We start from the raw sequence: 57,148 nt of genomic DNA, 5'->3' as shown, positions 1-57,148 counted from the left end.
GCCAGCGCTTGGCGGCGGGAAAGGACGTGTTGGATATTGCCAGTGGCGAGGGCTATGGCAGTGCGATGCTCGCTGAGGGCGCTCGTTCAGTGGTTGGCGTCGATATCTCCTATGAGGCCGCTGCGCATGCGGCTTCGAAGTACAAGGGGGTAGATAACCTGCGATATGTGCAGGGGTCGGCGGCGGCTATACCCCTTGCCGATGACAGCGTCGATATCGTTGTGTCCTTCGAGACCATCGAACACCTGCTTGAGCAGGAGGAGATGATGGCGGAAATTCGGCGGGTGCTGCGCCCGGACGGGATCATGGTGATGTCGTCGCCGAACAAGGAGATTTATTCCGATCAGGCTGGTTATCACAACGATTTCCATGTCAAGGAACTCTATCTCGATGAGTTCTCCGAACTGGTGTCGCGTTACTTTCCAGCGTCGCGTATGAGTAGTCACCGCATGGCGGTCTGTTCAACCATCACTCCGTGCGAGTTGGATCCTTCCCAGAACTCCTATCAGGCATTGACTGATACAGGTAGCAAGGTGGAAGGACGGGTGGCCGATATCACCGATGCTGTCTATTTCGTCGTCGTGGCTGCAGCCGATGAAGCACTGCTGCCGTTCTTGCCGGCGTCGATGCTCTATGCAGAGTCGGAAGACTTGTTTGCGCACCATCGCGAGGTTGCGAAGTGGGCGCAGGCCCAGGATGCAGAGATTGGCTCTCTGCGTGAGCACGTGCGCCGCGAGCAGACAGAAGTGGTGCGCTTGCACGAGGTGGTCGGTAGTGAGCGCGGTGGCGTTGCCGCACTGCAAAATGCGCTGGCCCAGGTGCGAGATGATTACGCCGTGCTGTTCGGGGCAGGTGCTCTCAAGGATGAGGAGATCAAGTTGATGCGGGGGCGGCTCGAAGCAGCGGAGCAGAAAGAGAGCTTTTCCGCAGCGTTGATGGAAACTTCCGCCGTCGAGCTGGCTTCGTTGCAGGATCTGCTGCGTGAGGCGTTGGCTGAGAAGCATGCCGCGGCTGAGCGTATGGCAACGTTCGAGGCTCGTATCGAGGCCGCTGAAGCTCGCGAAGATACGCTCAAGCGCAGTCTTGAAGACAAGCAGGCCGAGCTGGCTGCGCTGGAGTTACGTTTGAATGCCGAGTTGGTATTACAGGGGGAGCGGAAGCAGGCGGAAATTGCTGCGCTCGAGGATCGTCGCAGAGTAGAGCTGGCTGAGCTCGACGCTCAAATGCAAAAGGAGCTTGTCAAACTTATGGATCGCAGCAAGGGTGAGCTGGCTGAACTCGGAGCGCAGAAGCAAATGGAGCTTGTCAAACTTATGGATCGCAGCAAGGTTGAGCTGGCTGAACTCGGAGCGCAGAAGCAAATGGAACTTGTCAAACTTGAGGGCCGTCACAAGGTTGAATTGGCTGAGCTTGAAGCCCAGAAGCAGATGGAGCTCGTCATGCTTGAAGATCGCCGCAAAATAGAGCTGGCAGAACTTGAAGCACAGAAGCACATGGAGCTTGCCACGCTTGGGAATCGCCACAAGGTCGACTTGGCAGAGCTCGACAGGCTGAAGAAAGTTGAGCTGGGAGCGTTGGATGCGCTCCTCCGAGGTGAGTTGATTGCTGCTGAAGAACGTTTGCAGAGTGAAAAAAAGACGTTTGATGAGCAACTTCAGGCTGCGCTGGTAGATGGACGCAACGCAAAGGAACAGTTCGCTCTGTTCGAAGAGCGCGCTCGTATCTCGCTCGAGCAGGAGCAAGGTCTGAAGCTCGCAATCGACGCGCTGAATGCCGATCTGACCCGCGAGCGCGACAATGCTCGGGTATTGGCCACGGCGATGACCGAGCTGTGGGAGGTTCGCAGGAAGATGCAGGAAGAGCAGGCACTGATCGCGGGCTTGACCGATGCAGGTCGTGCAGAGCTGCAGGAACATCAGAAAGAGATCGAGCGCCTGCGTGACAAGGCCGGCGCCGTGGTGCCGCATACCCAGCCCGATGAGGATGCCGCGAATCGCCATGACGTGGCACTCCTGCTTCATCATTACCGCGCCGAACTCGAGTCGCTGCAAGGCCTCAGTAATCGACTGCTGCAGTCGCGCTCATGGCGTATTACTCGGCCATTGCGTCTCTTGGGCCGAGTCTGGCGCGGGGAGTGGGGCAATGTGCTCCATTCGGTGCGTGCCTCCGGTGTGGCTCAGCATCCTTTGGCGAAGCCGTTCGTGCCCATGGCAAAACGTGTTCTCCTGCGTCGTCAGGAGGGCAGGGTTGAGCCACAAGAAGGCCTCGCCTTTGAGGAGGTGCAGGAAAATCCGGACGAAACATTGCGCCAAGTCCGGTTCCCCGTTGAAGACGCACCCGTGGTGACGATCGTCATTCCGACTTACGGGAACTACGAGCAGAGCTTGGCATGTGTCGCCTCGATTGCTCGGATCGGTGCTGATGTCACTTTCGAGGTGTTGGTGCTGGAAGATGCTTCCGGCGACAGCAATATTGGAAAGCTGGAGTCGATCCCAGGGCTGCGTTATCACCGTAATTCGATCAATCTTGGGTTCCTGCGTTCGTGTAATCAGGCGCTGACCCTGGCCAAGGGGCAGTTCATTTGCCTGTTGAACAACGATACAGAGGTAACTCGCGGTTGGTTGGATGCGCTGGTGCGGGTATTCAGTCTGCGCCCCGACGCTGGTCTGGTTGGCTCCAAGCTGATCTATCCGGATGGTCGTCTGCAGGAAGCTGGCGGTATTGTCTGGGCTGACGGAAGTGCTTGGAATTTCGGTCGCTTGGATGATCCTTCGAAACCGGCTTACAACTATCTGAAGGAGGCCGATTATGTGTCCGGAGCATCAATCATGATGCGTGCGGATGTGTTCCGTGAGATGGGGGGCTTTGATGATCACTATGCTCCTGCCTACTACGAAGATACGGACATGGCGTTCCGTGTGCGCGAGCGGGGGATGAAGGTTTACCTGCAGCCGGCTTCGGTGGTTGTCCACTACGAAGGTGTTTCAAGCGGTACGGACGAGTCTTCTGGCGTGAAGGCTTGGCAAGCGGTGAATCGCGTCAAGTTCCTTGCTCGCTGGGGCGATACGCTGCGCGCAACCCAGTTTGATAACGGCGACAAAGTATTCATGGCGCGTGATCGCTCGCGGCACCGCCGTCGAGTGCTCGTGGTTGATCATTATGTGCCGCAACCCGATCGTGATGCGGGTTCGCGAGCGACATGGCAGGTCTTGGAAATGCTGGTTCGACAGGGCTTTCAGGTTACGTTCTGGCCGGCCAACGCGTTTCACGATCTGGTCTATACCCCGCCGTTGCAGGAGCTGGGCGTTGAGGTGCTTTATGGATCAGAGTACGTCGGCCGTTTCGATTCGTGGATGGCCGAGCATGGTGCGAATCTCGACACCGTGGTGTTGAATCGTCCGCATATCTCGGTCGACCTGGTTTCGAGTGTACGGAATCATTCGAAAGCGACGTTGGTGTACTACGGTCATGACATTCATCACCTGCGCATGCAACAGCAGCTTTTGCTGCAGCCAGACCGTGAGCTGGAATTGGAGACCCGTCGCTTCCGCGTGTTCGAACACGCGCTGTGGGAACAGTCGGATGTCGTGCTTTATCCGTCGACGGACGAAACCACCCATGTACAGACTTGGCTCAAGTCCAATGCGCCGGATTCACGGACCTGCGCCCAGACAATTCCTTTGTACGCATACGACCGGATTCCGGACGAGGGCGTGCCGCCCGCTGCTGCCAGAAATGACATTCTGTTCGTTGCTGGCTTTGCCCATGCACCCAATGTCGACGCCGCCACATGGTTTGTCCAGGAGATACTGCCGCTAGTCAAGCAGCAGATACCTAGTGTGAAAGTGACTCTCGTGGGATCTAATCCGCGGCCTGAAGTGCTGGCTATGGCTTCATCGGATGTGACGGTTACAGGCTACGTAAGTGATGAGACGCTGGCCGGCTACTATCGTCGTTCACGCGTGTCGGTCGCTCCACTGCGATTTGGTGGCGGGGTGAAGGGGAAGGTGCTGGAAAGTCTGCGCTATGGCGTTCCGTGCGTAACCACCTCAATTGGCATGCAGGGTCTGGGAGATGCTGCAAAATTCATGCAGGCAGCCGACGAACCAGAAGCGCTAGCCGCGCACATCGTCAAACTGCTGCAGGATGACACTCATTGGCAAGCCGTATCTTTGGCCGAGCGTGAGTTCATTGATCGTTGTTATTCGCGCGATGCGCTCTGGAACGTGCTCGGCGCCGCTATCGGTGAGCGCTGATAAGGGGGCGTCGGCTTGGTGTGGTATATGAGGGACTATTTTGTGTGGAGCGGAATAGTCCCTGACGGAAGCCTCTCTTTCATTGGGGTGCGTACCAATTTGGCAGTATTTAAATCGCTTGGGATAATTTGTGGCAGTCGCCAGCGTTCCCCCTGACCATGGTCGTGACCTTCTATAATTTACTTGGAGCAACAAAGTGATCGACCCCGTCACACCCTCCCTCAGTACCGCAAGCACTTCCGTGCAACGGAATAAATCAGGCGGAATGATGGAACGGCTCGCCTGGATGAATGAGCCCATTACCATCGAAGAGGGGCTCCAGCGTCGCGCCGACAACTTTCTGTTGATACGGATCATAGCCGCATCCATGGTCATCTATGGCCACGCTGCTGCGATTGCACCGGCCGTAAATAATGAAGATTTCTTCATCTGGCTTGGTGTCGGTCACTACAGTGGTCACATAGCTGTGAACATCTTCTTTATGGTGAGTGGTTTCCTGGTGACGGGGAGCTTGATGAGGCAGCGCAATGTGTTGAACTTCTTCAAACTGCGTGCGTTGCGACTGGTGCCTGGATATCTGGTCAATCTGGTCCTGCTGGCTTTGGTGCTTGGCACGGCGATGACCACCTTGCCGATTGGCGAGTACCTACGCAGTCCACAGGTTTGGAGCTACATCACTCAAAATCTCCATTTCTCGTCGAACATGGTTTGGAATTTGCCGGGTGTTTTCGACGATGGGATGAAGTCTAGTGTGGTAAACGGCAGTCAGTGGACGTTGCCAGCTGAAGTTCGAATGTATGTGCTGCTGGGTATTGCCGGGTTGATCGGGCTGTTCCGTTCGGTGCGCGTTGCCACTTGGGCAACATTGATCGTCATTGCACTGGGCGCGTTCTTTCCGCAGTACCTGCCGCTTCATCAGGACTGGTTTCGTTTGGGCCTCTACTTCTCGATCGGCGTTTTGACATATCTGCATCGGGGAGATATCAAAATCAGCTATGTTTTCGTTCTCGGATTGGTTGGACTGGCTGTTCTTTGCCGGCAACTGCCAGCGTACGAGCTGACACTTGCCCTCGCGATCAGCGCTGTTGTTTTCGCGCTTGCCTATTTGACGCCACAGGTCCGATGGTTGGAACGCTATGGTGATCCGTCGTACGGTATCTATCTTTGGGGCTGGCCGTGTCAGCAGTTGGTGGCGCACTTTCTGCCGGGTGCCGGGTTGACTGTACACGTCCTCGTCTCTTTGCTCATGTCCGTTATCCTCGGCTACGCCTCTTGGCATTTGGTAGAAAAGCATGCTCTCAAATTCAAGTAATACACTTCCTGATACCATCGGCGGCAACGGTATCTTCAGTTTGAAGTCGCTGCCGCGATTCGTTGTTTCGGCTGTACTTGCCCTGGTCGTGTACGTGCTGGTTACTCGTGTCATCAACCCCGGGTTTTTTGACCCGTTGGTGCCGAACCACTCTGATACCTGGCGCTACTTCGCTTACTCAAAAAGCGACTTTTCGCTCGCCGATTTACAGGCGCCACGCCCACTGATGTTGATTGCACTGAAGTTGATGGGCATGCTCGACAGCTTCTCGTGGTTCGTCGCGTTTGTGCTGGCGCCGGCGGTGTTGTTACCTGTAGCGCTGCTGCGGAGCGCTGAGATTGTTCTTGAGCGGCGCGTCAGCTGGCTCCTGCAGGCTGCGTACTTTGCGCTGTGTTTCAGCTTGGCGTCTTTCTACGAGCTGCAGACGCTGGATTTCGGCGGTTGCATCGCGGGGCTGGTAGCATGTGCTGCATTGTTGGCGTTCCGTCGGCTTGCCCTGAGCCTGAAAGCGGACAAGGCAACGATTGGTAACTATGTTGTTCCGTTTTTGCTGGTATGGGTCAGCATGGAGTGCAAGCCTACATATGGCTTGGTGCTTGCGGCTGTACCGCTGTTTTTCTCGGCAATGGTCGGCTGGCGTCGTTCGTTGCTGCAGGCTGCAGGCGTTGTTGCCGTAGTGATGATGGTCTTGCTGAAGGACCGTTTGCTTGGAAGCCCGTTTGTTGGTGCTGATCCAAGCGCAAGTGCGGCAAGCTACCGTCTTGGTGGTGGCTTGGGTTTGATGCTCAATGCCCTTTGGTTCTACGTCAAGGCGATGTTGCCGATGTGGGCATGGCCACTTGTTTTGCTCGGTTTGTATGGTGCTGCCCGTGAGAAGGGTCTGTGGACGGCAGCAACGTTGCTTGTACTTGCGGTGCTCGCAGTAGCACCAATGATCGCTATTCCAAACAACCAGATGCCGATGTACTCGTGGTTTGGTGCTTCGTTGTTGCTGTTGCCTGTTGCCTTATTCACAGCAACGAGGCTGCAGCACCAATCGCGCCTGCTTAGTCTCGGGAAGAGTACGCTGTTCTGGATGTTGATGTTGGCGGCGATTGTCGCGATCGCGCGTTCGAAGCAGGACCTGCGCTTCTGGTACGGTTTCAACCAGAAAGCAAACGCTCAAACGCTGCAGGGCATTGACGCGTTGGCGAACCGCATGTTGCCTGGTCAGCGTATTTTGATTGCAGGTCCTCTTAATGCCCATTCTCCTTTCCGTAATGACGATTTCATCAACCTAAGGCTAGGCTATTCGGTCGATTGGACCATTGTGGTTCCGGAGCAGCACACCTCGCTGATGCCTTTCAGCGATTCGCGCAGGCATGTTGCATCACGCGATCTTGGCGAGATATCCACCTATGATGTGGTGGCGCTGTTCAATGAGTCTGGACGCCTTGTCCATGTTGGTTCTGGCGCAGAATTTGCCGATCTGACCAAGCCGGAATTGATCAATCAGCTGCTTTGCAGGCAGGGCGGGAAAGTGGATACGCTCAAAGAGGTCGCCTGCCTGACACCACTGAATGAAGACGCCGCGGCGCGGGCTGCGCAAGCGCCGCAAGCGGCTGCGGCAGTGACGTCAGAAGAGGGGGTGGTCGCGCCGCCGGGCGCGCAATAAGATAAGTGTAAGCAAACCCGGTGTTTAAAGCGCTGGGTTTGCTTGTTGGTGACTGCCGTGCAGATTCCGCTTGGTCGCTAGTGGTTCCGGTTAGTTCCTTGCGGCGAAGGTTGTTGGAACGAAGGGGGCTTGAAGTGTTGGCCACCTCGAAAGACTTTCGGCTCAGACGCAGCACTTGGTCGGACGATGGTCGCAGCAGTAGTGCTGTAGTAAAAGCAGCTGAATGATAATGCTCGCAGCGATGCGCAGTGAGCCCGCTGCACGCAGGTTCACCAGGAAACTGTGTTGCTAGCGTAGGCGAGATTTGTAAATCTCGTGACGGTCCCACAGATCTTGAGCCGCCCTACGGTAGAGAAATCGGCGTGTTTGGGGCTGTCAGAAATGCCTCGGCGAGCTGCGTTGGCGCGGCACGTCCCAAGGACGAACGCAGACCAAAATGATTGCAGTCGGTTCCTCAGTCGTCGATCTTCTGGCGGGCGTCGTCGAGGGATAGGAAACAGTGTGCGTTCGGACATTCATTACGAAATGAACTAGCGAGAGATTCGACGAGCGTGTTGTCGGTGGGTTTACCGGGGTAAGGAAAATTGATCGTAACGGCGTGATCGTAAGCCCCTTTATATGCAAGATACTGATGATCCAGGTCCGCTCTCTGCCTGAAACCGGTGCGAGGAACCACTCTCGTGCTGCAGGCATTCCGGCGTTTCGACAAGATATTCGCCGCACAGGCTCTGCCCCATGATAATGGCCAGGCGTTCGCGGTTGAAGTTGTCGGCCACGGTCAGCGAGCGGAAATGGCGTCCATCGAGGAGCGCATCGCTGACGAAATCCATGCTCCAGCTCTGGTTGGGTGCAGCGAGTACGGGTCGATCCAATCGATCCGCCGCGGCCCGGCGCTGCGGTGGTCGCTCGGAGGGAAGATTCTGCCCTGGCAGCTTGCACAGCTGATGTACGCGCTTGCGATTGATCGGCCAGTATTCGTGACGCAGCAGGATATGGATGCGTTGATAGCCATAGCGCACCCGCGTTTGGCCAGTTTTGTCGATGCGCCGGGTAAATGGCGCAGCCACAATTTTGCGCACCGGTTTGTACACCAGCCCAGAGCAGGTCTGGCGCATCACGATCACGCCGCAGGCTGATCCCGTAAGCATGCTGCAGAAAGCTGATGAGCGTATGTCGCCGCACCGGCCTCAGAACGCTTTTTGAATGACGTCCTGCAGCATCACCTTGTCCAGACTCGGATCCACAACCCGCTGCTTGAGCTTGCAGGCCTCCTTCTCGAGCTACTGTAGCCGGCGCAGCTAGGATGCACCCAAATCGCCGTACTTCTTCTTTCAGTTGTAGAACGTAGCCTCGGAAACTCCGATCTTCCGGCGCGTCGCGCCGATCGATATGCCGCTGTCGACCTGGCGCGGCGCAAACGCAATCTGCTATTCGGTGAACTTCGACTCCGTCATGGCAAAACCACCTCTCTGCCTTGGGGTCGGTCTCGGCGAATTTCTCTGCTTACGGATAGCTCAAAAAGCTGGAAGGTGATCAACCCAAACCCGCTACCACGGACGGGTTGAAATCAGTGGCAAGCGCAGCGCGGGAAATGTCTGTGGTGCACTTGGCGAGCTTTTTCGGGAAGCGAAGCCTTTACTGCCAAGCAATATTTTTTTAGACTTTTGCTTTGTTTGAGGCTGCGCTTTTTTGCGCAGACTCACTTGCGTTGCGTCCGGTCAGTACCAACTTTGTTAGCAGGTAAGTGAGCGGCAAAGTTGCACAAATGGAAATGAAGGGTGCAGCTCTGGGGTCTACGTTGAAGCGGGCGATCGAAATCTGAAGCACAAATGCGCCGACGCAGTAAGTGAAGAGGTAGACCAACGGGAACAATACGAGCTTTCGTAGGTTATGCGTTGTCTTGAATACGAACCGGGTGTTGACGAAATAGCTGAATATGATTCCGGCGGCGAAGCTTATTGCATATGCAGGCCGGTAGCTCATGATAAGAAGCAAGGCCCAATACAGGACGAAAGTCAGTCCTGTATTGAGTCCGCCTGCGATCAGGAATCGTATGATCGCCATTAAGTTCGGGCGTACGCTATTTGTCACTGTCTTTCGCAAGTTCAATGAATTCGTTGTAGTGACGGATATACTCGTCGGCATCGTACTCTTCTGATGCGAACACCAACAACACTGCATCGTTTGAATAGCGATACTGCGTGCCCCAGATCATGGGAGAAAGATGCAGGCCGACGCTTGGCGAATCCAAAGTGAACTCTTGGCGGCGAGTTCCGTCGTCTGCCAATACTCGCACGCTTCCTTTTATGCAGATGAGGAATTGGTGGCAGATCTTGTGCGCATGCTCTCCCCGAGTCTCCTGACTTGGTACATCGAAAACCAGGAAGTAGCGCTTGGGTTGAAAAGGGAGATCTTTGGAAAACTCGCCGACCGACAGTGCGCCACGCATATCATGGTAGCGTGGTAGGTTGTGCAGGTTGACGCCCCGTACGCTGGTTCCCCGGGGGGGGGGACTGTTCGGCTGCGTTGCTGGTGGTTGGGTTGCTGTCGGCATTGTCGGTGACGTAGCCAACGATGCGTGCGGGGTTGCCAACTACGATCGCATTCGGGGGAACGGAACGGGTAATGACAGCGCCTGCGCCAACCATCGCGCCGCTGCCAATGCGAACGCCCGGCAAGAGAGTTGCATTTGCACCGATTGACGCACCCGCTTCGACTACGGTTTCCGGAAATGCAGCAGGATACTTCTGGCTACGCGGAAAACGGTCGTTAGTGAACGTCGCATTTGGGCCGACGAAAACATCGTCCGCCAGACGTATGCCATCCCAAAGTTGGACGCCACATTTCACTGTCACCCTGTTGCCGACCACGACATCGTTCTCGATGAAAACACCGTCGCAGATATTGCAGTTCTCTCCGATAACAGCGCCCGGTAGCACATGAGCGAACGCCCAGATTCTGGTCCCTGCTCCGATCTGGGGGGACTCGCAAAGTGCGTTTGGATGACAGAAGAAGCTCATACGCTGCTTTCCTTGAAATGCTCTTGTGATTGAACTATCGATAAGGGTCGAGCTTTGGTGTTCTCAAAGGTACGCCATGCATAAGCTCCGACAACGCCAAGCCCAAGTGAATTGAGGGCGCCAAAGAAGAGTATCGTGACCATCGTCCCGGCATAACCTGGTACCGGCACAAGGCCTGACATCTTGGCAGCCAGAATAAGCACGGACAGGGTCACTGCTGCTATCAACGCAATAGAGCCGATGCCCATCAGGATCCTGACAGGAAGGTCGGTAAAGGCAAATACGCTATCAGATAGATAGCGTAGTTTTTTCTTCAAGGTCCATGCGCTCTTACCATGCTCACGCCGTTGGCGCTGGTAGGGAACGAACGAGCGTCTGCCGCCGATCCAGAACAGTTGAGCCAGCAAGCTGGTATTGCTTTCCTTGAGCATCAGCAGGCGATCACGGGTGCCGCTCGTGACGGCGAAGATGTCCACGCCGCCCTTGGGAATGTCCGGCATGACGAAGCGTCGATACAAAGCCCAGAAGGCTGCTGAAGCAACCTTGGAGGCGCCGGGATCGGCTCGGGCTTCGCGGACCCCCATTGCAATATCGTATTTTCCGCCGGAAAGGGCTTCCAGGAACTTCAGCGCCAGTTCCGGTGGTTCTTGTAGATCTGCAGCCATGACTGCGATGACATCGCCCTTCGCATGTTCCAGTCCAACTCGGATGGCGGGGAACGCGCCAAAGTTGCGTGACAGAACGATCAGTTGCGAGATGAAACCAGCATCTGGGAGCATTTCCCGCAACCGTGCATAACTTTGATCGGGACTTCCGTCCACCACAAATACAGCTTCGAAGTCTCCAGCGACCTGCAGCTTGATCGAATGCAGTGCGGCCAACAGTTGGCTGATCGATCCCTCGTTGCCATAAACCGGGACAACGATGGAGAGCTTCGGCGTTAGAAGCTGTTGCATGCTGCTATGACCCGTTCGACTTCAATGTCGGATAGTTCAGGGAAGCAGGGGAGGGTGAGCACGGACATGGCGTCACTTTCCGTCACCGACAGGGACACCTGGTCAAACCTCCCGCCGTGGCATGGCTGTCGGTAGTCCGGGATTGGATAGTGGACGTCGGTCTGCACACCGGCCGCAGTCAAGTGCTGCTTGAGCAGTTCGCGCTCATCGGTGCGAATCACGTAGAGGTGGGCGACATAACTGGCACCGCTGCATTTGTGAGTGCGGATACGGGGGTTGGTAATTTCGTTGCAGTAGCGTGCAGCGATTTCTCGGCGTCGGCTATTCCAGGCATCCAGATGCGGCAGCATCAACGACAGCATGCTGGCTTGGATTTCGTCCAGGCGGCTGTTGCGACCACCCGGGAGGCCATTGGTATATTTTTGGGTCCAACCATACTGGCGGAGTTTACGAACGCGCTCTGCGAGATCGTCACGGTTGGTTGCGACAGCACCGCCGTCGCCCAAGGCGCCAAGGTTCTTGGTTGGATAGAAGCTGAAACTTGCGATATCGCCAAAGGAACCTGCAATACCGTCGTCATTGCGGGCACCATGCGACTGAGCGCAATCTTCAATCAATGCTGCGCCGTGTGCCTTGCAAAGTGCATGGATTTCTTTGATTCGGGCGAGTTGACCGTACAGGTGGGTCACGATGACCGCTTTCACCGGACGGGCGCTCAGCGTTGCGCTCAGGCTGTCTGGATCCATGGTGCCGTCTTCCGCGAGTACGTCCACGAAGACAGGGTCCGCTCTGCATGCCAGTACAGTGGAGGTGCCATACATGGCCGCATTCGCTACCACGGCAACGTTGTCGCCCGGCCCGATATCCAGTGCGCGCAGGGATAGTTCCAAAGCATCTGTGCCATTGGCAACGCCAATGCAGTGCGCCACGCCGCAGTAGGCCGCAAACACTTCCTCGAATGCACGAACCGATGGTCCGAGCACGAAATATCCGCTGCGGATAACTTCCGATGCGGCGACTGCGAGTGCATCCTGGAAAGGTTCGATATGTCGCAACAGCGAGTTTACAGGGATGGGCTCTAGCGTCATGGATTGGATTCTGCATGTTTCGAAGCGTGTGCAATGTCTGCACGACCGCTTCGTGGTAAAGGCGCGCTGACCGTTTCCAGATCAGCGCGATATTGGTGTGGGCAGCATTCTACTTGTCTATAGTGCCCCTCCCTCAAGTCAGCAGCGCGGACCGCCCACAACGGCTTCGGCGACCACTGCCTTGGTATCTTCCGACTTCAGCAAGAAGCGGGTGCCAGGACGAGCCCAGGGACCAGTCTTTGCGCTGTCGACGTTGCTCGAGGCAGCGAACAGTTTTTCGGTGCCATCAGTGTTTACATAAAGTTCCAGCTTCGTCGTTGCCGGCAGGTCCGGGAAGTTCCAGGTTACTGCGACCTCGCTAGCTGGCTCGCATTGTGCGAGCGACGACGGCTCAATGGAGAACTGCGCGGATGAAACCGAGGGAATCATGTCCACGGCAGCCGGCGGTGGTGTGGTCGCAGCGGCGGCGGCCTGCGGCGCGGTGGCGTCCGCTGCCGGCTGCGGTGCGGTTTCCGAACTGCAGGCGGCCAATGCCAGGCAGCATGCAATCGCGAGATAACGGGTACTGATCATATATCTTCCTAGAGTTATTGGGAGGTGGTGGTACTGAGGTGGATATAGCATCCGCGGCCAGAGGAGGGTGTTGAACTATCGTTCCCTGCCAAGATCAACGGTAAAAAGGCACCGCTTATTGCGGTGCCGATTATGGGGTTGCACGTATCCCGGTGGGGATGGTTTGTCATTGACGCGGTGACGCTGCAAAAATCAACAGGACGGACCGCTGACTGCGGCTTCGGCGACAACTGTGCCGTCCTGCGCGGACTTCAGGCGGAACTTTGTACCAGGACGACTCCACATGCCAGTGGTTGCCGTGCCGGTCGCGCCGCCTGCGGCGAACAGTTTTTCCTGTCCGTCATCGACTACCCACAATTGTAGGTCTTGGTTGCCGGCGAGATCCGTACCATCCCAGTCCACCGTGACGGCGCTGCCCTGTTCGCATGAGCTGAGCGCCGCTGGCTCAAGATGCAGGCGTTTACTGTTGCTGGTCTGAGCTGGTTCGGCCGGGGCTGTGGTAACTGGCGTAGGAGGTGGAACACCCTCGTGTTGACAGGCAGCAAGAGCAAATACGACCAAAATCGCTAGGATTGCTTGCTTCATTTCAATTCTCTGGTAACGCGAAATCTGCACCAATTACCCCTAGGTCGTTGCCCCAAGGGCGGGCGACCGTGTAATCCGTTAAGTTTAGAGCGCCGCTTCCAGTTGCGGCAGTACCTCAAACAAGTCACCGACAAGACCAATATCGGCGATCTCGAAGATTGGCGAGTCGGAGTCCTTGTTGATCGCGACAATCGTACCAGCATCCTTTATGCCGGTCAGGTGCTGGATGGCGCCTGAGATACCCACGGCGATATACAGCTCCGGGGCGATGATCTTGCCGGTCTGGCCGACCTGCATGTCGCTGGGCACATAGCCTGCGTCCACTGCGGCGCGCGAGGCACCCACGCCGGCACCGAGTTTGTCGGCCAACGCGTAGATCACCTTGAAGTTCTCTTCTGAACCGACACCACGGCCACCGGAGACAACGCGCTTGGCGCTCTGCAGGTCCGGACGGTCGCTCTTGCCGGCGGCCAGGCCGATGAAGCGGGTGTGGCCCGGCAGGGGGGCATCAACACTGATTGCTTCGACCGGGGCGCTGTTGCCCTTGGCCGCTTCCTGCCAGGAGGCGGCGCGGACGGTTGCCACGACCACCTGGTCAGCCGGAACGTCGACGGTGATGATGGCGTTGCCAGCGTAGATAGGGCGCTTGAAGGTATGGGGGCCTTCGACAGACATCAGGTCCGAGACCTGGTTGACGCCCAGCAGGGCGGCCACGGCCGGCATTAGGTCCTTGCCGGTGGTGGTCGAGGGGCCGAATACATGGCTGTAGCCGGCAGCGGCCTTGGCGATCTGCGGTGCCTGTACCTGTGCCAGCGCATGTTCATTGGCCGGGTTGGCGATGGTCAGCACCTTGCTCACGCCGGCGATCTGCGCGGCTTCGGCAGCGATGGCGGCCGGGTCGGCGGCCAGCACCAGCACGTGGATGTCGCCGCCCACGACGGTTGCTGCCGATACGGTCTTGGCCACTGCGCTGTTGAGCTTGCCGTCCAGGTGTTCGGCGATGACGAGAATCTTGGCCATTACAGCAACCCCTTCTGCTTGAGTGCGGCTACCAGTTCGGCAGCATCCTTCACCATCACACCCTTGCTGCGCTTGGCAGGTGCGGCGTAGTGGGTGGTCTTGAACGTATCGGCGGCCTCAACGCCCAGGTCGGCCAGCTGCAGGGTCTCCAGCGGCTTGGCCTTGGCCTTCATGATGTCCGGCAGCTTGATGAAGCGCGGCTCGTTCAGGCGCAGGTCGGTGGTGATCACCGCCGGCAGGTCGACTTCCAGCGTTTCCAGACCGGCATCGACCTCGCGGGTGACCGTGGCCTTGCCGTCGGCGATCTCCACCTTGGAGGCGAAGGTGGCCTGCGGACGTGCCCACAGCGTGGCCAGCATCTGGCCGGTCTGGTTGGCGTCGTCGTCGATGGCCTGCTTGCCCAAGACGACCAAGTCAGGCTGTTCCTTCTCGACCAGCTTGAGCAGGGTGCGGGCGGCGGTCAGTGGCTGGATGGCCTGGTCGGTGACCACGTGAATGGCGCGGTTGGCGCCCATGGCTAGGCCGTTGCGCAGGTGCGCCTGGGCATCGGCCGGGGCGATGGTGGCGACGACCACTTCCGTGGCGATGCCCTTGTCGCGCAGGCGCAGGGCTTCTTCCAGGGCGATTTCATCGAACGGGTTGGGCGAGAGCTTGACGCCATCGGTTACCACGCCGGAGCCATCCGGCTTGACTTGAATGCGGACGTTGTAGTCCACCACGCGCTTGTACGCGACGAGGATTTTCATGTGCTGCGGGGTCCTTCGGTTGCTGATGGGGGCAGTGCGGGCCGGGGCAAATTTTATCGATTCTAGCTTGGGTTGAAGGGCGCGTGCGAACGCATCCGAGTTGTTCTTGACTTCTTCCTTGAAATGTCCGGACAAAGTCTCAGGAAAAAGCTTCCATTGTCAATATTGCTGCCAATACCCGCTGGCGTTATATGCTTAGAGGAATTATTCGCTGCTTTGGCAGTTGTAGATCAGGAGAATCAACGCGTGACCACATGGCTTGTGACCGGCGGTGCCGGCTTTATCGGCGGCAATTTTGTATTGGAAGCTGTTGCAAAGGGCATCCGCATCATCAATCTGGATGCGTTGACCTATGCAGGCAACCTGAAGACGCTGGGTAGCCTGCAGGGAGACGCCAACCATCTGTTCGTACACGGCGATATCGGCGATCGTGAGCTGGTTGCAGGCCTGCTGGCTGAGCACCGCCCTGATGCGGTTCTGAACTTTGCTGCCGAAAGCCATGTTGACCGTTCGATCGACGGCCCGGGTGCCTTCATCCAGACCAACGTGGTAGGAACCCTCGGTCTGCTGGAAGCGGTGCGTGATTACTGGAAGGCGTTGCCGTCTGACAAGGCCGATGCGTTCCGCTTCCTGCATGTGTCCACCGACGAGGTCTACGGCACGCTCGGCGAGACGGGCAAGTTCACCGAGACCACGCCCTATGCCCCGAACTCACCGTACTCGGCTTCAAAGGCGGCTTCCGACCATCTGGTTCGTGCGTTCCATCACACTTATGGCCTGCCGGTACTGACCACGAATTGCTCGAACAACTACGGCCCGTACCACTTCCCGGAGAAGCTCATCCCGCTGGTGATCGCCAAGGCGTTGGCCGGTGAGGCGCTGCCTGTATATGGCGACGGCAAGCAGGTGCGCGATTGGCTGTTTGTCGCCGATCATTGCGAGGCAATTCGTACCGTGTTGGCCAAGGGCCGGGTAGGCGAAACCTATAACGTTGGCGGCAACTCCGAGAAGCAGAACATCGAGGTGGTGCAGGCGATCTGTGCACTGCTGGACGCGCGCCGCCCGCGCGCGGATGGCAAGCCGCGCACCGAACAGATCACCTATGTTGCCGATCGCCCCGGCCATGACCGCCGTTATGCAATCGATGCGTCCAAGCTCAAGGACGAACTGGGCTGGGAACCGAAGCACAGCTTCGAGCAGGGCATTGGTTTCACCGTGGACTGGTACCTGGATAACCAGCAATGGGTGAACGAAGTGTTGGACGGTAGCTATCGTCTGCAGCGCATTGGCACGGACGCCTGATATCGATCATCCAGTGCCTGCGCGGATGTGCGGGCCAATAAGGAAGCAACTATGACGCAACGTAAAGGCATCATTCTGGCCGGCGGCTCTGGTACGCGCCTGTATCCGATTACCAAGGGCGTCAGCAAGCAATTGCTGCCGGTCTATGACAAGCCAATGATCTATTACCCACTCAGCGTACTGATGCTGGCTGGCATCCGCGAAGTGCTGATCATCAATACGCCGCATGAACAAGCCTTGTTCCAGCAGCTGTTGGGCGATGGTTCGCAGTGGGGAATGGACATCCAGTACGCGGTGCAGCCAAGCCCGGATGGCTTGGCGCAGGCGTATTTGATTGGCCGCGATTTCGTTGGTGGGAAGCCGAGCTGTCTGGTATTGGGTGACAATATCTTCCACGGGACCGGTTTGCGCGAGGTGCTGAAGCGAGCGGATGCACGCGACAACGGGGCAACGGTGTTCGGCTACTGGGTAAATGACCCGGAGCGCTATGGCGTTGCCGAGTTCGACAAGGATGGCAAGGTCGTCGGGTTGGTTGAAAAGCCAGCTGAGCCGCGTTCCAACTATGCAGTAACAGGTTTGTACTTCTATGACGGGAACGCCAGTGACTATGCTGCTGCGTTGAAGCCTTCACCGCGCGGCGAATTGGAGATCACTGATCTCAATCAGGTGTACCTGGACGAAGGGAAGTTGCAGCTGGAGCCGCTGGGTCGTGGCTATGCTTGGCTGGATACTGGCACCCATCAGTCACTACTGGAGGCTTCCAACTTTATCGAGACCATCCAGACCCGTCAGGGCCTGCAGGTCTGCTGTCCCGAGGAAATTGCTTACGGGCAGGGGTGGATTACGGCTGAGCAGCTCTTGGCATTGGCTGGGCCGCTATCCAAGAATGGCTATGGACAGTACCTGCAGAAGCTTGTCCAGCGAGGAATTGTTCCGTGAAGGTGATTGAAACCGGCTTGCCTGGTTGTGTGGTCATCGAGCCAGCCGTTTTTGGTGACGAGCGCGGCTTTTTCTTCGAAACCTGGAACTCCGAACGTTTCAAGTCGCAGGGACTACCTAGCGAATTTGTGCAGAGCAATGTCTCTGCATCAAGCAAAGGCGTTCTGCGTGGCCTGCATTACCAGTGGCCCCGTCCGCAGGGAAAACTGGTCAGTGTTTTGGAAGGCGAAGTGTACGATGTGGCGGTAGACATCCGCCGCGGATCGCCGACCTTCGGCAAGTGGGAGGCGGTCATTCTGAGTGCGCAGAACCACCGTCAATTCTGGATCCCCGAAGGATTTGCGCATGGCTTTGCGGTGCTCTCCGAACGGGCGTTGTTTAGTTACTTGTGCACGGATATCTACGTAAAGGAAGCGGATGCAGGGATCCGATGGAACGATGCCGAAATCAGCGTGGACTGGCCAATCCGCGAGCCGATTTTGTCTGCTAAGGATGAGGGTGCGGCACTCCTGAAGGACATCGCTGAAGACCGCCTGCCGGTTTACATCCGATGACAGTGTTGGTTTTTGGCGGAAATGGACAGGTCGGGCAGGAACTGCTGCGTGCGCTGGCTCCTTTCAGCCGTGTTGTTGCCACTACACGTAGTGGCAGACTCGCTGATGGCAGCGCTTGCGAAGTTGCGAATTTCGACGCGCCTGATAGCCTGCCCGCGTTGCTGGATCGGCTACAGCCTTCGGCGGTGATCAACGCCGCTGCTTACACTGCAGTGGATAAAGCCGAACAGGAGCCAGAGGCCGCGTTTCGGGCCAATGCCGAAGCGCCTGCGGTGATCGCTGAATGGTGTGCGGCGAACGGCGTGCCGATGGTGCACTACTCCACAGACTACGTATTCAACGGCGAGGGTACGGCACCTTACGTCGAAGACGAAGTAACTGCACCACTGGGTGTCTATGGCACCAGCAAGCGCGATGGTGAAGATGCGGTTCGGGCTGCCGGTGGCCGTCATCTGATCTTTCGTACTGCTTGGGTGTATGCCGCGCATGGCGGCAACTTCCTGCGCACCATGCTGCGGGTAGGAGCTGATCGTGATGAACTGCGCGTGGTTGCAGATCAGGTGGGCACGCCAACGCCGGCAGCCCTGATTGCAGATGTCACTGCGCAGGCTTTGCATCATCCCGGGGGGGTGTCGGGTACCTGGCACCTGACTGCTTCCGGGCAAACCAGCTGGCATGGTTTCGCCGAGGCGATTTTTGCCGAAGCACTGGCTATGGGGGTGCTCGCCAGGGTGCCTAAAGTGCAGGCGATCTCCAGTGCGGAGTACCCAACACCGGCCAGACGTCCGGGTTGGTCGGTGCTGGACAACCGCAAGCTGCAGCATGACTTTGGTATTGTCCTGCCCGCTTGGCAAGAGGGTTTGCGCCACGTGATGGGTGAGATCGCAAAGACATGATTGGCCGTTGCGCGCCGTTTTGATGTAGCCCAACGCCGCCACGGAAAAAGAAAACCCCGGGGAGCCTGGGGTTTTCTTTGGGGTTGGAGATGGCCTCAGGTGCGTCCGTAGGTGTCCTCGAAGCGCACGATATCGTCTTCGCCCAGATAGCTGCCCGACTGCACTTCGATCAGTTCCAGCGGCAGCTTGCCGGGGTTGCGCAGGCGGTGGGTGACGCCCAGCGGGATATAGGTGCTCTGATTCTCAGTCAGCAGCAACACTTCATCGCCCCGGGTTACTTCTGCAGTACCACTGACCACGATCCAATGTTCGGCGCGGTGATGGTGCATCTGCAGGCTCAAGGTGCCGCCGGGTTTGACGGTGATGCGCTTGACCTGGAAGCGCGCGCCGTTGTCTATGGAGTCATAGGCGCCCCACGGGCGATAGACCTTGCGGTGCCAAGTGGCCTCGCTGCGACCATCGGCCTTCAGGCGTGCGACGACGTCCTTCACTTCTTGCATGCGATCAGATTTGCCGACCAGCAACGCGTCGTCGGTCTCGACAACGATCACATCGTCAAGCCCGACCATCGCGATCAGGCGCTCACCGTAGGCGAACGTGTCATGGCAATCGATGGCAATGACATCACCGCGATGGGCGTTTCCGTTTGCATCCTGCTCGGAGACATCGCGCAGTGCCGTCCAGGAGCCGACATCACTCCAGCCAGCGTCCAGTGGCACCACGGCCGCATCTGCTGTCTTCTCCATCACTGCATAGTCGATGGAATCCGATGGGCTGGTCTTGAAAGCTTCCGAATCCAAGCGAATGAAGTCGCTGTCGCGGCGCGCTTTTTCCCACGACGTGCGGCAGGCAGCGAGAATCTGTGGCTGCAAGCGCTCCAGCTCCTGCAGGTAGCGCGAGGCGCGAAACATGAACATGCCGCTGTTCCAGTAGTACTCGCCGGAGGCGACATAGTCCTGAGCTGTTGCCAGGTCGGGCTTTTCGACGAAGCGTTCGATTGCCCGCGTGCCTTGACCAGCGACGGCTTTGATATAGCCGTAGCCGGTTTCCGGTGCGGTTGGCTGGATGCCGAAAGTAACCAGTTTGCCCTGCTCAGCGACACTGGCGGCATCCATGATTGCGCGATGGAAATGTCCTATTTCTCGGATCAAATGGTCAGAAGGCAGGACCAACAGCAACGGATCGGTGCCGTCCCGGCAAGCCTCCAATGCAGCTGAAGCGATCGCTGGTGCAGTGTTGCGGCCAACCGGCTCCAGCAGGATGGCCGATGGTGTGGTTCCGGCTTGCTGCAGTTGCTCAGCGGCGATAAAACGATGTGCTTCGTTTGCCACAACGATTGGTGCCTGTGTAGCTACATCGGCTACGCGCAACCATGTGGATTGCAGCATGCTGTTTGCGTCTGCGAGTTGCAGAAATTGCTTGGGGTATGCCTCGCGCGACAAGGGCCACAGACGGGTGCCGGAGCCGCCGGAAAGGATGACGGGGAGAATATGAGTCATGTGGTTTCTCAGGCAGTGAGTAGGTCGGAGATTTCGGTGGTGCGCTCAGCCAGCAAAGTTGCGTCGCCCCTGGTCTCAACATTCAATCGCAGCAATGGCTCGGTGTTAGAGCTGCGCAGATTGAGCCGCCAGTTGCCAAAATCGGCACTGATGCCATCCGTGTGATCCAATATGGGCGATTGTGAGGCGAAGTGTGCCATTACCCGGGCGACGGCAGCTTTGGCGTCGGCAACTTTGAAGTTGATTTCGCCGCTGCATGGGAAGCGCGCCATGCGATCTTCCACCAACTCTGCAAGCGACAAGCCGCTGCAGGACACCTGTGCGGCAATCAACAGCCACGGGATCATTCCCGAATCGGCATAGGCGAATTCGCGGAAATAATGGTGCGCACTCATTTCGCCGCCGTAGACGGCGTTTTCAGCGCGCATCTTTTCCTTGATGAAGGCATGGCCGCTCTTGCACAGCACTGGCACGCCGCCAGCAGCTTCCACCATTTCGACAGTATTCCAGGTCAAACGCGGATCGTGAATGATCTTGCCGCCCGGATTGCGGGCGAGAATTGCCTGGGCCAACAGGCCTACCAGGTAATAGCCCTCGATGAAGCGGCCGTTGTGGTCGAAGAAGAAGCAGCGATCGAAGTCGCCATCCCAGGCAATGCCGAAGTCGGCACAGTGTTCGCGCACTGCGTTGGCTGTGATGTCGCGGTTCTCCGGCAACAGCGGGTTGGGGATGCCATTGGGGAAGCTGCCATCGGGTTCGTGGCAGATACGCACAAACTCCAGCGGCAGATGCGGTGCCAGCAGGTCTACGATGGCGCCGGCGCCGCCGTTGCCGGCGTTGACCACCAGCTTCAGGGGTTTGAGCTGGCTGGCATCGATGTAGCTGAGCAGGTGCTGGATGTAAGCCGTCTTGTCATGCTGAGCGGTCTGGCCGGCACGTGCAGGCTGCGGCTGTGACGCATCGGCGGCCACAGCATCGGAAATGCTGAACAAGCCGGTATCCGAGCTGATCGGGCGCGCTTGTTCGCGTACCAGCTTCATGCCGTTGTAGTCCATCGGGTTGTGGCTGGCGGTGACCATCACGCCGCCGGCTGCCTGCAGATGGCCGGTCTGGAAATAGACCTCCTCGGTGCCGCACAAGCCGATGTCGATCACGTCCCGGCCTTCCCCACGCAAGCCGGCGGCCAATGCGTTCTGCAACGCGGGGCTGGTCAGGCGCACGTCATGGCCCAACACCACCGGGCCAGCGCCGAGTTCGGCAGCCAAGGCCTTGCCGATCTTGCGCGCCATGTCTTCATTGAGCTCTTCAGGCACGCGGCCGCGGATGTCGTAGGCCTTGAACGCGGGAAGGGGCATGTATGCATCCTGCTGGGTGAAAGATTGCATAGTTTAGTCGGGTCCGCGCTTCTAGGCTGCCCGTGCGTTCGGCGGAAGTTCCGAAATGGGCAAGAAAAGCGCTGGCCGAAGGTCCAAGGGGGTTGCCCCTGCGGTATGGCTAGAATATAGACATCTTCAGCACTGTGAGTGTGATGCGATGAGCGATCTCTCCCCGACCCGGCAGCGTGGCAAGGTTTTTGCCAGCGCCGCCGAGGCCCTGGCCGGCATCGTGGCCGATGGGCAAACCCTTGCCGTAGGTGGCTTTGGCCTGTGTGGCATCCCTGAGGCACTGATTGCTGCGCTTCGCGACAGCGGGGTCAAGGGCTTGACCGCGATCTCCAACAACGCCGGTGTCGATGGCTTCGGCCTGGGCCAGCTGCTGGAAACCCGTCAGATCAAGAAAATGATTTCGTCTTATGTAGGCGAGAACAAGGAGTTCGAGCGCCAATACCTCGCAGGTGAACTGGAACTGGAGTTCAACCCACAGGGCACCCTGGCCGAGCGCTTGCGCGCTGGCGGTGCTGGCATCCCGGCGTTCTTCACCGCCACTGGCTACGGCACCATCGTCGCCGAAGGCAAGGAAACCCGCGAGATCGACGGCAAGCACTACGTGCTGGAGACCGCGCTCAAGGCTGACGTCTCGCTGGTCAAGGCGTGGAAGGCCGATGAAGCCGGCAACCTGCTGTTCCGCAAGACCGCGCGCAACTTCAATCCGGCCTGCGCCATGGCCGGCAAGGTCTGCGTGGTCGAAGTGGAAGAGATCGTGGCGGTGGGCGCCATCGACCCGGATCAGGTGCACCTGCCGGGCATCTATGTCGATCGCATCGTATTGAACGCAACGCCGGAAAAGCGCATCGAACAGCGCACCGTGCGTCAGGAGGGGAACTGAGATGGCCTGGACCCGTGACGAAATGGCACAGCGCGCCGCGCGCGAGCTGACCGATGGTGCCTATGTGAACCTCGGCATCGGCCTGCCGACCCTGGTGGCGAACCACATCCCCGACGGCGTGGATGTGTGGCTGCAGTCCGAAAACGGCCTGCTAGGCATTGGCCCGTTCCCGACCGAAGCTGAGGTAGATGCTGACCTGATCAATGCAGGCAAGCAGACCGTCACCGCGCGTGCCGGTGCCAGCTACTTCGGTAGCCATGATTCTTTCGCGATGATTCGCGGCGGCCACATCAATCTGGCCATCCTCGGCGCGATGCAGGTGACCGACAAGGGCGATCTGGCCAACTGGATGGTGCCGGGCAAGATGGTCAAGGGCATGGGCGGTGCGATGGATCTGGTTGCCGGCGTGCAGCGTGTGGTGGTGCTGATGGAACACACCGCCAAGAACGGCGAGCACAAGATACTGCCTGATTGCACCCTACCGCTGACCGGCGTGGGCGTGGTCGACCGCATCATCACCGATCTGGCGATCTTCGATGTCACCGCCGATGGCCTGGTGCTGATGGAAGCTGCACCGGGTGTCAGCGATGACGAGCTGAAGGAAAAGACCGGCGTGCCGTTCCGGCGTGCCTGAGTGAAAGGGCGGGGCAGTGTCATCGCCCTGCATCCTCATGATGCTTTTTTCTCACTCTTCGGTGCTGGCCGAAGTCCAGCACCTGCCGGCCTGGCTGCTGCCAGCGCTGGCTGATGCCTTGATGGATGCCATGCATGCGCAGGTGCCCTGGGAAATCCACCGCATCCGCATGTTCGGGCGCTGGCTGGATTTGCCGCGGCTGAGTTGCTGGATGGGCGATGCTGATGCGCATTACCGCTATTCGGGCGCGGATTTCCTTCCGCACCCTTGGGCGCCGGCTGTGCAGGAAGTGCGCGATCTGCTGCAGCAGACCTGTGATGCACGCTTCAACAGCGTGCTGCTCAACCGCTACCGCAATGGCCGCGATAGCATGGGCTGGCATAGCGATGATGAGCCTGAATTGGGGGCGACGCCGTTGATCGCCTCGCTGAGCCTTGGCGCGCCGCGGCGCTTTTTACTGCGGCGTCGGGATGATCCTGCGCAGAAGCTCGAATACCTGCTCGGTCACGGCGACTTGCTGCTGATGCGTGGGAACTGCCAGCGCGACTATCAGCATGCGCTGCCCAAGACCGCGCGGGTGTCGGGCGAACGCATCAATCTCACTTTCCGCCAGATCGCAGCTGTGCCGCGTCGCGTTGGCCGCTGAGCAGGGTCCAGCCGATCAGATCGGTGGTGGTCTTGTTCAACGCGGTTTCGAAGGCGGCAGCGACGCTGCTGATCTCGGCGCTGGCAGCCGGCTCGGCGACGACGAAGGTGCGTGCCGCAACCACGCGCTGGTCCAGACTGTGGATGAGTTTTGCGTTGAGTTCGATGGTGGCTGCCGGCAGTTCGCCGCCACGGTAGTCCGATTCGAAGCGGCGCAGGTCGGTGGTCAGCTTATAGTCGGAGCGGATGCCGGTGGCGATGCGCGCAACCGCATCGATCTTTCCCGAATCCTCGAAACCACGCAGCAAGGTGTCTTCCAGGATATCGGTGGCCGGTTGCGACCAGGTGGCGCCGCGGTAGACCTCCAGCTCGCCCGGCGTCGGCCGCACGCTGATGCGCGGGCTGTCGACCATGCGCGCGGCGCTGGGTTTGGCGATGGCCAGCTGCCAGCTGACCTGGGGCCATGCGGGATCGGCCTGCACCCGCACCTGCGGCGCATAGATGGTGGTGGACTGGCGGTCGCCGCCGGCCAGCGCCGAGCAGCCGGCCAAGGCCAGCAGGCAAGCCGGGGCGAGCAGCTTGATCAGGAAAGTGTGCTTCATTTGGGTTCGAACTCCTTCGGGGCGTCGCGGCCGAGCAGGTAGCGCGCCGGGTTGTTCTCCAGCCGGTCACTGACCCGGCGCAGGTCGCGGATCAGGCCGCGCAGTTCGGTCAGGGTCGGGCCGAGCTGGGCCAGGCCGTCATTGGCGAAACTGTTGATGGCCGCGCGATTCTCGCCAAGGATGGCGTCCGCATTGCCGGCCGCCGAATCGAGCTTGGCCAGGCTGGTATCCAGCTTGTCCATCGTCGCCGGCAGTTCCCGCAGCACGTTCTCGTCCAGGTTCTTGATGGCGCCGTTGGCCGAACCGAGGGTGACGTTGAGGTTGCGCGCTGCGTCGCGGGCTTCCACCAGCAAGGCCTGGGTGCCTTGGTCGCGGTCGGCCAGGCCGCCGCTGATGGTTTCCAGATGGGCCAGGGTGGCGGTGATCTTGCTGACGTTGTCGTCGCTGAGCAGTTCGTCCATGCGCTCGACCACGCGGTTGGCCACGTCGGTGATGTTCTGCAAGGCCGACGGCATGGTGGCGATGGTCGGCACCGGTTCCTTGCTCACCGCGGTAAGCGCGGCAGCCTGCGGGGTACCACCGCTGAGTTGGATGATCGATGGCCCGGTCAGGCTGGTGATGGCCAGCTTGGCGCGGGTATCGGTCTTGACCGGGGTGGTGGAGTTGAGCCGCAGCTTGGCCACTACCTTGCGCGGGTCATCCGGGGCCAGGGTCAGCTGGGTGATCGAGCCCACTGCGATGCCGTTGTATTGCACGGGACTGCCTACCGACAAGCCGGTCACCGCTTCGGTGAACACCACCTGGTATTCCTGCCAGGTGCGGTCGGAGGAGTATTTGGCCGCCCATAACCCGAAGGCGAGCAGGGCAACGCCGATGAGCAGGGTGAAGGCACCGATCAGGACGTAGTTGGCTTTGGTTTCCATATCAAGCGGGCTCGTGCTGGAGGCCGCGCGCGGCGCGGGCGCGGGGGCCGTGGAAGTACTCGCGTATCCACGGATGGTCGAGTTGTTCGATTTCTGGCAGTGGTGCGTTGGCGATGACCTTGTTGTCGGCCAGCACCGCGACGCGGTCACAGATGGCGTAGAGCGTGTCGAGATCGTGGGTGATCAGGAATACGGTCAGGCCCAGGGCTTCCTGCAGGGTCTTGATCAGGCGGTCGAACGCGGCCGCACCAATCGGGTCGAGGCCGGCGGTGGGTTCGTCCAGGAACAGCAAGGGCGGATCCAGAGCCAGCGCACGGGCAAGCCCGGCGCGTTTGCGCATGCCGCCGGAGAGCTGCGAGGGCAGTTTGTTGATGGCGTCGGCGGGCAGGCCGGCCAGCTTCACTTTCAACAAAGCCAGCTCGTAGTGCCAGCGCTCGCTGAGTTCTTGGTGGTGCTCCTTCAGTGGCACCTGCACGTTCTCGCCGACCGTCAGCGAGGAGAACAGGGCGCCGTCCTGGAACAGCACGCCGGTATTGCGTTCGATCCGCAGACGGTCGGCGGGGTTGCTTGAACGTGCGTCCACGCCCAGCACTTCGATCTGCCCGGCATCGGGCGTGCGCAGGCCGAGGATGGAGCGCATCAATACCGATTTGCCGGTGCCCGAACCGCCTACCACGCCGAGGATCTCGCCACGGCGTACGTCCAGATCCAGGCCGTCATGCACGGTCTGGCTGCCGAAGCGATTGACCAATCCGCGTACGCGGATTGCCAGGTTGGTGTCGTCGGTGTTGGCGTCTTCCATCGTGCCCATCGCCTCACCAGCCCATATGCATGAACCACAACGCAGCCAGCGCGTCGAGGATGATGACCAGCGAAATCGTCTGCACCACGCTGGATGTGGTGCGTTCACCAACGGATTGCGCCGTGCCTTCCACCTTCAGGCCTTCCAGGCAGCCGATCAGGGCGATGATCAGTGCGAATACCGGTGCCTTCGACAGCCCAACCAGCATGTGTCGCACCTCGATGGTGTCGTGCATGCGCGCCAGATACATCTGTGGCGGGATGCCCAGGTCGAAGGCGCCCACGGTAACGCCACCGGCCAGGCCGGCGATCATCGCCACGAAGGTCAGCAGCGGCAACATGATCAGCAGCGCGACCACGCGTGGCAGCACCAGCAGGTCGATAGGATCCAGGCCCAGGGTCTGGATGGCATCGATTTCTTCGCGCGCCTTCATCGCACCGATCTGTGCGGTGAAGGCGCTGGCGGTGCGGCCAGCCAATACGATGGCGGTGAGCAGCACCGCGAACTCGCGCAGGAAGGCAATCGAGACCAGCTCCACCACATAAATCTCGGCGCCGAAGTCGCGCAGGATGGTGGAGCCGAGGAAGGCGATCACCGCGCCCACCAGATACGACAGCAGCGCTACCAGCGGCACCGCGTTCAGGCCGACTTCTTCCATCTGGTTGACCGCTGCGGTGAGCCGGAAACGCCGTGGCTGGCGCACCAGTCGCGCCATCTTGGCCAGGTTTTCACCGAGGAAGTTGACCAATACCACCACGTTATCGGCGATGGCGTGCACCGAGCGCCCCAGCCGATCCAGGGCGGCCGCCACACCGAAGTCGCGTTGCGGCTTGGGCCGTTCATCGGCGACTTCCTCGATGGTGCAGACCAGCGCCTGATGGTCGGCGCGGAACTGCAGCGCATCATCCGGCAGCCCCAGCTTGTGCGCGTAGCGCAGCAACAGCAGTACCCCGGCCGAATCCAACCGGTCGATATTGCGCGCATCGATGCCGGTTACCGCTCCGGTCTGGGCATGCAGTACCTCGCTCGAGTGCAGCGCGGTGGCCAATGTCCAGTTGCCGGAAAGCCTGAGCAGGCCATCCGCATCGGGGGGAAGTACGCAGTGGGGTGGGGGAATGTCTTTCATGGTGACCATTGGCTACGGAGAATAACCTGCCAGCCCTTCAAGCCGGATGAGTATTTCCTCCGCTTCAGGTGATACTAGCGGCCATGTCTGCCGAAACCCTTGCCGCCGCCCCGGCCACTGCTTCCAATCGCGCTACCTATGCGCAACGTGTGGCCTTCGTTTCGGAGATGGCTGGGCGTCTTCACAGCTATGGCACAACCGCCCAGCGATTGGAGGCGGCGGTCGTGGCCTTGGCGCAGCAGCTGGATCTGGATTGCGAACCGTGGTCGAACCCAACCGGTCTGATCCTGAGTTTCAGCGACCCGACCCGCGCCATCGGCTCCAGTGACATCACCCGCGTGATCCGTCTGGGGCCGGGTGATACCAACCTGCACAAGCTGGCGATGGCCGACCAGATCGCCGATGCCGTGTCTGCCGGGCAGATGTCGATCGCGCAGGGGCATACCGCGCTGCGCCAGCTCGACAAGGACGGTGGCCTGCGCAGCAAGGTCCAATTGCTGGCCTCGTTCACCCTGGGCTCGGCCGGTGTGGCCGGTTTGTGGCGGCTGCCGTGGTTGGATATCGCCACCGCCGGTATTACCGGTCTGCTGATCGGCCTGATGCTGTTCTATACCGACCGCCGCGTCGCGACCCGCGAAGCCGGCGAAGCCTTGGCAGCGTTGCTGGCGGGTTTTGTGGCAGTGCTGGTGGCGAGCTTCATCGGGCCGCTGAACATGAACTCCACCATCATTGCCTCGCTGGTGGTACTGCTGCCCGGCATGGCGCTGACCAACTCGGTCAATGAACTGGCCAGCGGGCATTGGGTATCGGGCACGGCGCGTTTTGCCGGCGCGCTGACCACCATCATGAAGCTCACGGTGGGTGCGATGATCGCGGTGACCATCGCCAATTCCATCGGCCTGGAACCGATCATCCGCGCCTCGCGGCCGCAATCCAACTGGGTGGAATGGGGATCGGTGCTGGTGGCCTCGTTTGCCTTTGCCATGCTGTTCCGGGCCAGCAAACGTGACTACCTCTGGGTTATGGCTGCCTCGGTGGCCGGTTATGCGATTTCCCGCTATGGCGGGCAGCTGTGGGGCGCACCGGCCGGCATCTTTCTCGCTGCGATGGCGGTGACTGCCGCGGGCAATCTGTTTGGACGCATCGTGCAGCGCCCGGGCGCGATCATCCGCTTGCCCGGCATCATCATGCTGGTGCCCGGTAGCACCAGCCTGCGCGGGGTATTGAGCCTGATCCAGCAGCAGAATGTCAGCGCAGGTGAATCGGCGCTGCTGACTGTGGTCAATGTGGTGATGGCGCTGGTGGCAGGTCTTTTGTTCGGTAATCTGCTGGTGCCGGCGCGCAAGAATCTGTAACTGCTGTGTTTTCCAAAAAGCAATAAGAAAACGCCGGCAATCTGCCGGCGTTTTGTAATCCATATTCCAGAGTTATTACTTCTGGATCAGGAAATCTTCAACCTTGCGGCCTGCCTTGGTGTATTCGGCCAGCCAGCGCGGCTGCTTGCCACGGCCGGTCCAGGTTTCAGCGGCATTTGCCGGGTTACGGTACTTCGGCTCAACCTTCGGCAGCTTGCGGCCGGTCTTGGCGGCGCCCTTGCTGGCCTTGGCGCCACGCGGGGCCTTCACTGCAACGGCGGCGCCGGTGCCGAACAGCTCTTCGACGGTATAACCAGCCTTCTTTGCCGCAGCGGCAACCACGGCGCGGGCCTTGGCAATCGGCTGGCGCTTGGCTACAACGGTCTTGCGTTTCTGTGCGTCACGGATCAGAACGGCCAGTTCTTTGGCCGACAGCTGGGACAGATCGATACTCATCGAATAACTACTCCGGATAATGGGTTGGGGGTGTATGCCATTCCGTGGCAGCGCAACAAAGCATACCGGGCTGGCCGCGGTAATGACAGATTAATAGCGTTTTCGATGTTATCCGGAAATGAAAACGCCGGGACGATGTCCCGGCGTTATAAGCAATCAACGTCAGCCGATGATCTTGCTGATCACCGTGGCCTGGTCCAGATTCTCCGCTTCGCTGGCGCTGCGTGCACGGTATTCAACCGTGCCCGCAGCCAGGCCACGTTCGGATACCACAATGCGGTGCGGAATGCCGATCAGTTCCATGTCGGCAAACATCTGGCCCGGGCGTAGGCCGCGGTCATCCAGCGCGGCATCCACGCCGGCGGCCTGCAGTTCGGCCAGCAGTGCTTCGGCGGCTGCGGTCACCGTCGGGTCCTGCTTCGGGTTGATCATGCATACCACGGCTTGCCACGGTGCCATGCTGACCGGCCAGATAATGCCGGCGTCGTCGTGGTTCTGTTCGATGGCAGCAGCGACGATGCGCGACACGCCAATGCCGTAGCAGCCCATCGCCATCACCGCGGCCTTGCCGTTCTGATCCAGCACGGTGGCTTTCAGCGCCTGCGCATATTGGCGGCCCAGCTGGAATACGTGGCCAACTTCAATACCGCGGGTAATCTTCAGCTCGCCGCCGTCCTGCGCACGGTCACCGGCGACGACGTTGCGAATATCTGCGACTTCCGGCTCGGCCAGGTCGCGGCCCCAGTTGACGCCGGCAATATGCAGACCTTTCTCATTGGCACCGACCACAAAGTCAGCCATTGCCGCCACTTCGCGGTCAGCGACCACGCGGATCGCCTTGCGTGGATTCAAGGGGCCGAGGAAACCCGGCTCACTGCCCAGATAATCGGCAATCTCGGCCTCGCTGGCCATGCGGTAATCATTGAGGCCAGCTACCTTGGCCAGTTTGATCTCGTTGACTTCGTGGTCGCCGCGGACCAGGGCCAGCACGAACTCATTTTCTGTGGTCATAACCGCGATCGATTTGACCGTGCGCAGCAGGGCGATGCCCATCAGCGCGGCGACTTCTTCGCAGGTCTTCTGGGTGGGGGTATCGATCTTGCGCAGTTCTTCGCTGGCGGCGGCGCGCGCTGCCGGATCCGCGGCAATCGCCGCTTCCACATTGGCGGCGTAATCCGAGCCGGTGGAGAACACCAGCGCGTCTTCACCGGAATCAGCGATGACGTGGAATTCCTGCGAGGCGTCACCGCCGATCGCGCCGGAATCGGCCTGCACCGCGCGGAACTCCAAGCCCAGGCGGGTGAAGATGCGGGTGTAGGCAGCCTTCATGTTTTCGTATTCGGCGACCAGGCTGGCGTCGTCCAGATGGAAGGAATAGGCATCCTTCATCAGAAACTCGCGCGCGCGCATCACCCCGAAGCGCGGGCGGATTTCGTCACGGAACTTGGTCTGCACCTGGTAGAAATTGACCGGCAGCTGCTTGTAGCTGGACAGCTCCTGGCGCGCGAAGTCGGTAATGGCTTCCTCGGCGGTGGGGCTGTAGCAGTACTCCTGCTCCTTGCGGTCCTTGATTTTCAGCAGCTGGCCGCCGAATTTCTGCCAGCGACCAGTTTCTTCCCACAGCTCCTTGGGCTGGATGGTCGGCAACTGCAGTTCGACCGCACCGGCGCGGTTCATTTCCTCGCGGACGATGGTTTCCACCTTGCGCAACACCCGCAGGCCCAGTGGCGACCAGGTGTACAGGCCCGACGCCAGCTTGCGGATCATGCCCGCGCGCAGCATCAGCCGGTGGCTGACCAGCTCGGCGTCGGCGGGAGTTTCCTTGGTGGTATGCAGGTGGAAGCGGGAAAGACGCATGGCAGGGGGCTTCGCAAAACGGACGATCCCCTATTTTGCCAGCCTTGCAGCCCAGTGCGCACCGCCGCGAACGGGGTAGGGCGATCTGCGTGCGCCAGCTGTAGTGCCGAGCCATGCTCGGCAGGGGCCTTCCCCGCGCACGACCAACGCTGTGAAACCGGGAACCCCTGGTTGCCGGCCAACGCTGGCAATTGTGGGGCCATGAGTTTCGCGGCTTGCGCCGCTCCCACAACCGCACAAGCCAGCAGCTCTGAAGGCTTATTTCTTGGGCGCAGGCTTGCAATAGACCGCAGCTACCGCCTCGGCCAGCTGCTTCTGCGCGGCGCGCTGGGCGTCATCCAGCGGAGCGCCTGGCTTGCCATCGGCGCCAACACCATGACTGACCGGGCCACTGCCGTTCAGTAATTCCAGATTTTTGCGCGCACCCAGGCACTGTTCGGATTCTCCGGCTTCGGCCGCAGCCTCTGGTTCGGCGACAGATGCACCGCTGGCGGTGATGCGGCGGGTTTCGTACTGCTTGCCGGCCGGCGGCCGCTCCGAGTACTGGGTGACGCCATTGGCGTCCTTCCACTTGTACAGATTGGCGGCGCTGGCGGTGGCAGCGGTGCTGAGCAGGAGCAGGCAGCAGAGGCGTGGCAGGGTGAACATGACAACTCCAGGCACCGGAACAGGGCAGGCAGCGATTGCAGCACCCGGTGACGCGGCTGGCAAGTCGATTAAACTCCCCGGTATGGACGAATTGAGACCACCACCGCGTTCGCGCAGCATCTACCTGCTCCCGAACCTGTTTACCACCGCCGGCCTGTTTGCCGGGTTCTACGCGATCATTGCCGCCTCCAACGGGCAGTTCGTCAACGCCAGCGTCGCCGTGTTCGTGGCGGCGGTGATGGATGGGCTGGACGGCCGGGTCGCGCGTTTGACCGGCACCAGCAGCGAATTTGGCGTGCAGTACGACTCCCTGGCTGATCTGGTCAGTTTCGGCATGGCGCCGGCACTGGTGATGTACCACTGGGCCCTGTCCTCGCTGAAGTTCGATGGCGACGTGCTGGGCCGGGTCGGCTGGTCGGCGGCCTTCCTGTATGCGGCCTGCGCAGCGCTGCGCCTGGCCCGCTTCAATACCCAGGTGGGCACGGTCGACAAGCGCTGGTTTGTAGGCCTGGCCAGTCCGGCTGCGGCCGGTTTGATGATGTCCTTCGTCTGGGCCTTCGCCGATGGCGACTCGGCCTGGAGTGGCGAGGAGCTGCGCTATGTGGCCTTGGGCGTCACCATCGTGTCTGGTCTGCTGATGGTCAGCCGGATCCGTTTCTGGAGCTTCAAGGGCGGCAGCGAGAAGGGCCCGCGTTCTGAGCGCGTGCCGTTCGTGGTGCTGGCGCTGGTGCCGATCATCATCTCGATCGTGGTGCTGGACCCAGCGCGCACCTTGTTGGCGGTTGGCGTGATCTATGCGCTGTCCGGCCCGGTGATGTGGGCGCTGCAACGCTGGCGGCAGCCGGCCGGCAAGGTGCAGTGATCGGCTTCTCGCCCGAGCCGGTGTGGACCGCTGAGCAGCAGGCATGGCTGCAGGCGATGGGCTACACCGTTTATCTTGAAGGCGGCGCGCTGGATGCGCCGCCTGCCGTGGCTGCGCCAGCCTTTGACACCGCTACGGTAGCGGTGGAGTTGGCAGCGCAGCCGCAACCTGCGGTGGCCAAGTCGGTTGCTGTTGCCCCACCGCGTGAAATGGCCGCAAAGGCACCGCAGGCACCGAGCACCGCACCTGCGCCGGTATTTGCTGCAGCTACACCGGGTGGTGTTCGTCGCAGCGGCGGCTTGGGAATGCCCGACCGCCTGCAGATCGCCTTGTTGCGTGCTTCCGGCTGCAATCCCAATGAGCCGGAAACGCGGGCGCTGATGGACAGCTGGCCCTTGGCCCAGCTGCGTGCCGATCCGGCCGCCAAGCGTGCCCTGTGGCCGCAGCTGCGCAGCTTGCGGCGGAAAGCACGGCAATGACCGCGCTGGGGTCGGTCCTGCGTCCCATGCATGAGGGGGACCTGGATGCGGTGATGGAAGTGGAGCTGCGTGCCTACCCCTTCCCATGGACGCGCGGCATCTTCCAGGATTGCCTGCGTGCCGACTACCCATGCCGGGTGTTGGTGCAGGATGACGGCATTGCCGGCTACGCCGTGCTCAGCATTGCCGTCGATGAGGCGCACGTACTCAATGTATGTGTTGACCCGCTATGCCAATCACGCGGCTACGGCCGACGCTTGTTGCGCGAATTGGTGCGGGTTGCACGGCAGCGCGGCGCGTTGCGGGTGTTCCTGGAAGTACGGCCGTCCAATACCTCGGCCATCGCGCTGTACCACAGCGAAGGCTTCAACGAGATCGGCCGCCGTCCGCGTTACTACCCGACCGCGACCGGGCGCGAAGACGCGCTGGTGATGGCGATGGAGCTGGTGGACGACGACATCAGCGTGATGCCGCCGCTCTGAGCGCTGCGTTGGCTATGCCAGCCGCAACAGCACCACACCGGCGATGATCAGCGCTGCGGCGAGCAGACGCTTGCGGCTGATGTGCTCTTTCAGCAGCAGTGCCGAGATCAGCAACGCGAACAGGATCGAGGTTTCGCGCAGTGCCGCGATCACTGCAACCGGCGCGATGGTCATCGCCCATAGCGCGATCGCATACGATGCTGTGGTGCCGATACCGCCGACCAGTCCGCGCTGCCAGTTGCCGCGCAGATAGGCATTCAATTGCTGGCGGCGGGCGAACAAGGCCCAGATCGGCAATGGCAGGCCGGACAGCAGGAACAGCCATAGCGTGTAACTCAAGGCGTTGCCGGACAGGCGTGCACCTTGTGCATCGACCAGAGTGTAGGTGGCGATCACCACTGCGATGCATAGCGGCAGGTGGATGTTGCGAACGGTGCTGCTGCCGGCCATGCACAGGATGCCGGCGCTGATCAGGGCGATACCGCTCCAGGCGCTGGCAGACAGGTGCTCGTCGAACAACCAGGTGCCGGCAATGGCGACCAGCAAGGGCGCGCAGCCACGCATCAGCGGGTAGGAGAGGCTCATGTCGGCGCTGTGATAAGCGCGGGCGACCAGCACGTAGTAGCCGGTTTGAAGGATGGCCGAGGCGGCGAGCCAGGGCAGGCTGGTGGCGGCGGGGGCTGGCAGCCAAGGCAGGGCGATGGCAGCCAGGATCGCGGCCCAGCCGGTGACCAGGATCGTGGTCAGCAGCTTGTCGCCGCCAAGTTTGACGATGGCATTCCAACTGGCGTGGAGCAGGGCGGCGAACAGGACAGCGCAGAAGATGCCGAGGGACATTGGGTTCTGTCGTTGGGGTGCTGGGGGAGGGTGGCTGGGTTTGGTGGAGGAGGCGGACGTCCGGATGCTTAAAGCCAAAAAACCAAAAGCCAAAAGCCAAGAGCCAAGAGCCAAGAGTCAAAAGCCAAGAGTCAAAAGCCAAAAGCCAAAAGCCAGAGCGATTCCCGCGTGTGCGGGAATGACGGCACAACAGCAACAACAAGAACAATGGCAACAGCAACGGATAGACGGGCAATGCTTTGGCTGCAACAAGCTTCAGCAAATTCCATCTGGACTACGGAAGAAGCGGAGTCATCTCACAACGCAAAAGGCCCCCTGCAAAAGCAGCGGGGCTTAAATACGCTTCCCATCAGAACGGGTTAGAACTTGTAGTTCACACCGACCTGGTAGGTGCGACCCCATTCCACGGTTTCCAGCGGCCTGTCCTTGGTGCCGGCATAGGTTTCGTACTTGGAGTTGGTCAGGTTGCTGGCCTGCAGGAACAGGCTCAGGCCCTTGAACATCGTGCCGTCGCCGAAGCTGTAACCTAGTTGTGCATCCAGCACGTCCTCGCCCTTCACATAGCGCAGGGTACGGGCGCCGTTGAAGTTGCCGATCTCGCCGATGAAGTCTGAGCGCTTGCGCTGGTTCAAACGCACTTCAAAGCCGCTGTTCTCGTAGTAGGCGGTGAAGTTGTAAACGCGCTTGGACAGGCCAGGCAGCATGATCGGGCCGGTGCCAACGCTGGAGGTATTGGCCGGGTCGGGTTTGATCATGATGTCGCTGTCGTTGAAGCTGGCACTGGCCACCACGCCGAAGCCGCGCAGGGCATCGGTGAACAGGTCCAACGGCAACGAGGCGGTCAGCTCAGCGCCGCGCAGGCTGCCACCGGTGCCGTTGAACGGTGCGGTGTAGTAGCCGATCGACTGTGCCGGGACCTGCAGCTGGGCTGCATTGGTGCCTACCTTCAGCCACTCTGCCACCTGGTTGGTGAAATCGTAGCCATCACGCTTCTCGGTGTAGATGTAGCTCTTCAAGTCCTTGTAAAAGACCGCAGCGGCCACATAGGCCTTGTTGCCGAAGTACTTTTCCCAGGACAGGTCGGCGGCGTTGGCTACCCACGGATCCAGGGTCGGGTTGCCGCCGCTGGAGCCGGGCTTGCCGGTATTGGTGTCCATGCCGAACTCCATCGATGCGCGCAGTTCGTCGACGCGCGGACGCGCGACCTGGCGGGCGAGGGCGAAACGGATGGTGTTCTCGGCCGGCAGTTCGAAGGCCAGGTTCAAGCTCGGCAGGAAGTCCAGATACTTCTTGCCGGCGTTGATCGGAATGACCTGGCTGCCAACCGGCTGTGAACCATCCCAGTAATTGGAATGCGAAGACTGGTCGACATGCTGGGCCTGGATGCCGACGTTGCCGCGCACCGGGACCGAGCCGATCTGGGTGCTGATGTTGGCTCGCAGGAAGGTGGTGGTGATTTTCTCATCCACCGTCCACTGCTTCGGGATCAGGTAGCTCTCGGTGGTGGTCGGATTGAACGTCATGTAGCGACCAACCGCAGCAGGCACATTCCAGGCCGGGATGTAGCCCGCGCCGGCAAAGCCCAGGTTGACCGGCTTGTACTGCAGGTCGGCGGCGATGCTGGTGATGCCCTGTGCACCGAGGTTGATGTTGCCCTCGGCCTGGGTCTTGTTCTTGCTGCGGTCGGCGTAGTTCATGCCGACATCGAAGTCGGAGAACCAGGTGAAGCCTTCCGGTACCGGGAAGGTGGCAGCAAGCTTGAAGCCCTTCAGTTCATCGTCCACATGCGGCGTCTTGCCGTAGCCGGAACCGTAGATGGTGTTGGTCAGGTAGAGCTTGCTGAAGTCCGAATAGTCCCGGCTCGGGGTGAACTGCGGGAAGTTGCCGCCTGCGAAATTCAACTTCACCGAATCCAGCATCGGTGCCGGCAGCAGCTGCAGGTTGTTCTCCAGGTTCAGCTCGTCACGCTCGGCCTTGGACCAGCTGACGTCTGCCACCACGCGTACATCACCGAAGTTGAATTCGTTGTTCCAGCCAATGGCCTTGATGGTGTCTTCGCGGTTGTTGTACATGCCGCGGATCAACGGATAGACGTTGTGCGCCGTGCCGCTGACGAAGCTGCCGTTGCCGTTCACCACGACGTCGGTGACATCCAGGCGGATCTTGTTCGGATCGTTGGTGCCGTTGTAGTCGCCCAGATGGATTTCCATCTGGTTGGCGGTGTCGTGTTCCTTGGCCTTGGTATAGAAAGTATCCAGCGTGCTGGTCCAGCTGTTGTTCGGCCGGAACTGCAGGGTCGCCATCACGCCGTCGCGCTTGGAGTTACCGGTGCGGCGCAGGGCCTTGATGCCGTCGGAATAGAAGGTGCCGGCGGCAACGCCCGGGCGCCAGTTGTCGCCGATGGCCTGCCACGGCTCGTACAGGCCGACCTGGTTTTCCTGCTTGGACATTTCCGAATGGGAGATGCCGATGGCCAGGCCGATGGTGTTGTCGGCGAACTTGTCGACATAGCTGAAGTTGAGGCGGTTGCCGTACGGATCTTCACCGGCGGCTTCGCCCAGCGAGTTCTTCTGGTAGCGGCCGCTGACGGCGATGACACGCTCGTTGTAGCTGAGCGGGCGCACGGTCTGCATGTCCAGGGTGCCGGACAGGCCCTGGCCGACCAGGCCGGCGTCCGGGGTCTTGTACACGGTGACGCCGCTGATCAGCTCGGACGGGTACTGGTCGAACTCCACCGAGCGGTTGTCACCGGTGCTGACCATTTCGCGGCCGTTGAGCAGGGTGGTGGCGAAGTCGGGCGACAGGCCGCGCACGCTGATGGCCTGGGCGCGGCCGGCGACGCGCTGGGCGGCCAGGCCGGGCAGGCGGGCGATGGATTCGGCGATGCTGACGTCCGGCAGCTTGCCGATGTCTTCTGCCGAAATGGCTTCCACGATCGAGGACGAGTCGCGCTTTACCGAGATCGCGCTCTCGATGCCGCGGCGGATGCCGGTCACGGTGACGGTGTCCAGATCGGTTGCTTCTGCCTTCGGCTTTGCCTTGGCTTCGTCGTCCACGGTCTGTGCGTGCACGCCGGTGGCAGTCAATGTGATGGCTGAGGCTAGTGCAACGCTCAGCAGATTGCGCTTGGTGTTCAACATACTCCCCTCTCCCAGGTGATGTCGTTTGGTTGTCTTTTGTGCTCCCCCGTATTTTTTTGGGTGGGGGATGCATCGCTGTTTTTTGCTGCTTGCGACTGACTCGCATGGTAATCAGCAGGCAAGCCCGTGGTGCTGGGCTGCATACGTATTCAATGCGGCTTTGCGGAGGCAGATAGGTCTGAAAACGCTTTCGGCGACGGTTCTGCCTTCACGCCGTCATTCGGTAACGGCGCTGATCGCTCGGGTTCTGGCTCCTGCGTTTGTTCTTGCCGTCACTCCCGCCTGCGCAGGAATGACGGCACCAAGACAAAGCCCAACGCCTTCTCCAGGACGCCCGCGCTTACTCCACCGGCACAAACCGCACAGCGGCACCGCCACCAGCCGCCAGCTGCAGCTGGATCCGGTCACCACTGCCAACCTCGCGTGCCTCGCGAACAAACGCAAAGGGCGCAGTCTCCCAATTGGCACCGTCCCCATCGCGGTAGATCTCCGCGCGGTAACGCTTGCCTGGGGTGAGGAACGACAAACCCACATCCAGCGCCTGCGGCTTCTCGCTGCCAACGCTGCCGACAAACCATTCCTCGCTGCCACGCGCCTTGCGCGCAAACGTCACGTACTGGCCAACCTCGCCATTGAGCACATGGCTTTCTTCCCAATCCACCGCCACGTCCTTGATGAACTGGAAGGCGTCCGGGTGCTGGGCATAGTGCTCGGGCAGGTCGGCGACCATCTGCACCGGGCTGTACAGCACCACGTACAGTGCCAGCTGTTTGGCCAGGGTGCTGCGCAGGGCCAGGCCGTTGCGGCCCTTCAGGCTGACGATGCCGGGGGTGTAATCCATCGGTCCGCCCAACATGCGGGTGAACACCAGCGTGGCTTCGTGGCCGGGCGGGTTGGGCGGGTTGCCCCATGCGTTGAACTCCATGCCGCGGGCGCCTTCGCGCGATACCCAGTTCGGGTAGGTGCGGCGCAGGCCGGTGTCCTTGATCGGCTCGTGGGAGTTGATCGCGATGTGTCTGGCGGCGGCCTGCTGCAGCACGCGCAGGTTGTGGTTGCTCATCCACTGGCCTTCATGCCATTCGCGGGTGATTGGGCCGTCGGCCTGGTCCTGGCGGTGGATGTCGCCGGCATCGCAGACATAGCCGGTCTTGATCACATCCACGCCGTTGCGCGCATACAGGTCCAGCGCTGCAGGCAGCTGGCGTTCGTAATGGCTGACCGCGCAGGCGGTTTCGTGGTGGCCGATCAGGTGTACGCCCTTGCCGGCGGCGTAGCTGGCAAGGCCGGGCAGGTCGAAATCCGGGGGGGCGCGGGTGAAGTCGAAGGCTTCGCCGTTGGCGAACCAGTCGCCATCCCAGCCGATGTTCCAGCCTTCCACCAGTACGCCGCGGAAACCGTTGGCGGCGGCGAAGTCGATGTAACGGCGGGTGTTCTCGGTTGTGGCGCCGTGTTTGGGGCCGGTCGCCCAGGTTTCGGTCTCCAGGTGCAGCGACCACCACACGCCGGCATATTTGGCTGGCTTGAACCAGCTCACATCGCCGATGGCGTTGGGCTCGTTGAGGTTGAGGATGAGGCTGGACTCAGCCAGGTCGCCCGCCCTCTCGCCAATGGTGATGGTGCGCCATGGGGTGTTGAAGGGCAGGGTGCGTACCACCGGCGCACCGCTGCTGGACGGGGTGAGCGTCGCGCGCAGGATGTCGCCATCGCCACGCGCCAGGTTCATGCCGGCATAGTCGACCAGCGCGGCTTCGTGGATGGAGATGTGCAGGCCGTTGTCGCTGCGCAGGGTCAGTGGGGTCTGCGCGGTGCCGACTTCCTTCAGCGGGGTCTGGTGGTACAGGTATTCCTCGCGGTTCCACTCGAAGGCGGGAATCCACCAGGCGGTGGCCGGGCGCGCCAGCGCGAACTCGGTCAGCTCGGCATGGATCTGCGCCTGCTTCATGCCCGCCTGCTGCGGGAACTCGTAGCGGAAGCCGATGCCGTCGTCATAGACGCGGAACACCACGTCAAAGCGGCGCTCGTAGTTGCGGCCGGCGCCGGGCTTCTCGGTGAAGCTGGCGCGCAGTTCGTTGTAGTGATTGCGGGTGAGGCGGCGCTCACCCCAAGGCTGCTCCCAGGTCTCATCGAAGCTGCGCTGTGACTGCCCGGTAAGCGCGACATTGCGCTCCAGGCGGCCATCGCCAAGCAGCATGCCCAGTCGCGACGGTGCGATTACCGCCTGGCCATTGCGTTCCACCCGGTACGAGGGGCGGCCTTCATGTTGGGATTCGACGACCACGACAAGCTGTTTGTCGGGTGAGGTGACGCGCGCCAGATCGGCGGCGTGGGCCGGCAGGGCGCTGATCAGCAGCAGCGCGAAGGCGGCTCTCAGCGACAGGCGGGCAGGGGTGGAACGTGTATCGGCCATGCGGGTCTCAACTCCGGGTTCTGGTCGGCGCGCCGGCCCAGCGGGGTGGCACGTGGCGCCACTATTCCCCGGTGGAGGCCGCTGTGGGCGCAATGCCGCATTGAATACGTATGCAACAGCGGTGCAGATCACAGGTGCGCCCTCTACCATGGCCGCAGCGCATCCGCGCCCAACATCGCATCCGTGATTCCCGGAGGGGGGAAGCGCTTGATGAATAGCAAACCGCAGCTGTCGTTCTGGCAGATCTGGAACATGTGTTTTGGCTTCCTGGGTATCCAGTTCGGCTTCGCGCTGCAGAACGCCAATGCCAGCCGCATTTTTGAAACGCTGGGCGCGCCGATGGACGCGGTGCCGGGGCTTTGGATCGCTGCACCGCTGACCGGGCTGCTGGTGCAACCAGTGATCGGTTATTTGTCCGACCGCACCTGGACACGCTGGGGCCGCCGCCGTCCGTACTTCATGATCGGCGCGGTGCTGACCACGCTCGCGCTGCTGGTGATGCCGAACTCGCCGACCCTGTGGATCGCCGCCGGCACGCTGTGGGTGCTGGATGCCTCGATCAACATCTCGATGGAGCCGTTTCGCGCCTTCGTTGGTGATCAGTTGTCGCCAAGACAGCGCCCGACAGGCTTCTCGATGCAGAGCTTTTTCATCGGCGTGGGCGCGGTGGTGGCCAGCTTCCTGCCCTTCATCCTTGCCCACTTCGGCGTGGCCAATACCGCCGGGCCGGGTGAAGTGCCGGATACCGTGCGCTATGCCTTCTACTTCGGCGCGGCGGTGTTGCTGCTGGCGATGAGCTGGACCGTGTTCAGTACGCGAGAGTATTCGCCGGCCGAGCTGGCCAGCTTCGACGATGCCGAACCGGCGGCGGTGCATGCCGTGCAGCGCGCTGCAGGTCTGCCGCAATGGGGGCAGATCGGCATGTGGCTTGGCTTGGGCGTGTTGTTGGCGGGGGTGATCGCCTGGCGCCAAGGCGACCGCATGATCTACGTGCTGGCCGGCCTGTGCGTCAGTTACGGCCTGCTGCTCGGCGTGGCGCGGGTGCTGCCCGGCACGCATATGCTGGCCACCATCGTCGATGACCTGCGCAGCATGCCGGGCACGATGCGGCGCTTGGCATGGGTGCAGTTCTTCTCCTGGTTCGCCCTGTTTGCGATGTGGATCTACACCACCGCAGCGGTGGCGGGCACGCACTTCGGTTCAACCGATACGCAGTCAGCTGCGTACAACGAAGGCGCGAACTGGGTCGGCGTGTTGTTCGGCGCTTACAACGGTTTCGCTGCCGTGGCGGCGCTGATCATTCCGCTGATGGTGCGGGCGATTGGCCTGCGCTGGAGTCATCTGGTCAATCTGTGGCTGGGCGGCTTGGGCCTGATCTCGCTGATGCTGATCAAGGACCCGCACTGGCTGCTGCTGTCGATGGTCGGCGTCGGCTTTGCCTGGGCCTCGATCCTGTCGCTGCCTTACGCACTACTGTCGGACAGCGTGCCGGCGGCGAAGATGGGTGTGTACATGGGTATTTTCAATTTTTTCATTGTGATCCCGCAGCTGGTTGCCGCCAGTGCCTTGGGCTTTGCCCTGCGCAACTGGTTGGGTAGTGATCCCATCCACGTGCTGGTACTGGGTGGCTGCAGTCTGTTCGTGGCCGGTTTGTGCGTGCTGCGGGTTCCGTCGCAACAGGAGGTGGTGTGATGCGTGGTCGTTTGGCAACAGCGGTTGGACTGGCAGTGGTGGCAGGCTCGGCCTTGGCCGGCAACCGGCCGGATTACATCGGCACCACGGAGCCCTTTGCCAGTGATGCGGTGTACTTCGTGGTCACCGACCGCTTCGTCAATGGCGATACCAGCAACGACCATCGCGACCAGGGCGGCGAACACCGCACCTTCGATATCCCGGTGCCGTGCCCGGACAAGATCGATGGCAACATCGGCTACCTCGGCGGTGACTTCAAGGGCGTGCTCGACAACGCCGACTACATCCGCCAGCTCGGCTTTGGTGCGGTGTGGATCACGCCGATCATCGACAACCCCGATCAGGCCTTCACCGGCAGCAAGCCGATCAGCTGCACCAGCACGCTGACCGATCGCGGCAAGACCGGTTACCACGGCTACTGGGGCATCAACTTCTACAAGCTGGACGAGCATCTGCCCAGCGCAGACCTGGATTTCGCAGGGCTGGCCAAGGGGCTGCACGATGCCAAGCTGAAAGTGGTGTTGGATATCGTCGGCAACCACGGCTCACCGGCCTGGACCATGCCCAAGCGGCAGCCGCAGTTCGGCCAGATCTTCGACAAGGACGGCAAGCTGATCGCCGACCATCAGAACCTGGCTCCGGACAAGCTCGATCCCAAGCACAACCCGCTGCACGCGTTCTACAACAACATCGGCCCGGTCGATGGCAGCAAGGGTTCGATCTTCGACGGCAACCTGGCCGAGCTGTCGGATTTCAACGAGCACAATCCGGCGGTGATGGATTACCTGGTTGGCGCCTACCTGCAATGGACGGCGCAGGGTGTGGATGCTTTGCGCATCGACACCATTGGCTGGTTGCCGCATCCGTGGTGGCATGAATTTGTAAACCGCATCCGCGCAGAGCACCCGGGCATGTTCATGTTCGGCGAAGCGTTCGACTACGACGCAGCGAAGATTGCCGAGCACACCTGGCCGGCGAACGCGAACGTCAGTGTGCTGGATTTCCCGCTGCGCGGTGCGATGTCATCGGTATTCGGCAAGGAGCAGAAGGGCTTTGAAGCGCTGGCCGAACCGCTGCACCTGAGCGGCGGCCCGTATGCCAATCCGTACGCGCTGATGAGCTTCTACGACAACCATGACATGGCGCGTCTGGATGCCAGCGATGCCGGTTTCATCGACGCACATAACTGGCTGTTCACCGCGCGCGGCATTCCGGTGCTTTATTACGGCTCGGAAACCGGCTTCATGCGCGGTCGTGCCGAGCATGCGGGCAACCGTGCCTACTTCGGCCAGCAGCGGGTGGATGAGGCAGGGCAGAGCCCGATCTTCGCGCCGCTGCAGCGCATCGCCAAACTGCGTGAGGCAACGCCTGCGTTGCAGCGCGGTCTGCAGGTAAATGAGCGGCTGCACGGCGATGAGGCGGTGTTCTACCGCGTACTGCAGCATGGTGATACCGCGCAGACCGCGCTGGTGCTGCTGAACAAGGGCGATGCAGCACGTTCGTTCGAGGTGAGCCGTTACCTACAGGCCGGGCAGTGGCGCGATGTGCTGGGTGGTGGTTTGGTGAAAGTGAAAAGTTCGCTGAAGACTGAGGTGCCGGCGCATGGCATCAAGGTGTTCGTGCTGGAAGGGCAGGTGATGCAGCCGGAGCTGCGTGCGCAGTTGGACGCCGCCATGGCGGATCAGACAGCGCGGGATAGGCGACTGACGCAGTAACCCGCTTCAGCCCCTCTCCCTGCGGGAGAGGGGTTGGGGTGAGGGTAAGGCTCTGCGTGAAATCCAACGCAGCGCCAAAAGCCCCCCTCCCCAACTCTCCCCTTTGCTGCGCAAAAGGGAGGGGGCAGATTGTCGCGGTCGGGAGGGTTCGCTTGTCTCCCTCCCTTTGCCGAAGGCAAGGGGAGGGCCGGGGAGGGGTAGCTCTTGCTTCTGCTCCGGCCTTTGCGACTCGCAAAGCCCCACCCGCTACAATCCGCCCCTAGGCATTCCCGGCGGCACCGCATGAACCAGCTTCCCCCGCAAACCCCCATTGAAACCCTGTTGCAGACCGCAATGGACGGCAAACTGCCGATCCGTGCCTTCATGCAGGCCTTCGTCGCCTCCGACGTGGTGCTGCTGACCGGCAGCCTGGTCACGCCTGACGGCAGTGGCTTCGATCCGCTGCTGTTCGACAAGCAGGGTGTGCTGCATGTGGCGGTGTTCACCGACATGGCGCGGGTTGGCTTCCACCAGCAACAGGCGCCGCACAACATCCGCATGCTGATGCTGGACGTGCTGCGGCGCGTGCCCGGTGGCTACGGCGTGGTGATCAACCCGGGCACGCCGTTGGGCTTTGAAATCTCACCGTCAGGCGTGGGTGAAATCCTCAAGGATTTCAGCTGAGCCAAGGCATGCAGCGGCACTGGCTGTGCGAATCACACGCCAAGCGATGATTCCCGCACCACCAGCTTCACCGGAATGGTGAGGCCTTCGACCGGTTCACCGGCAATCAGGCTCAGCAGCTTGTCGACCAGCAGCTGACCGGCCTGCTTGGTGTCCTGTTGCACCGTGGTCAGCGGTGGCGATACCGATGCAGCCAGTGGAATATCGTCAAAGCCGGTCACCGCGATGTCCTGCGGCACCCGCACGCCGCGCTCGCGCAGGGCGCGCAAGGCGCCGATGGCGATCAGATCACTGGCCGCGCAGATCGCATCGAAGTCCTTGCCACTGTCGAGCAGGGCGATGCAGGCGGCGTGGCCGGATTCTTCGGTGGTGATGGCGTCATGTTGCAGCGACGGATCTGCCTTCAAGCCGCGTGCAGCCAGCGCTTCGACATGGCCGCGGTAGCGTTCCTCGAACTCGGGATAGTGGCTGGACGCGTGGCCCAGAAATGCGATGCGCTGGCGGCCCTGCTCAAGCAGGTGCGCACTGATATCAAAGCCGCCCTGGAAGTTGTCACTGCCGATCGATACGCCTGGCTGGCCCGGCAAGGCCGCACCCCAGCGCACGAAATGGGTGCCTTGCTCCACCAGCCGCTGCAGCCTCTCTACTGATTCGTGGTAGTCGCCATAGCCGAGCAGGATGATGCCGTCGGCCTTGTTGCTGTCCTCGAAGTCGGCATGCCAGTCGCTGGACAGCTGCTGGAAGGAGACCAGCAGGTCCAATCCCTTCAGCGCGCAGGCGCGGGTGATCGAGCCCAGCATCGAGTGGAAGAACGGGTTGATCAAGGAGTCATCATTGGTCGGGTCTTCGAAGAACAGCAGCGCCAGCGTGCCGGACTGCTGGCAGCGCAGGCTGGAGGCGTTCTTGTCGACCTTGTAGTTCAGCTGGCGGGCGATATCGAGGATGCGCTGGCGGGTTTCGGCATTGACCATCGGGCTGCCACGCAGCGCACGCGACACCGTCGGCTGCGAGACGCCGGCCATGTGCGCGATATCCAAAGAGGTGGCTTTGCCCTTGATGACCATCTTGACCAGCAATCTGAACGACGTCTGGCATCATGCCATGAGGTCGGCGAAAGGGGGTGGGCCGGGTCCGGGATCTGCCGTCTGCCGGGCGATTCCAGCGCTGGAAGGGCGGTGATCCGGCTTGGCCAAAGGGCGCCGGATGCGCGGCTGGGCCAGCGCAAGCCTTACGCCGCAAGGGCTGCAAGGATTGGCTGTTATCTGTCGCCGGACAGATATAATACGTCGGCTATTGCCCGCATCCGGCGGGTGGACCCCAACGGAAGAGTAGGAACCTATGGCCCGCGGCATCAATAAAGTCATCCTCGTCGGCAACCTCGGCAACGACCCGGACACCAAGTACACCCAGGCCGGCATGGCGATCACCCGCATCAGCCTGGCCACCACCAGCGTGCGCAAGGACCGTGATGGCAACCAGCAGGAGCGTACCGAGTGGCACCGCGTGGTGTTCTTCGGCAAGCTCGGCGAGATAGCCGGTGAATACCTGCGCAAAGGCAGTTCGGTCTACGTCGAAGGCGAACTGCGCTACGACAAGTACACCGGCCAGGACGGTGTTGAAAAGTACACCACCGATATCGTAGCCAACGAAATGCAGATGCTCGGCGGCCGTGGTGAAGGCGGCGGTGGTGGCGGTGGCGGCTACGGCGGTGATCGTCCGCAGCGTCAGTCGGCCCCGCGCCAGCAGCAGGGTGGCGGCCAGGGCGGTTATGGCAACCAGGACCAGGGCGGCGGCTACGGTGGTGGTCAGCGCCAGCAGCAGCGCCAGACACCGCCGCAGCAGCAGTCGGCTCCGCCGATGGACGACTTCGCCGACGACGATATTCCGTTCTAGGACACCTATCCTCACGCTTTGTAGCTAATGGATACAGGAAGCCCCTTCTACTAAGGGGCTTTTCTATTTTTTGCTCACTACTTTTGTAAAATAAAATGGTATAGTCATTCATATGTAGTAAATGTAGAAAAAGACCTTATGTCCTCGCTTGCGATGCGCGTGATGAATCAAGGTGAGCGCGTGCCACTTCTGCTGGACGATCAGGGGCTTCCTGTGTTCTACCCGACGCTCTTTGCGACGGCGCAGTTGCGCAACGCCGGAGCGGCCGTCAATACGATTCGAAACGCTCTCACGCACATCCAGGTGCTCCTTCGATGGGAGATGCAGGAAGGACGCAACCTCGTTGACGAGTTCACGGGCGGGACGTTCCTTTCGTTGCCAGACATCGTGTCGCTGCGCGATTTCGCGAAGCTGGACATGCGATATGTGGGCGCTAGAGAAGACACCGAAGTGCGCTCGGGCAACGTGGTGGCCTTTTCTGATGCACGGGTAGGCCCGACGGTGGCGCGTCCCTCGGTGACCCAGCGAGTGGCCTACAACCGCATGACGACGATCGCGGACTACCTGGAGTTCCTCGGCGGCGTCATCATCCAGCATCGCAACTCTGCGGAGTTTGCGCACGATTTGGCTGAGATGGGCAAGCGCATTCGAAAGCACCGCCCACGAGGGTCCAAGCACGGACTCATTCAGACGCCGGTCGAGAAGTCGCCTGATCCAGGGGTGGTCAAGCGGCTGCGGGAAGTCATCGCCATCGGGAGCGACGAGAACCCGTTCAGCGATCCGACGATCCAGCTGCGGAATGCGATCATCATCGAGTTGTATCGAGTCACCGGCATGCGAACGGGCGAACTGCTCAGCCTTTGGGTGGAGCAGTTTCATCTTGGGCACGAGCCAAGCGTCAGCGTTCGACGCAATCACGATGACGTGCACGATCCTCGCGCTTATCAGCCGACCAGCAAAACGAAAGAGCGCATTCTGCCGATCTCGGACGAGCTCGCAAAGCTGGTCCAGCACTACATCCTTGAAGTGCGTGCACGCATTCCTGGAGCGCGACGACATCCCTACGTTTTCGTATCGCACAAGGCCGGGAAGACCTTTGGGAGGCCGCTGTCGAAGAATGGCCTGTACCGAGTCATCGAGCGAGTCAGCGCGGTCTCGCCAGAACTGGCGGGCATACATCCTCATGCACTGCGCCATCACATGAATTACGCGCTGTCGCTAGCGATTGATCAACACAATGCAGCGTCGCGTTCCAATGACGCCGAGCAGATCATTAGGGAGGGTCGCGAGCAGGACATTCGTGCACACCTCAATGGACATCGCAACAAGGAGTCGGGCAAGGTCTATAACGAGCGTCATATCCGTGAACAGGCCGACAAGGCCATGCGACTGCTTGGCAGCGCACTTGCTCGCAATAACGATAAGAAGGTGGGTGATGAAGGCAAGCGCTAAGGCGAATGCAGCCGTACCAGAGACTGCTTCGCCGCGTATGGCTATATCGAAGGATGGCTATTCATTCGATCCGAAGGACATGCAGTGGAAGCTCAATAAGGATGTTCAAATCTCGCTTGGTGTCATAGATGACCTTGAGCCGGATTGTAGGCAGGGTGCCCGCCTCACCCTTCAGCGCTACGCAGAGGAGCAATCCGCCTCACATACCTACAACATGGCTGAGCGCATGAAGCGGTTCATTCGTGAAACGGGGTCTGCTGAAGTGTCTCCGGCTTCGCTCATGAACTGGAGAGCCTCACTCGGATTGGATGGGGAGTGGAATCTGGGGGGGCTCAAGGGGTTCTTGCTGGCATGGCATGACTATGGGTTCGCTGGGATCTCCAAGGATGTGGTTGAACTACTTGAAGGTTGGCGTATCACCGGCAATGAAAAAGGCGCAGCTGTGGCAAACGGCTGCCCAGAAACGGGACCTTTCACGGATATTGAGCTGCAGTCCCTATTGGATTGGGCGAATCTCGCGGTGGTCCAGAAAACGATTGATTTCGAGGATTACGCCTATCTGTTGATGCTGGCAATGACTGCTCGGCGACCCATCCAGATCGCTGCGCTCAGAGGCAAGGATCTGGCTTTGCCGAAGGCAGGCGATAGCTTCTATACGCTAAATGTTCCACGCTCCAAGCAGCGAGGTGGCTCCTTCCGCGGTGAGTTTCGTTCACTTCCAATCCCGAACGATCTTGGCGTTGTGTTGCAGCAACAGCACAGGGGCTCAGTCAAACTTGTCGAGAGTCGAGTGGGATATACGTTGCACGCATCGCTGCGGGATGAAATTCCGATCTTCATCAATGCATCCAAGGCGTACACACTTCGACGCAACACCGATGGTTTCGCGCTTAAAGAGTTGCTTCTTGGAGGTACGCCTGATCTTTTGCACGCGACGACGACATCATTTAGTCAGGCGCTACAGCGCGTCGCACAAGCGTGCACAGCGCGCTCGGAGCGGACTGGCGAATATCTCCGCCTCACAGCCACGAGATTCCGCTACACACGAGGTACGAAACTTCGGAGGGAAGGATTCGGGGCATACGTGATCGCAGAGTTGTTGGACCAATCCGACATCCAGCAGGTCAAGGTCTATACCGAGAATACGGCCCAAGAGGCGGTGTTCATCGACCGGATAGTGGGCCCCGCCCTTGCGCCATTTGCACAAGCTTGTCTAGGAACGCTGGTTCGCAGCGAACGTGACGCGATACGCGGCGACGACCCTACCAGTCGTGTGTCGAATGATCGGCAGAACGCCGTGGGGACATGCGGAAACTTTGGCTTCTGCGCCAGTGGATATCGCGCTTGCTATACATGCGTGCACTTCCAGCCCTGGCTCGACGCTCCACATTCGGAAGTGCTCGAGGATCTTTACGCTGAGAAACTCAGGGTGAAGGAGGCTGGATGTGCGGAGGTGGTGGTCAACGCCAATGATCTCCTGATACTTGCTGTGGAAGACTGCGTCTCGAAGTGCGCTGCCATGCGTCAACAACTGGCTGGCGCATCGTGCCTCGCTGAGGTGGCCGATGGCTGATGTCGTCCTCTTTGTACCGCGTGACGCACGATTTGCCAGCGAAAATTTGGCTGAGTTCATACGGCTTGCACGTGAAGATCTAACCGCATTCGGTGGGCGAGACGGTTGGGAAGAGCACAAGTGGAGGCTTGGAAAGACATCAGTTGTATTTGCCACGAAGACGAAGGAATTAACGAGCCATCGTTTCACCCCGATGGCAGAGCCGTTCATCCAATTCGCCAAGGCATACGTTCGTTATACGTACAGTCACAAGCCCGTTAAGAACATTGACTATCCGCTTCGAGCATTGCGTTGCATTGAAGCGGCTCTTCTTGAGTCCCGCGGAGGTGCCGACGTCAGCGGCCTGAACGGGGCTGTGATGGATGTGGCGGCTGCCAAGTGTCGGGAGTTCTACAAGAGCGACGACGAGAGATGCCAGACGGGGCGTCAGATGGCTCGCATTGTCGAATTCCTTCGGGAGAAAAAGATTGTCCCTTCCTTGCAGCAGTGGAAGTCGCCGTTCCCGAAGCCGAAGATACTGACCGAAGACATCGGAGGCGCGGGGAAAGCACACCGTGCAGCGAAGCTGCCGTCCAACGAGGCAATGTTCGCTTTGGCTGAAATGTTTGCAGCCGCCGATGATGTCGAGACTCAATATTTTTCCTCTATCGCCACGCTTTTGATGGTTGCACCGTCGCGAATTTCTGAGGTGCTCGCGCTTCCAGTTGACTGCATTCAGTGGGATACCGACGAATATGGAGCGCCGCAAATGTGCCTGCGATGGCGGGCAGCGAAGGGCAAGGGAGCCACGAAGAAGTGGGTGCCTTCGGTGATGCAGGATGTTGTCATCGAAGCCGTGCGTCGGCTGACCCAAATCGGCGCTCCCGCTCGTGCGGCTGCCCGCTTCGCTCATGATCACCCTGGAAGATTTATGGATCATCCGGGCTGTGTGGTGACGGTGGGCGATGCCGCCGATCGTCTGCTGATGCCGAATGAAGTGGCAGCTGCTCTAGGGCTTCGGGTTCACAGAAAAACGTACCGTACTGACGGCACGCCCACTTGGTCGCAGGTGGTTGGGGACAAGCGGTTGAAAAAGCTCCTTGATCGGGGTGACATCTCCTACAAGGATCTGGCCGCCTACGTTTTTGAAGGGTGCGCCGGGCCGGATTGGCCATTCATTGATGACAGCAGGACAGTGAAGATCTGGGATGCCCTCTGCCTGCACCGCGTGAACGAGTTCCATCGCGAACATGAAGTCAAGCGGTTCTCATGGGCAATCGCCACATCAACGATGGTGAATGATCGCCTGGGCGGGAGTTCGGATCTCTCGCTCTTCGAGAAGAAGGGCTATCGGAACTCAGATGGAAGTCCAATCAAGCTCACGACTCATCAGCCCCGTCATTGGCTCAATACCCTGAGTCAGCGGGGCGGTATGGACGAGATGACGTTGGCTCAGTGGTCGGGCCGCGCCCGTGTTGCCGACAACGCGCACTACGATCATCGTTCGCCAGAGGAGCGCATGAGAGAGGTGCGAGACATCCTCAAGGTGGAACATAAGTCGCTACTTGAACGATTCCAGAGCCGTCAACCGGTCACTTATCAAGAGCTTGGGGTAGATCGCCTGGGGACCGCCAAAGCTACGCTCTACGGGATGTGCGTTCACGATTACGCGATGAGTCCCTGCCAAAAACAGCGTGAATGCATGACTTGCAAGGAGCATGTATGCATCAAGGGGGATCACGTGACATTGGATCGAATCCTGCTTCTGGAGGCGCAAACCAAAGCGCTTCTTGATCGGGCCCTCGAGGCTCGCGAAGCTGGGGACTTCGGCGCAGACCGATGGGTGGACAACCATAAATGGAAGTTGGCACATGTGCAGGCGATGCGCATGACGTTGGAGCATGATGGCGTGCCCGATGGCACTGTCTTGCGCATTCCAGATGGTCACGATCCTTCGCCAGTGCGGCGAGCGCTGATTGAACTAGGCGTAGTCCTGCCCGATGCTCTGGCTCTGCATCCTCGCGTAATTCCCTTGGCACTCGCATAAAGCCATGCCGAAGAAGATTGTCACGAAATCGACCCTACCCAAGATCCTGCGGGTATTGGATCAATGGGAAGGCAAGTTGACCTGGGATGCTTACTGCGATCGAGTTGCCCAAGCGCTTGGCATCGATTCCGTGAGCCGCCATGCGTTGCTCAATTATCCTGCAATCAAGGAACACTACCGGCGTCGGCAGCAGGAGCTGAGAGAGGTTAGGGATCAACGGCCAAGAGACTTCACGATGGAAGTTGCAAATCGGCGGATCGCGGATCTTGAGGCGCAGGTGAGCCGGCTTGAAGCCACCAACACGTTGCTGCTTGATCAATTTCGGCGGTGGCAATACAACGCGTACGCCAACAACGTGCGGATGGATAGCTTGAATTTGGATAAACCACTGCCTGCGGTTGATCGGTCAGGACATGGGGCGAAAGGGAAGAGTAGGTAGATTTTCGAATTGCATCGAGCATCGGCAAGCGGTCGAACAGTTGGCAGATCTTGATGCAGCAGGGAGCGAGGATGTCTCACTTGAGCGTTGTTGTCTCAGTTTTTGAGACTCACGTGGAGTAGCTTCGGGTCACTGGAGTGTGGGATGCGATGGATGAACCTGATTCAAGCTTACTGGCCGGCTATCGCTGCAATGGCGTTCTCGTTGCTGGCCGTAGGAGTGATATCTACCTTGCGGCACAGTTCATTTGGTACGGAGTTGATGGCTAGTTGTTGGCGCGCACTTAAAACTGACCCAGGCTGCGCGTTGAACTTTGACCCACCCGGTGTACGGGGCTGAGGGTATCAGTTGGTGGTCTGGGTGGTGGCCTCCTTTGCCCTGATTCTGGCTTTGGTCTTGTTGGCGGCGGTGCTGTTGCGCAGCCGCCAGGAGTCGTTGCCGGTCTCCAGGATGTGGCAGTGGTGGGTGATGCGATCCAGCAGCGCGGTGGTCATCTTGGCGTCGCCGAACACCTGACCCCATTCGGAGAAGGCCAAGTTGGTGGTGATGGCGAGGCTGGTGCGCTCGTAGAGCTTGCTGATCAGGTGGAACAGCAGCGCGCCGCCTGAGGGGGTGAACGGCAGGTAGCCCAGTTCATCGAGGATGACCAGGTCGGCATAGGTCAGGCGCAGGGCGATCTGCCCGGCCTTGCCCTGGGCCTGTTCCTTCTCCAGCGCATTGACCAGTTCGATGGTGGAGAAGAAGCGCACGCGCAGGCGATGCTGGCGCACGGCCTGGATGCCGATGGCGGTGGCCAGGTGGGTCTTGCCGGTGCCCGGTCCACCGACAAGGACGACGTTCTCGGGGGTGTGGATGAAGTCACCCTGGTGGAGTCGTTCGACCAGTGCGCGATCAACGGGACTGGCCGCGAAGTCGAACCCGAGCAGGTCACGATGGACGGGGAAACGTGCGGCCTTCATCTGGTTGGCCTGGGCACGAACCTGCCGTTCGGCGGACTCGGCCTGCAGCAGTTCGGCCATCCAGTGTTCGGGCTCCATGGTGTGCAGGCGCATCTTGGCCAGCAGTTCGGGCCACTGGCTGGCCATGCCGTGCAGCTTGAGCTGCTGCATGCGCAGCGGCAGGTCAGGCGTCGACATGATCTGCCTCCCGCAGGGCGTCGTAGCGGGCCGGATCGGACACCGGCGGATGACGCAGCGTCACTCGCGAGGCGACCGTCTCGATCGTGCGGTCCGGATGCTGCAATCGCCCCAGCACGTTGAGCACGTGGTCGGCGCGCACCAGGCCGGACTCGAGTGCCAGTTCCACCGCCACCAGTACCGCTTCGAGCCCGTGCACGGGTACGGCGGCCAGCACCTGGGCCATGGCGCGGTCGCCGTGAGGCTGGCGCAGCAACACCTGCTGCAGCTTGCGCAGCGGATCGGGCATGGACAGGAACGGCGCGCCGTCACGCAGTGCCCCCGGCTTGCGCTGGACCAGGGCGATGTAGTGCTGCCAGTCGTAGTGGACCCGATCACGCTCGAAGCTGCGCCGGTGGCGGGCGACCTCGGCCTCGCCGACCACCACGGCCAGTTCGAAGGGATACACGCGCAGGCTGGCGACGGCGTGGGCGTGTTCGCACGGCACGCTGTAGCGGTTGCGCTGGAAGCTGACCAGCGCGGTCGAACTGACCCGCACCGGCCGCTCGATGTAGCCGTCGAAGGGCGCGGGCATCGGCATCAGGTGGGGCTGTTCGTCCTCCAGAGCTTCGGCCACGGTGATGTCGGAGGCATCCGGATGCGCCTGCATCGGCCAAGCGGCGCGGCACTCGCTGGCGAGCCAGGCGTTGAGGGTGTCCAGATCTGGCCAGTGGCGGGCCCCGGCCTCGATCCAGATCTGTCGGCGCCGGTCCTGCACGTTCTTCTCGACCCGCCCCTTCTCCCAACCCGCGGCGCGGTTGCAGAACTCCGCGGCGAACAGGTAGTGGCTGGTCATGGCGTGGAAGCGGGCGTTGACCCGCCGTTCCCGGTGCTGGCCGATCCCGTCCACCGCCGTCTTCATGTTGTCGTAGATGCCGCGGCGCGGCACGCCACCGAAGGCGGTAAACGCCTGGGTATGAGCATCGAACAGCATCTCGTGGCTCTGGGTGGGATAGGCCACCAACCAGAAGGCGCGGCTGCAGGCCAGCTTCACGTGGGCGAGATCCAGCGGCATCTTGGCGTGGCTGCCGACGAAGGCGTACTCGCGGCTCCAGTCGAACTGGAAGGCTTCACCCGGAGGAAAGTGCAACGGCACGAAGGCCGGGCGGCGGCTGGCGCCGCCGGCCGCCTTCCACTGGCGGATGAAGGCCGTCACCCGGGTGTAGGTGCCCGGATAGCCGATCGCCTGCAACTGCGAGAACAGCACCTTGGCGGTGCGTTGTTCCCGCCGGGGACGATGGCTGTCGGCACGCAGCCACGTCTCCAACTGGGACCGGTAGGGATCGAGCCGGGAGGGCGAGGCTCGCCTGGGATAGACCGGCTCGGACTGGCCGCTGCGCAGCCATCGCCGGATGGTATTGCGGGATAGGCCCGTGCGCTTGGCGATCTCGCGCAGCGGCAGGCCATCGCGGAAATGCATCCGCCGGATCTTGGCCAACATGACCATGGTGATCACTCCTGAAATCCCCCGAGCAAAAGATGCTCAGGATGTGGGCTTCAGGTGGGTCAGTTTTACCCGCGCATCACCGCCGAAAGTGGGTCAGTTCTGGATGCGCGCCAACACCAAGACGGGCCGATCGGCTCTGGCACTGTCGCGGGAGCTGGGGATCGGCTACGACGCGGCCTGGCTGCTCAAGCACAAGCTGATGCAGGCCATGGTCGAGCGTGAAGGCAGGCGCCAGTTGGCCGGCTGGGTCCAACTGGACGATGCCTATTTCGGCGGCGAGCGCCGGGGTGGGCCACGTGGCCGCGGTGCCGACGGGAAGCAGGCGTTCGTGGCCGCCGTGCAGTGCTCCGAGGAGGGCCATCCGGAAGTGATGCGGCTGGATGTCGTCAAGGGATTCAGCGCCGATGAGATCGGCGCCTGGGCCACGCGCCACCTGGCCCCCGATACCGTCGTCGTATCCGATGCCCTGGCAGGGTTCAATGCGGTGGGCGAGGTGGCCGGCACCAGCCATCGCCGGCTGCGGACGGGCAGCGGTGGGCACAAGTGCGACCATCCGGCACTGCGCTGGGTCAACGTCATGCTGGGCAACGTGAAGACCGCTCTGCGCGGCACCTACCATGGACCCCGGCGCAAGTACGCCCAACGCTACCTGGGCGAGTTCTGCTATCGGTTCAACCGACGGTTCGAACTGCATCGGCTGGTTGCACGATTGACCTACGTGCTGCTCCGTACGCCGCCGCTGCCCTATCGGATGGCAACCGTGGATGCGATAGCCGGGTAATCAGGAACAAAAAAGCCACGTTGAATCCAGACTCCAAGGCATTGCCGCATCATAGCGGCAGCAGAACCGGCACGAGAAGGACCGTCACCACCAGGGCGATCATCGCCAGCGGCACGCCGATCTTCACGAAATCGACGAAGCGATAGTTTCCCGGCCCCACGACCAGCATGTTCACCGGCGATGAAACGGGAGTCATGAAGGCCGTCGACGCGGCAAGCGCCACGGTCATGGCGAAGGGATAGGGCGAAGCCTCCAGCCCCGCCGCAAGGGCAAGCGCGACCGGCGCCATCAGCACGGCGGTCGCGGTGTTGGAGATGAACATGCCCAGAAGGGCGGTGACGAAGAACAGAACAGCCAACACGGCACGCGGAGAACCGGACCCTACCGTCGATAACAGCCAATCGGCCGCCAGATCGATCCCGCCCACTTCCTGCAGCGCAATCGAGAAGGGCAGCATGCCGACGATCAGAACCAGCGTCTGCCAATGGATCGAACGGTAGGCGCCGTTCATGCCGACGCAGCCGGCAAGGCCGAAAAGCAGGCAGCCGATCAGCGCCGCCAGAACATTGGGCACGATGCCGCTGGCCATCATGAAGACCGTCAGGAGCAGGATCGCCACCGCAAATGGCGCGCGCGACCGGACGGGCGCTACATCGTCGCTCTCGACAGGCAGGTTCAGCAGGATCAGCCGGTCCGGCGAGCGCGGCAGACGCTCTATCGCGCGCCAGGGGCCGATGACAAGGAGTATATCCCCGGCGCGGAACCTCACTTCCGTCACCGGCTCTTCCAGCGCCTTGCGTTCGCGCCTGACCCCGACGACCGTCACATCGTGAAGCGATCGGACATCGGCCTCCGCCACGGTTTTGCCCACCAGCCTCGAATCCGGAGAAAGCAGCACTTCGGCCATGCCGATCTCCTGACTGCGATCCCCGAAATAATTGGCGGCCAGTTCCATCGGGTGCAGCCTGAAGCTGCGAGTCACTTTCCCGATATCGAGATCGCGCCCGCACGCATCGATCATCAATATGTCCCCGGCCTCCAGCTGGCTGTGGGCGTGCGGGCGCAGAAGCTGGCGGGAAAAGCGCCTCTCACGCTCGATGGCGATGATATTGATCCCGGCGCTGCCGCGCAGGTCGAGCGTGGCGAGCGGCCGTCCGATCAGGGAAGAATAGGGATCCACCGCAAAGCGGTATTCGCGGCCCTCCAGTCCGTATTTCTCTATGAAATCGCGAAGGGTGGGGCGTTCCGGCCCCTGCTCCGCTTCCGGCACGCCGGCGAGGAAACGGCGCGCGGCGAGCATATAGATGATGGCCAGGACAAGCAGCGGAAGGCCGAAAGGCGTGAAGGCGAAGAAGCTGAATCCCTCATAGCCATGCCGCTCGAGCTCGGCATGGACCACGAGATTGGGCGCCGTGGCGACCAGTGTCATCATGCCGCTGAGCAATGCCGCGACCGACAGCGGCATCATCAGCCGGCTGGCGGGAATGCGGGCGTTGCGCGCGATCCGCAGGACTATGGGGATGAAAATGGCGACCACGCCGGTCGAGCTCATGAACGAGCCGATGCCCGCCACGACGATCATCAGCAGCACGATCAGCCGGGCCTCGCTGCGGCCGGCCTTGCTGACAAGCCAGTCCCCCAGCATCTGCGCCACGCCCGTCCGGACCAGCGCCTCGCCCACAACGAAAAGCGCGGCGATGAGGATGATGTTGGGATCCGCGAAGCCGGCGAATGCCTGCTCGACGGTGATGACCCCGGAAAGCGGCAGCGCCACGATCATCATCAACGCAACGGCATCCATTCGCGGACGGCCGATCGCGAACATGACAATGGCGGAAATCAGCAGGGCGAGGACAAGGGCCAGGTCGGACATCGTCCCAGCCTAGTGCATTTTTTGCAGTCAGGGGAATCCGCGCGCCGCAAAGAGGTCCGGCGGCCGCCTGTTCGGGGGTGACTTGCCTACTCCGGTTTCCGGCTGGCGGGCTGCCGCAGGCGCAGGATATTATCCAATACGGAAGGATGCAGCGGCCGGGCGAACTGGCAGCCGACCACGAATTCATCCACCCACACGACCTTCGCCTGCTGGGGCTCCAGCTGCGGCAACCTTATCCAGCAGGTGTCCCCGATACGGAGCGCCTGGATCGCGGCAATACGCACGCCATGCGTGGAAATGTCGAGGATCTGGACATTGGTGCGGACGTTCCCCTTGCGGAACTGCACAGTCGCATTCAGCGGCCGCCGCTCGGCAAGGCGAGAAATCTTGCCCAACCTCCTGCTTCCAGACCTGCTGCAGGCGCATTGGCCGGACTTTCTCGCGCGCCGTGAGGTAGAAGACCGCCCGCTGCCCGAGTATGTGCGCGAGGAGTTCGAGA

Annotated in this window: 47 protein-coding genes and 3 pseudogenes (1 of these 50 cut by a window edge); 23 read left to right on the top strand and 27 right to left on the bottom strand. The window is 60.8% G+C overall.

From position 1 onward, the window contains the following. The 3 genes from ACVOMF_RS03380 to ACVOMF_RS03370 form a co-directional block, all read left to right on the top strand. Window positions 1–4,256, top strand: the 3' portion of a protein-coding gene (locus ACVOMF_RS03380; protein ID WP_481508014.1) for a glycosyltransferase. It extends 82 nt beyond the left edge of the window; 4,256 of the gene's 4,338 nt are visible here — the last part of the coding sequence; its start codon lies off the left edge, out of view; its stop codon occupies window positions 4,254–4,256. A gap of 196 nt (window positions 4,257–4,452) precedes the next feature. Further along, the gene (locus ACVOMF_RS03375; RefSeq protein WP_481508013.1) at window positions 4,453–5,568 is read left to right on the top strand and encodes an acyltransferase family protein; all 1,116 of its coding nucleotides are present in this window, start codon (window positions 4,453–4,455) and stop codon (window positions 5,566–5,568) included. Next, window positions 5,549–7,222 carry a hypothetical protein gene (locus ACVOMF_RS03370; protein ID WP_481508012.1) on the top strand — a complete coding sequence of 558 codons (1,674 nt, stop codon included), beginning with the start codon at window positions 5,549–5,551 and terminating at the stop codon, window positions 7,220–7,222. Before ACVOMF_RS03375 ends, ACVOMF_RS03370 begins: the two co-directional genes overlap by 20 nt. A gap of 343 nt (window positions 7,223–7,565) precedes the next feature. On the opposite strand, the pseudogene ACVOMF_RS03365 reads toward ACVOMF_RS03370, so the two are convergent. From ACVOMF_RS03365 to ACVOMF_RS03325, 9 genes and pseudogenes are all read right to left on the bottom strand, one after another. After that, window positions 7,566–8,646 (bottom strand): annotated as a pseudogene (locus ACVOMF_RS03365) (integrase core domain-containing protein). Window positions 8,647–8,878: 232 nt separating this feature from the next. After that, complete coding sequence (locus ACVOMF_RS03360) at window positions 8,879–9,286, bottom strand: GtrA family protein (protein WP_481508011.1); 408 nt, start codon at window positions 9,284–9,286, stop codon at window positions 8,879–8,881. A 16-nt stretch (window positions 9,287–9,302) separates the two neighbouring features. Next, window positions 9,303–10,242 (bottom strand): annotated as a pseudogene (locus tag ACVOMF_RS03355) (WxcM-like domain-containing protein). Next, the gene (locus ACVOMF_RS03350; protein ID WP_481508010.1) at window positions 10,239–11,198 is read right to left on the bottom strand and encodes a glycosyltransferase family 2 protein; all 960 of its coding nucleotides are present in this window, start codon (window positions 11,196–11,198) and stop codon (window positions 10,239–10,241) included. The pseudogene ACVOMF_RS03355 and the gene ACVOMF_RS03350 overlap by 4 nt, the downstream one beginning before the upstream one ends. After that, window positions 11,183–12,286: a DegT/DnrJ/EryC1/StrS family aminotransferase gene (locus ACVOMF_RS03345; protein WP_481508009.1), complete on the bottom strand. Its 1,104-nt coding sequence runs from the start codon at window positions 12,284–12,286 to the stop codon at window positions 11,183–11,185. The genes ACVOMF_RS03350 and ACVOMF_RS03345 overlap by 16 nt, the downstream gene beginning before the upstream one ends. A gap of 138 nt (window positions 12,287–12,424) precedes the next feature. Continuing rightward, window positions 12,425–12,859, bottom strand: coding sequence for a hypothetical protein (locus ACVOMF_RS03340; RefSeq protein WP_481508008.1), 435 nt, complete (start codon window positions 12,857–12,859; stop codon window positions 12,425–12,427). Window positions 12,860–13,051: 192 nt separating this feature from the next. After that, window positions 13,052–13,444: a hypothetical protein gene (locus ACVOMF_RS03335; protein ID WP_481508007.1), complete on the bottom strand. Its 393-nt coding sequence runs from the start codon at window positions 13,442–13,444 to the stop codon at window positions 13,052–13,054. Between the two features lie 84 nt (window positions 13,445–13,528). Beyond that, window positions 13,529–14,464, bottom strand: coding sequence for an electron transfer flavoprotein subunit alpha/FixB family protein (locus ACVOMF_RS03330; protein ID WP_481508006.1), 936 nt, complete (start codon window positions 14,462–14,464; stop codon window positions 13,529–13,531). Continuing rightward, a complete protein-coding gene (locus tag ACVOMF_RS03325) occupies window positions 14,464–15,210 on the bottom strand; it encodes an electron transfer flavoprotein subunit beta/FixA family protein (protein ID WP_481508005.1) in 747 nt (248 codons plus the stop codon). Before ACVOMF_RS03325 ends, ACVOMF_RS03330 begins: the two co-directional genes overlap by 1 nt. Window positions 15,211–15,456: 246 nt before the next feature. On the opposite strand from ACVOMF_RS03325, the gene rfbB reads away from it, so the two are divergent. From rfbB to rfbD, 4 genes are read left to right on the top strand one after another with little or no spacing between them, the layout of a single operon-like run. Next, window positions 15,457–16,512 carry a dTDP-glucose 4,6-dehydratase gene (gene rfbB / locus ACVOMF_RS03320; RefSeq protein WP_481508004.1) on the top strand — a complete coding sequence of 352 codons (1,056 nt, stop codon included), beginning with the start codon at window positions 15,457–15,459 and terminating at the stop codon, window positions 16,510–16,512. Window positions 16,513–16,563: 51 nt separating this feature from the next. After that, window positions 16,564–17,451, top strand: a complete 888-nt coding sequence (rfbA, locus tag ACVOMF_RS03315) for a glucose-1-phosphate thymidylyltransferase RfbA (RefSeq protein ID WP_481508003.1) — start codon at window positions 16,564–16,566, stop codon at window positions 17,449–17,451. Beyond that, window positions 17,448–18,005 (top strand): dTDP-4-dehydrorhamnose 3,5-epimerase, encoded by a 558-nt coding sequence (rfbC, locus tag ACVOMF_RS03310; protein WP_481508002.1) that lies wholly within the window; start codon window positions 17,448–17,450, stop codon window positions 18,003–18,005. Before rfbA ends, rfbC begins: the two co-directional genes overlap by 4 nt. Next, entirely contained in the window at window positions 18,002–18,901 is a 900-nt protein-coding gene (gene rfbD, locus ACVOMF_RS03305; RefSeq protein WP_481508001.1) for a dTDP-4-dehydrorhamnose reductase, read from the top strand. The genes rfbC and rfbD overlap by 4 nt, the downstream gene beginning before the upstream one ends. A 95-nt stretch (window positions 18,902–18,996) precedes the next feature. Here rfbD and ACVOMF_RS03300 read toward each other — a convergent pair whose 3' ends face one another. Both ACVOMF_RS03300 and ACVOMF_RS03295 read right to left on the bottom strand, forming a co-directional pair. Further along, complete coding sequence (locus ACVOMF_RS03300) at window positions 18,997–20,400, bottom strand: mannose-1-phosphate guanylyltransferase/mannose-6-phosphate isomerase (RefSeq protein ID WP_481508000.1); 1,404 nt, start codon at window positions 20,398–20,400, stop codon at window positions 18,997–18,999. An 8-nt stretch (window positions 20,401–20,408) separates the two neighbouring features. Next, on the bottom strand, window positions 20,409–21,755 hold the full coding sequence (locus ACVOMF_RS03295; protein ID WP_481507999.1) for a phosphohexomutase domain-containing protein: 1,347 nt from the start codon (window positions 21,753–21,755) through the stop codon (window positions 20,409–20,411). A 178-nt stretch (window positions 21,756–21,933) separates the two neighbouring features. Here ACVOMF_RS03295 and ACVOMF_RS03290 point away from each other — a divergent pair, with 178 nt between their 5' ends. Genes ACVOMF_RS03290 through ACVOMF_RS03280 form a run of 3 tightly spaced genes read left to right on the top strand, consistent with a single transcriptional unit; the run spans window position 21,934 to window position 23,945 of the window. Further along, a complete protein-coding gene (locus ACVOMF_RS03290) occupies window positions 21,934–22,665 on the top strand; it encodes a CoA transferase subunit A (RefSeq protein WP_282266866.1) in 732 nt (243 codons plus the stop codon). A 1-nt stretch (window position 22,666) separates the two neighbouring features. Further along, window positions 22,667–23,299 (top strand): CoA transferase subunit B, encoded by a 633-nt coding sequence (locus tag ACVOMF_RS03285; protein WP_481507998.1) that lies wholly within the window; start codon window positions 22,667–22,669, stop codon window positions 23,297–23,299. Between the two features lie 40 nt (window positions 23,300–23,339). After that, window positions 23,340–23,945, top strand: a complete 606-nt coding sequence (locus ACVOMF_RS03280; protein WP_481507997.1) for an alpha-ketoglutarate-dependent dioxygenase AlkB family protein — start codon at window positions 23,340–23,342, stop codon at window positions 23,943–23,945. Here ACVOMF_RS03280 and ACVOMF_RS03275 read toward each other — a convergent pair. Genes ACVOMF_RS03275 through ACVOMF_RS03260 form a run of 4 tightly spaced genes read right to left on the bottom strand, consistent with a single transcriptional unit; the run spans window position 23,899 to window position 27,397 of the window. Then, the gene (locus ACVOMF_RS03275) at window positions 23,899–24,546 is read right to left on the bottom strand and encodes an ABC-type transport auxiliary lipoprotein family protein (protein WP_481507996.1); all 648 of its coding nucleotides are present in this window, start codon (window positions 24,544–24,546) and stop codon (window positions 23,899–23,901) included. The genes ACVOMF_RS03280 and ACVOMF_RS03275 overlap by 47 nt on opposite strands. Next, window positions 24,543–25,469: an MlaD family protein gene (locus ACVOMF_RS03270; protein ID WP_481507995.1), complete on the bottom strand. Its 927-nt coding sequence runs from the start codon at window positions 25,467–25,469 to the stop codon at window positions 24,543–24,545. Before ACVOMF_RS03270 ends, ACVOMF_RS03275 begins: the two co-directional genes overlap by 4 nt. Window position 25,470: 1 nt before the next feature. After that, window positions 25,471–26,280, bottom strand: a complete 810-nt coding sequence (locus ACVOMF_RS03265; RefSeq protein ID WP_481507994.1) for an ABC transporter ATP-binding protein — start codon at window positions 26,278–26,280, stop codon at window positions 25,471–25,473. Window positions 26,281–26,284: 4 nt separating this feature from the next. Then, the gene (locus ACVOMF_RS03260) at window positions 26,285–27,397 is read right to left on the bottom strand and encodes an ABC transporter permease (RefSeq protein WP_481507993.1); all 1,113 of its coding nucleotides are present in this window, start codon (window positions 27,395–27,397) and stop codon (window positions 26,285–26,287) included. An 83-nt stretch (window positions 27,398–27,480) separates the two neighbouring features. Here ACVOMF_RS03260 and ACVOMF_RS03255 point away from each other — a divergent pair, with 83 nt between their 5' ends. Continuing rightward, on the top strand, window positions 27,481–28,752 hold the full coding sequence (locus ACVOMF_RS03255) for a threonine/serine exporter family protein (RefSeq protein WP_481507992.1): 1,272 nt from the start codon (window positions 27,481–27,483) through the stop codon (window positions 28,750–28,752). 78 nt (window positions 28,753–28,830) lie between these two features. On the opposite strand, the pseudogene ACVOMF_RS03250 reads toward ACVOMF_RS03255, so the two are convergent. The 3 genes and pseudogenes from ACVOMF_RS03250 to ACVOMF_RS03240 all read right to left on the bottom strand — a co-directional run. Continuing rightward, window positions 28,831–29,208: pseudogene (locus ACVOMF_RS03250) on the bottom strand (H-NS histone family protein); the annotation flags it as partial. Window positions 29,209–29,370: 162 nt separating this feature from the next. After that, on the bottom strand, window positions 29,371–31,065 hold the full coding sequence (locus ACVOMF_RS03245; RefSeq protein ID WP_481507991.1) for a proline--tRNA ligase: 1,695 nt from the start codon (window positions 31,063–31,065) through the stop codon (window positions 29,371–29,373). Between the two features lie 258 nt (window positions 31,066–31,323). Beyond that, window positions 31,324–31,713, bottom strand: a complete 390-nt coding sequence (locus ACVOMF_RS03240; protein ID WP_481507990.1) for a DUF4124 domain-containing protein — start codon at window positions 31,711–31,713, stop codon at window positions 31,324–31,326. 82 nt (window positions 31,714–31,795) lie between these two features. Here ACVOMF_RS03240 and pssA point away from each other — a divergent pair, with 82 nt between their 5' ends. From pssA to rimI, 3 genes are read left to right on the top strand one after another with little or no spacing between them, the layout of a single operon-like run. Further along, window positions 31,796–32,575 carry a CDP-diacylglycerol--serine O-phosphatidyltransferase gene (gene pssA, locus ACVOMF_RS03235; protein WP_481508028.1) on the top strand — a complete coding sequence of 260 codons (780 nt, stop codon included), beginning with the start codon at window positions 31,796–31,798 and terminating at the stop codon, window positions 32,573–32,575. A 56-nt stretch (window positions 32,576–32,631) separates the two neighbouring features. Continuing rightward, entirely contained in the window at window positions 32,632–33,054 is a 423-nt protein-coding gene (locus ACVOMF_RS03230; RefSeq protein ID WP_481508027.1) for an alanine acetyltransferase, read from the top strand. Continuing rightward, window positions 33,051–33,536, top strand: a complete 486-nt coding sequence (gene rimI, locus ACVOMF_RS03225; protein WP_481507989.1) for a ribosomal protein S18-alanine N-acetyltransferase — start codon at window positions 33,051–33,053, stop codon at window positions 33,534–33,536. Before ACVOMF_RS03230 ends, rimI begins: the two co-directional genes overlap by 4 nt. Window positions 33,537–33,548: 12 nt before the next feature. On the opposite strand, the gene ACVOMF_RS03220 is transcribed toward rimI, so the two are convergent. From ACVOMF_RS03220 to ACVOMF_RS03205, 4 genes are all read right to left on the bottom strand, one after another. After that, a complete protein-coding gene (locus ACVOMF_RS03220) occupies window positions 33,549–34,373 on the bottom strand; it encodes an EamA family transporter (protein ID WP_481507988.1) in 825 nt (274 codons plus the stop codon). Window positions 34,374–34,504: 131 nt separating this feature from the next. After that, window positions 34,505–34,642 (bottom strand): hypothetical protein, encoded by a 138-nt coding sequence (locus ACVOMF_RS03215; RefSeq protein WP_481507987.1) that lies wholly within the window; start codon window positions 34,640–34,642, stop codon window positions 34,505–34,507. Window positions 34,643–34,732: 90 nt separating this feature from the next. Further along, entirely contained in the window at window positions 34,733–37,513 is a 2,781-nt protein-coding gene (locus ACVOMF_RS03210) for a TonB-dependent receptor (RefSeq protein ID WP_481507986.1), read from the bottom strand. 340 nt (window positions 37,514–37,853) lie between these two features. Then, on the bottom strand, window positions 37,854–39,920 hold the full coding sequence (locus ACVOMF_RS03205) for a glycoside hydrolase family 97 protein (protein ID WP_481507985.1): 2,067 nt from the start codon (window positions 39,918–39,920) through the stop codon (window positions 37,854–37,856). 210 nt (window positions 39,921–40,130) lie between these two features. Between ACVOMF_RS03205 and ACVOMF_RS03200 the strand changes: the two genes are divergently transcribed. The 3 genes from ACVOMF_RS03200 (at window position 40,131) to ACVOMF_RS03190 (ending at window position 43,990) form a co-directional block, all read left to right on the top strand. Next, complete coding sequence (locus ACVOMF_RS03200) at window positions 40,131–41,612, top strand: MFS transporter (RefSeq protein WP_481507984.1); 1,482 nt, start codon at window positions 40,131–40,133, stop codon at window positions 41,610–41,612. Next, a complete protein-coding gene (locus tag ACVOMF_RS03195) occupies window positions 41,612–43,327 on the top strand; it encodes an alpha-amylase family glycosyl hydrolase (RefSeq protein ID WP_481507983.1) in 1,716 nt (571 codons plus the stop codon). Before ACVOMF_RS03200 ends, ACVOMF_RS03195 begins: the two co-directional genes overlap by 1 nt. Before the next feature lie 282 nt (window positions 43,328–43,609). Continuing rightward, window positions 43,610–43,990 carry an SseB family protein gene (locus ACVOMF_RS03190; RefSeq protein WP_481507982.1) on the top strand — a complete coding sequence of 127 codons (381 nt, stop codon included), beginning with the start codon at window positions 43,610–43,612 and terminating at the stop codon, window positions 43,988–43,990. Between the two features lie 32 nt (window positions 43,991–44,022). Here the strand turns inward: ACVOMF_RS03190 and ACVOMF_RS03185 are convergent, their stop codons facing one another. After that, the gene (locus tag ACVOMF_RS03185) at window positions 44,023–45,054 is read right to left on the bottom strand and encodes a LacI family DNA-binding transcriptional regulator (RefSeq protein WP_481507981.1); all 1,032 of its coding nucleotides are present in this window, start codon (window positions 45,052–45,054) and stop codon (window positions 44,023–44,025) included. 274 nt (window positions 45,055–45,328) lie between these two features. On the opposite strand from ACVOMF_RS03185, the gene ACVOMF_RS03180 reads away from it, so the two are divergent. The 5 genes from ACVOMF_RS03180 to ACVOMF_RS03160 all read left to right on the top strand — a co-directional run bounded on the left by ACVOMF_RS03180 (window position 45,329) and on the right by ACVOMF_RS03160 (window position 51,373). Beyond that, window positions 45,329–45,883, top strand: a complete 555-nt coding sequence (locus ACVOMF_RS03180) for a single-stranded DNA-binding protein (RefSeq protein WP_481507980.1) — start codon at window positions 45,329–45,331, stop codon at window positions 45,881–45,883. A gap of 138 nt (window positions 45,884–46,021) precedes the next feature. Continuing rightward, complete coding sequence (locus tag ACVOMF_RS03175; protein ID WP_149500782.1) at window positions 46,022–47,335, top strand: site-specific integrase; 1,314 nt, start codon at window positions 46,022–46,024, stop codon at window positions 47,333–47,335. Beyond that, window positions 47,319–48,908 carry a site-specific integrase gene (locus ACVOMF_RS03170; RefSeq protein WP_232092444.1) on the top strand — a complete coding sequence of 530 codons (1,590 nt, stop codon included), beginning with the start codon at window positions 47,319–47,321 and terminating at the stop codon, window positions 48,906–48,908. Before ACVOMF_RS03175 ends, ACVOMF_RS03170 begins: the two co-directional genes overlap by 17 nt. After that, window positions 48,901–50,934, top strand: coding sequence for a hypothetical protein (locus tag ACVOMF_RS03165; protein WP_232092445.1), 2,034 nt, complete (start codon window positions 48,901–48,903; stop codon window positions 50,932–50,934). The genes ACVOMF_RS03170 and ACVOMF_RS03165 overlap by 8 nt, the downstream gene beginning before the upstream one ends. Window positions 50,935–50,938: 4 nt before the next feature. Further along, window positions 50,939–51,373 (top strand): hypothetical protein, encoded by a 435-nt coding sequence (locus ACVOMF_RS03160; protein WP_080114903.1) that lies wholly within the window; start codon window positions 50,939–50,941, stop codon window positions 51,371–51,373. Window positions 51,374–51,717: 344 nt separating this feature from the next. Here the strand turns inward: ACVOMF_RS03160 and istB are convergent, their stop codons facing one another. Continuing rightward, entirely contained in the window at window positions 51,718–52,509 is a 792-nt protein-coding gene (gene istB / locus ACVOMF_RS03155; protein WP_003097544.1) for an IS21-like element ISPa36 family helper ATPase IstB, read from the bottom strand. After that, window positions 52,496–53,995 carry an IS21-like element ISPa36 family transposase gene (gene istA / locus ACVOMF_RS03150; RefSeq protein ID WP_003097546.1) on the bottom strand — a complete coding sequence of 500 codons (1,500 nt, stop codon included), beginning with the start codon at window positions 53,993–53,995 and terminating at the stop codon, window positions 52,496–52,498. The genes istB and istA overlap by 14 nt, the downstream gene beginning before the upstream one ends. On the opposite strand from istA, the gene ACVOMF_RS03145 reads away from it, so the two are divergent. After that, window positions 53,901–54,776: an IS1595 family transposase gene (locus ACVOMF_RS03145; protein ID WP_481507979.1), complete on the top strand. Its 876-nt coding sequence runs from the start codon at window positions 53,901–53,903 to the stop codon at window positions 54,774–54,776. The two genes, istA and ACVOMF_RS03145, sit on opposite strands and share 95 nt — an antisense overlap. Before the next feature lie 49 nt (window positions 54,777–54,825). On the opposite strand, the gene ACVOMF_RS03140 is transcribed toward ACVOMF_RS03145, so the two are convergent. Continuing rightward, window positions 54,826–56,649, bottom strand: a complete 1,824-nt coding sequence (locus ACVOMF_RS03140) for an SLC13 family permease (RefSeq protein ID WP_279732101.1) — start codon at window positions 56,647–56,649, stop codon at window positions 54,826–54,828. Between the two features lie 86 nt (window positions 56,650–56,735). Further along, a complete protein-coding gene (locus ACVOMF_RS03135) occupies window positions 56,736–57,044 on the bottom strand; it encodes a PilZ domain-containing protein (protein WP_019185708.1) in 309 nt (102 codons plus the stop codon). Between the last annotated feature and the right edge of the window lie 104 nt (window positions 57,045–57,148).

It is taken from the genome of Stenotrophomonas sp. STEN022, from assembly GCF_056760155.1.
This window is presented reverse-complemented; position numbering and strand designations above follow the sequence as displayed.

Excerpts from the sequence above, each read along its gene's own strand:
- ACVOMF_RS03205 (WP_481507985.1), bottom strand. The coding sequence starts at position 39,920 with ATGGCCGATACACGTTCCACCCCTGCCCGCCTGTCGCTGAGAGCCGCC.
- ACVOMF_RS03165 (WP_232092445.1), top strand. The coding sequence starts at position 48,901 with ATGGCTGATGTCGTCCTCTTTGTACCGCGTGACGCACGATTTGCCAGC.
- ACVOMF_RS03295 (WP_481507999.1), bottom strand. The coding sequence starts at position 21,755 with ATGCCCCTTCCCGCGTTCAAGGCCTACGACATCCGCGGCCGCGTGCCT.
- ACVOMF_RS03260 (WP_481507993.1), bottom strand. The coding sequence starts at position 27,397 with ATGAAAGACATTCCCCCACCCCACTGCGTACTTCCCCCCGATGCGGAT.
- ACVOMF_RS03340 (WP_481508008.1), bottom strand. The coding sequence starts at position 12,859 with ATGATCAGTACCCGTTATCTCGCGATTGCATGCTGCCTGGCATTGGCC.
- ACVOMF_RS03325 (WP_481508005.1), bottom strand. The coding sequence starts at position 15,210 with ATGAAAATCCTCGTCGCGTACAAGCGCGTGGTGGACTACAACGTCCGC.
- ACVOMF_RS03300 (WP_481508000.1), bottom strand. The coding sequence starts at position 20,400 with ATGACTCATATTCTCCCCGTCATCCTTTCCGGCGGCTCCGGCACCCGT.
- ACVOMF_RS03275 (WP_481507996.1), bottom strand. The coding sequence starts at position 24,546 with ATGAAGCACACTTTCCTGATCAAGCTGCTCGCCCCGGCTTGCCTGCTG.
- ACVOMF_RS03180 (WP_481507980.1), top strand. The coding sequence starts at position 45,329 with ATGGCCCGCGGCATCAATAAAGTCATCCTCGTCGGCAACCTCGGCAAC.
- ACVOMF_RS03265 (WP_481507994.1), bottom strand. The coding sequence starts at position 26,280 with ATGGGCACGATGGAAGACGCCAACACCGACGACACCAACCTGGCAATC.
- rfbD (WP_481508001.1), top strand. The coding sequence starts at position 18,002 with ATGACAGTGTTGGTTTTTGGCGGAAATGGACAGGTCGGGCAGGAACTG.
- ACVOMF_RS03185 (WP_481507981.1), bottom strand. The coding sequence starts at position 45,054 with ATGGTCATCAAGGGCAAAGCCACCTCTTTGGATATCGCGCACATGGCC.
- ACVOMF_RS03200 (WP_481507984.1), top strand. The coding sequence starts at position 40,131 with ATGAATAGCAAACCGCAGCTGTCGTTCTGGCAGATCTGGAACATGTGT.
- ACVOMF_RS03215 (WP_481507987.1), bottom strand. The coding sequence starts at position 34,642 with ATGGAATTTGCTGAAGCTTGTTGCAGCCAAAGCATTGCCCGTCTATCC.
- rfbA (WP_481508003.1), top strand. The coding sequence starts at position 16,564 with ATGACGCAACGTAAAGGCATCATTCTGGCCGGCGGCTCTGGTACGCGC.
- pssA (WP_481508028.1), top strand. The coding sequence starts at position 31,796 with ATGGACGAATTGAGACCACCACCGCGTTCGCGCAGCATCTACCTGCTC.
- ACVOMF_RS03230 (WP_481508027.1), top strand. The coding sequence starts at position 32,632 with ATGGGCTACACCGTTTATCTTGAAGGCGGCGCGCTGGATGCGCCGCCT.
- ACVOMF_RS03270 (WP_481507995.1), bottom strand. The coding sequence starts at position 25,469 with ATGGAAACCAAAGCCAACTACGTCCTGATCGGTGCCTTCACCCTGCTC.
- rimI (WP_481507989.1), top strand. The coding sequence starts at position 33,051 with ATGACCGCGCTGGGGTCGGTCCTGCGTCCCATGCATGAGGGGGACCTG.
- ACVOMF_RS03195 (WP_481507983.1), top strand. The coding sequence starts at position 41,612 with ATGCGTGGTCGTTTGGCAACAGCGGTTGGACTGGCAGTGGTGGCAGGC.
- istB (WP_003097544.1), bottom strand. The coding sequence starts at position 52,509 with ATGTCGACGCCTGACCTGCCGCTGCGCATGCAGCAGCTCAAGCTGCAC.
- ACVOMF_RS03360 (WP_481508011.1), bottom strand. The coding sequence starts at position 9,286 with ATGGCGATCATACGATTCCTGATCGCAGGCGGACTCAATACAGGACTG.
- ACVOMF_RS03280 (WP_481507997.1), top strand. The coding sequence starts at position 23,340 with ATGCTTTTTTCTCACTCTTCGGTGCTGGCCGAAGTCCAGCACCTGCCG.
- ACVOMF_RS03285 (WP_481507998.1), top strand. The coding sequence starts at position 22,667 with ATGGCCTGGACCCGTGACGAAATGGCACAGCGCGCCGCGCGCGAGCTG.
- ACVOMF_RS03370 (WP_481508012.1), top strand. The coding sequence starts at position 5,549 with ATGCTCTCAAATTCAAGTAATACACTTCCTGATACCATCGGCGGCAAC.
- ACVOMF_RS03350 (WP_481508010.1), bottom strand. The coding sequence starts at position 11,198 with ATGCAACAGCTTCTAACGCCGAAGCTCTCCATCGTTGTCCCGGTTTAT.
- ACVOMF_RS03175 (WP_149500782.1), top strand. The coding sequence starts at position 46,022 with ATGTCCTCGCTTGCGATGCGCGTGATGAATCAAGGTGAGCGCGTGCCA.
- ACVOMF_RS03190 (WP_481507982.1), top strand. The coding sequence starts at position 43,610 with ATGAACCAGCTTCCCCCGCAAACCCCCATTGAAACCCTGTTGCAGACC.
- ACVOMF_RS03210 (WP_481507986.1), bottom strand. The coding sequence starts at position 37,513 with ATGTTGAACACCAAGCGCAATCTGCTGAGCGTTGCACTAGCCTCAGCC.
- ACVOMF_RS03335 (WP_481508007.1), bottom strand. The coding sequence starts at position 13,444 with ATGAAGCAAGCAATCCTAGCGATTTTGGTCGTATTTGCTCTTGCTGCC.
- ACVOMF_RS03220 (WP_481507988.1), bottom strand. The coding sequence starts at position 34,373 with ATGTCCCTCGGCATCTTCTGCGCTGTCCTGTTCGCCGCCCTGCTCCAC.
- ACVOMF_RS03345 (WP_481508009.1), bottom strand. The coding sequence starts at position 12,286 with ATGACGCTAGAGCCCATCCCTGTAAACTCGCTGTTGCGACATATCGAA.
- ACVOMF_RS03145 (WP_481507979.1), top strand. The coding sequence starts at position 53,901 with ATGGTATTGCGGGATAGGCCCGTGCGCTTGGCGATCTCGCGCAGCGGC.
- ACVOMF_RS03290 (WP_282266866.1), top strand. The coding sequence starts at position 21,934 with ATGAGCGATCTCTCCCCGACCCGGCAGCGTGGCAAGGTTTTTGCCAGC.
- ACVOMF_RS03160 (WP_080114903.1), top strand. The coding sequence starts at position 50,939 with ATGCCGAAGAAGATTGTCACGAAATCGACCCTACCCAAGATCCTGCGG.
- ACVOMF_RS03330 (WP_481508006.1), bottom strand. The coding sequence starts at position 14,464 with ATGGCCAAGATTCTCGTCATCGCCGAACACCTGGACGGCAAGCTCAAC.
- ACVOMF_RS03170 (WP_232092444.1), top strand. The coding sequence starts at position 47,319 with ATGAAGGCAAGCGCTAAGGCGAATGCAGCCGTACCAGAGACTGCTTCG.
- istA (WP_003097546.1), bottom strand. The coding sequence starts at position 53,995 with ATGGTCATGTTGGCCAAGATCCGGCGGATGCATTTCCGCGATGGCCTG.
- ACVOMF_RS03245 (WP_481507991.1), bottom strand. The coding sequence starts at position 31,065 with ATGCGTCTTTCCCGCTTCCACCTGCATACCACCAAGGAAACTCCCGCC.
- ACVOMF_RS03240 (WP_481507990.1), bottom strand. The coding sequence starts at position 31,713 with ATGTTCACCCTGCCACGCCTCTGCTGCCTGCTCCTGCTCAGCACCGCT.
- ACVOMF_RS03140 (WP_279732101.1), bottom strand. The coding sequence starts at position 56,649 with ATGTCCGACCTGGCCCTTGTCCTCGCCCTGCTGATTTCCGCCATTGTC.
- ACVOMF_RS03255 (WP_481507992.1), top strand. The coding sequence starts at position 27,481 with ATGTCTGCCGAAACCCTTGCCGCCGCCCCGGCCACTGCTTCCAATCGC.